This window comes from Stenotrophomonas sp. LST15-1-1.1 (assembly GCF_040815575.1).
In the GTDB taxonomy this organism is placed as follows: domain Bacteria; phylum Pseudomonadota; class Gammaproteobacteria; order Xanthomonadales; family Xanthomonadaceae; genus Stenotrophomonas; species Stenotrophomonas lactitubi_B.
In genome coordinates, this window is record NZ_JBFPNJ010000003.1 from 1 (window position 1) to 50,369 (window position 50,369).

Here is a 50,369-nt window from a genome sequence, read left to right on the forward strand (position 1 = left end):
GGTCCGGTTGCGGGGGCGTGAGCGCCATGGATGGCGCGACCGAGCCTACAGGGACGTATTCACGGCGTCCCCCGCAACCGGACCCACCCCGCCAACCCCCAGGAAACCAGCTCTTGCTTCGGCAGTTGCCGTTGCCTGGGCCTCTGCGGGTGCAGGGCGCAGCCCTGCCGAGAACTCCCAACCCTTACTGGAGCAGGGAGCGCAGCATCCACGCGTACTTCTCGTGGGTCTGCAGGCGCTGGGTCATCAGATCCTCGGTCGGGGCGTCGTCAGCGTCGTCGGCCACATCCAGCACTTCACGTGCCGTACGGCATACCGCTTCGTTGGCGACCACCAACTGGCGTACCATTTCACGCCAGTCCGCACTGTCGGTCAGGCCAGGCTCCTCGACGATCGAGGTCAGCGCAGCAAATTCCCGGTAGGAGCCCGGGGCATTGAAGCCCAGTGCGCGGATGCGCTCGGCCACATCGTCCAGTGCCGCCCACTGCTCGGTGTACTGCGTCTCGAACATGGTGTGCAGCGAGTTGAACATCGACCCGGTGACATTCCAATGGAAGTTGTGGGTCTTCAGATAAAGCGTGAACGCATCGGCCTGGAACCGCGCCAGACCGTCGGCGATCTTCTTGCGGTCGCCCTGGGTGATCCCGATATCGATGTTGGGGGCCGACGGCGCGGAAGCCGCAAGCTTCTGCTTGCCGGTCTTGGGCTTGGTCGTGCTCTTGGTCTTCGCCATGGGGTTCCTCCTTGTGGAATCGTTGGCCTTCACAATAAATCAGTCTTGATGACTGGTCGCATTCAAAGTTTTAAACGAACCGATTGATGAACGCTATCGACAAAATGCCGCAGTCCCGCCAGCGCCAACAGCGTGCCGCCATCGACGGCGCCATGAGCCGCGACCGTGGACGATTGCTGGGAATGCTCTCGCGTTGCCAGGCCAAGCCACAGGATGCGGCGCTGGCCGCCAGCTTCGAGCAGGCCTTGCAGGTATCGGTGCAGCGCCGGCAGGCGCGGGCGCAACAACAGCCGGCCATTACTCTGGACCCTCAGCTGCCGATTGCGCGTGAAGCCGAGACCATCACCCAGTTGATCCGCGACCATCAGGTGGTGGTGATCGCCGGTGAAACCGGCTCGGGCAAGACCACGCAGCTGCCGAAACTGTGCCTGGCCGCCGGCCGTGGCCAGGCGGGCATGATCGGCTGCACGCAGCCGCGCCGGATCGCTGCACGTGCGGTGGCCAGCCGTGTCGCGCAGGAGCTGCACAGCGAACTGGGCCAGCTGGTGGGCTACCAGGTGCGCTTCAATGACAAGGTCGGCGAAGACACCCGCATCAAGTTCATGACCGACGGCATCCTGCTGGCGGAGATCGCCAGCGACCGCTGGCTGTCGAACTACGACACGATCATCGTCGACGAAGCGCACGAACGCAGCCTCAACATCGACTTCCTGCTCGGCTATCTCAAGCAGCTGCTGCGCAAACGCCCGGACCTGAAGCTGATCGTCACGTCGGCGACCATCGACACCGAGCGTTTCGCCCAGCATTTCGACAACGCGCCGGTGATCAGCGTCGAAGGCCGTACCTATCCGGTGGAGGTGCGCTATCGCGCGCTGGAAGGCGAGGGCGAAGAGCAGGGCGAGCGCACCGTCAACGATGCCATTGTCTCGGCCATCGATGAAATCACCCGCTTGGATTCGCGCGGTGATGTGCTGATCTTCCTGCCGGGCGAGCGCGAGATCCGCGATGCGCACCAGTCGCTGGAACGGCGCAAGTACCGCAATACCGAAGTGCTGCCGCTGTACGCGCGGCTGTCCAACCAGGACCAGGACCGCGTGTTCAACCCGGGTCCGAACCGACGCATCGTGCTGGCCACCAACGTGGCCGAGACCTCGCTGACGGTGCCGCGCATCCGCTATGTGGTCGACCCTGGTTTCGCTCGCGTCAAGCGTTACAGCCCACGCAACAAGCTTGACCGCCTCCATATCGAGCCGATCTCGCAGGCCAGCGCCAACCAGCGCAAGGGCCGCTGTGGCCGTGTGGCTGAAGGTATCTGTTACCGCCTGTATGCCGAGGCCGATTTCCAGGCACGACCGGAGTTCACTGATCCGGAAATCCGTCGTTCCAGCCTGGCCGGGGTGATCCTGCGTATGCTGCAGCTCGGCCTGGGCCGCATCGAGGACTTCCCGTTCCTGGAGGCGCCCGACGAGCGCGCCGTGGCCGACGGCTGGCAGCATCTGACCGAGCTGGGGGCGATCGACAGCGAGCGCCATCTGACCGCGATCGGCAAGCAGATGGCACGCCTGCCGGTGGACGTGAAGCTGGCACGCATGCTGGTTGCCGCACAGGCCGCCGGCTGCCTGCGGCCGATGCTGGTGATCGCCTCGTTCCTGGGCATCCAGGATCCGCGCGAACGCCCGCCGGAAGCGCGTGGTGCGGCCGACAGCGCGCATGCGCAGTTTGCTGACGGCCGCTCTGAATTTGTCGGTGTGCTGCGCCTGTGGGATGCCTACCGGCAGGCCCACGAAGACCTGACCCAGTCCAAGCTGCGCGACTGGTGCGGCCGTCATTTCCTCGGCTTCCTGCGCATGCGCGAGTGGCGCGAGCTGCACCGGCAGCTGCGCCTGCTGTGCGAGGAACTGGGCTGGAAGGAAGAGGCCAACGAGGCATCGATGGCGCCGTTGCTGGCCGGCAGCAGCGCACCACCGACGGCCCGCGATGACGCCACCGCAGTGAAGGCGACCCGTGGCCAGCTGCACCGTGCCGCGCGCCTGGCCCGCGAGGGCAAGGCCGAAGCAACGCCGGCACCGGTTGCTGCACGCGCACAGAAAGATCAGGCTCCGGAGGGCGGCGGCTACAGCGAGCGCGCGCGCGCCAATGCCTACCAGACCCTGCATCGGGCGCTGGTGGCGGGCCTGCCCACGCAGATCGGCCATCGCAGCGAAAAAGGCGATTTCCAGGCGCCGCGCCAACGCCGTTTCCTGCCGTTCCCGGGCTCGACGCTGTCCAAGCGGCCGCCACCGTGGCTACTGGCCGCCAACCTGCTGGATACGCAGAAGGTGTGGGGCATGACCCTGGCGGCAATCGAGCCGGACTGGGTGATCGCCGAGCTGCCGCATCTGCTGCTGCGCAAGCACTTCGATCCGCACTGGTCGCGTGCACAGGGCCAGGTGCTGGCCTCCGAGCAGATCAGCCTGTTCGGGCTGGTGCTGGCACCGAAGAAACCGGTGCATTACGGCCGCATCAATGCCGGCGAGGCGCACGACATTTTCGTGCGCCAGGCACTGGTGACCGGTGAAATAAACACCCGTGCCAGCTTCGTGGCCGACAACCAGAAGGTGCTGGAGCAGGCGCGCGAGGAAGAAGCCAAGCTGCGCCGCGCTGGCATCGTCGCAGACGAAGACTGGCAGGCACGCTGGTACCTGGACCGGGTGCCGCCGCAGATCCACTCCGCGTCCGGGCTGGATGCGTGGTGGAAGGCGTTGCCGCCGGAACAGCGCAAGGGCCTGCACTGGTCGCTGGTGGATCTGCTGCCGGGCGAAGGCAGCGAGCAGGAGCGCTACCCGAAGTACCTGGCCCTGGGCCAGGCGCGGCTGCCGCTGCACTACCGTTTCGAGCCGGGCGCCGAGGATGACGGTGTGACCCTGGACGTTCCGCTGCATCTGCTCAATGCACTGGATGCAGTGCAGTTGGGATGGCTCGCGCCCGGTTTCGTTGCCGACAAGGCGGCGGCGCTGATCCGCAGCCTGCCCAAGGCCATGCGGCGCAACTACGTGCCGGCGCCGGATTTCGCGCGTGCGTTCTACGAGGCTTTCCCGCAGCCCAGCGCCGACGCGATCACCGGTGAACTGGCGCGCTTCCTGTCACGGGCAACCGGGGCAAGTGTGGCTGCGATCGATTTCGAGCCCGGTTCAATCGAGCCGCACCTGCACATGAACCTGCGCCTGCGCGACGAGCAGGGCAAGGTGCTGGCGACGTCGCGCGACCTGGATGCGCTGCGTGCGAAGTTCGGCGGCCGTGCCGGCGATGCATTCGCCGCACGTGCGGGGCGCGAGATGGCGGCCGATGGCCTGCGCACCTTCCCGGCCACACCGATTCCGCTGCAGGTACCGGGTGAAGCCGGCGTGCCGGCCTATCCCGCGCTGAAGGATGAAGGGGAGAGCGCCGCACTGCGTATCTACGCCGATCGCCAACAGGCCGAGGAATTGCACCCGCTCGGCGTGCGCCGGCTGCTGGAGATCGGCCTGGGCGAGAAGATCAAGCAGGCACGCAAGCAGTTGCCGGTCGCGCCGAAAACCGGACTGTTGTACGCCTCGATCGAAACCCAGGAACGCCTGCGTGGCGATCTGGTCGATGCGGCGCTGAATGCCGTGCTGGCTGATGGTCTGGGCGATATCCGCGATGTGGCGGCGTTCGAGCAGCGTCGTGAACATGCGGCAAAAATGCTGTTCGGCGAAGCCATGCAGCGGTTGAAGCTGGCCGAGTCGATCCTTGCCCTGGTGGCCGAGTTGAAGCCGATGCTGGAGGCACCGTTGATGGGCTGGGCGCGCGGCAATCTGGATGACATGGAAGCGCAGCTGGTTGGACTGATCCATCCGGGCTTCCTGCGCGACACGCCGGCCGATGCCCTGGCGCAGTACCCGCGCTACCTGAAAGCGATGATCCTGCGCACCGAACGTGCCAAGCGCGATCCGCCGCGTGACCAGGCGCGCATGCTGGAACTGCATCCGTTCCTGGAGGCGTTGCAGGTGGGCGAGCAGCAGGGCCTGCGCGAACGACCGCAATGGCAGGCATTGCGCTGGGACCTGGAAGAACTGAGGGTGTCGTTGTTCGCGCAGGAACTGGGCGCACGCACCGGCGTTTCGGCGAAGAAACTGGCGCAGCGGGTGACCGCACTGCGCCAGGCCTCGTAACCCCTGGCCCTGACCCCGCCGGGTGCTCGCCGGTGGGGTCAAGCGCCATGCCATCCACGCATGGCGTGGATGTACGGTGGGTCTCGGCGGTAGCGGCCGATGGCGCCGTTACTTGGTGCGGCGGACCTTGGGCTGGGTGTTCACGCCTTCAACCTTCAGGTACCACACGCCCATCACCCCGGGGCTGATGCTGACCTTCGGTGATTGCTTGCGCACGCCGGAAACCGAGGTGGTATCGGTCTGTTCCCACTGCTGCCCATTGTCCAGCACATAGATCCGGCCCTTGCCGAAACCGCGGAATTCGCCCTGCAGCACGCCGCTGATCGGCTCGTTGCTGCCGAAGTCGAAGAAGCCGCGGTTCTTCACGATCACTTCCTGACGGCCTTCTTCGCGCGCTTCTTCGCGGACCGCAGCGACCGCCTCGGTGGTGGCGGCTTCAACCTTGCCCTGCAGCCAGCGGTTCAGCGTCGCCAGCTCGGCGGCATTGAGCTTGTCCAGGCCGGCGGCCTTGAATTCGGCTGCTGACATCTGCTGTTGCAGGTCACCCTGCACCACGCGCTGGGCCAGCGCGGGCGTCGACAGGGACAGCAGCACGGCGGCACAGGCCAGCAGGCGAGGGCGGAATGGCAGGGTGATCGAAGGCATGGCGGAACTCTCCAGTGGATGCCGGCGAGTGTAGCGGCATGTCCACATTCCCGGCGATGGCGGCCGCGGCGATTGTTCCTGAACGGCTGCGGCGCTAGTGTAGAGGCCTCTGTCTTGCCTGCTCGATGCTGTGAACCGCGCTTCCGTCCCCGGCCTGGATGCCTTGTTGAACCGTCCCTCGGCAGCCGTGCTGCCTGCTCCGCTGCGCCAGGCCCTGCGCGGGCATTGGGAAGCGCCGGACTGCGACCCGCAGATGCGTGCCAGCTGGTCGGTGCTGGGCGATACCCTGGACGCGCTGGCGATGCTGTCGGCAGACGAGGGCGCCGTGGTGGCGGCCCTGCTGTTCGATCTGCCGGGCCTGCGCGTCCACCTCGACGCGTTGCCGCTGGGCAGCCACAAGGCGGCAGTGATCGGCCTGCTCGACGGCCAGGACGCGGCCGATCCAGTGTGGGCCCTGCACGCCGGTCGCGAGGCGGGCCGCAACAGCGAAGGCCTGCGCCGGTTGCTGCTGGCCATCATCCGCGACCTGCGGGTGGTGCCGATCCTGCTGGCCCGGCAGCTGGCGCGCATGCGCGCGGCCGACAAGCTCGATGAGGAGCAGCGCCGCGCGCTGGCCCAGTTGACCCGCGACATCCATGCGCCGCTGGCCAACCGGCTGGGCATCTGGCAGTTGAAATGGGAACTGGAAGACCTGGCGTTCCGCCACCTGGAACCGGAAACCTACCGCCGTATCGCGCGCGAGGTCGACGAAACGCGCATCGCCCGCGAGCGCTATGTCGAGAACGTGAAGAAGGTGCTGTCGCGCGAACTGGGCGTGCAGGGCATCCACGCCGAGGTCAGTGGCCGGCCCAAGCACATCTACAGCATCTGGCGAAAGATGCAGAAAAAGCGCCTGGCCTTCGACCAGCTGTATGACATCCGTGCGGTACGGGTGATGGTCGACGATGTGGCCGCCTGCTACGCCGCGCTCGGCGTGGTGCATGCGCTGTGGGCGCCGGTGCCGAGCGAGTTCGACGATTACATCGCCCGGCCCAAGGCCAACGATTACCGCTCGCTGCACACGGCGGTGGTCGGCCCGGAAGGGCGCACCATCGAAGTGCAGATCCGCACCCACGACATGCACGCGCAGGCCGAGCTGGGCGTGGCCGCGCACTGGAAGTACAAGGAAGGCGGCAAGGGCGCGGAGAAGTCATTCGATCGCAAGATCACCTGGATGCGCCAGCTGCTGGAGCAGGCACAGGACGGGCAGGGCAATGAACTGGCCGGCGCGCTCGATGCCGAGCTGACCGAGGACCGGGTCTACGCGCTGACCCCGAAGGATGAGGTGCTGGACCTGCCGCAGGGCGCAACGCCGCTGGATTTTGCCTACCAGGTGCACACCATGGTCGGGCACCGCTGCCGCGGGGCCAAGGTCAATGGGCGCATCGTGCCGCTGACCTACCGCCTGCGCAGCGGTGACCGGGTCGAGATCCTGACCGGCAAGGAGGCCGACCCGCGCCGCGACTGGCTGATGCCGGCCAACGGCTTCCTGGCCAGCAACCGCTCGCGCGAGAAGGTGCGCAGCTGGTTCCACAAGCTGGACCGGGCGCGCAACGTGCAGGCAGGGCGCGAGCTGCTGGAGCGCGAACTGAAGCGGCTGGGCCTGCAGCATTCGGACCTGTCCGCGGCGGCGAAGAAGTTCCATGCCGACAGTGTCGACGACCTCTACATCCAGGTCGCCCTCGGCGATACCGGCCCCAACCAGGTCAGCCGTTCGCTGCTGGAAGCCGAGCGTGCGGCCAGCCAGCCGGTCGCATCGCCGTCCCTGCCGCGGCCGACCGCGCGCCGCGAGAACCTGGGCAAGTCCAAGTTCACCGTGCAGGGCGTGGGCAATCTGCTGGTACAGCTGGCGCGTTGCTGCCAGCCGGTGGCGGGCGAACCGATTGTCGGCTACCTGACCCGTAGCCGCGGTGTCACGGTGCATCGTGCAGACTGCGTTGCACTGGCGCGGCTGGCCGCATCGAGCCCGCAGCGGATCCTGCCGGTGGAATGGGGCCAGGCCGGCGGCGGCTACGAAGTGGACGTGGTGGTCGAGGCGGTCGACCGCCGCTGGCTGCTGAAGGACATCACCAACCTGATCGCACAGGAAGACGCCTACGTGCTGGACATCCACAGCGACAACGTCCGCAACAGTGGCCGCGCGCATCTGCGCCTGCGGCTGAAGGTCAGCGACTACGGCCAGTTGTCGAACCTGCTGGGCAAGCTCGATGCGCTGCCCGGCGTCAGCGAGGCGCGTCGTCTGGGCTGAGCTTCACGCTGCCCCGGCTACCCTGCACGCATGGAACGCGAGCCCCCGCATCGCTCACACGGCGCCGCACATCCGGCGCTCGATCGCGTTCGCCGTGAAAGCCGCTGGTGGTGGCTGCAGGCGCGTCATGCGCGACGGGTGTGGCGTTGGGCAGTGCTGGCGGCTGCAGCGGTGTTCGTGCTGCTGGTGCTGGTGCGCAAGCCGCTGGCCGACTGGTTCTGGGATGAGCCACAGATAGAACAACTGCTGGCCGAAGGCGATCGCGCGCTGGCGGAAGGGCGCCTGACTGCGGCCGACGGCAGCGGCGCGCGCGAGCGTTACCAGGCGGTGCTGGCGTTGGACGGCGACCGCCCGCAGGCGCGGCAGGGCCTGGCCCGCACCGGCGCGGCGGCGTTGCAGCAATCGCGTGAGCGGCTGCAGGCGGGCGACCTGGACGGCTGCGCGCAGGCGCTGGCGTTGGCGCGTGAGCTGCAGGTGCCCCGCGCCGAAGCGGATGCGCTGGCCCAGCAGCTGCAGGCGCGTCGTCGTGCCGGCGCTGGCATCGGCGCGCTGCTTGCGCAGGCCCGCAATGCTTTCGCCGCCGGGCGGCTGGACGACGGCGACAGCAGCGCGTTGCCGTTGTTCCAGCGTGTGCTGACACTGCAGCCGGACAACCTGCCTGCACTGGAAGGGCGCGAGGACGCGTTGAGCGATCTGCTGCAGCAGGCGCGAGCACAGGCGGCACGCGGCGAACTGGCCACGGCGGCCGCGATCCTGCAGCGTGCACACCAGTTCGATGCAGGTCATTCCGATCTTCCAGCCAGCCAGGAAGCGCTGGCCCAGGCCATCGACCAGCGGCTGCAGCAGGGTCAGCGTGCGCTCAAACGGCAGCAGCTCGAGACGGCTGGCGACAGTTTCCAGGCCGTGCTCGCGGTCACCGCCGATGATCCCGCTGCATTGCGGGGGCGCGAGCAGACCGTGCAGGCGTTGCTGGCACGCAGCCAGAAGCGGGCCGACGACTTCCAGTTCGAGGCGGCCGACAAGGACGCTGCGCTCGCGGCGGGGCTGGGCGCCTCGCAGGCGGCACAGCAGCAGCTGGCACAGCGCCTGCAGCGTGCGCGGCAGGCGCGCCAGTCATTGCAGCAACCGGGCATCAGCACGGCCCAGCGTGAGCGCCAGCTGCGCGATCGGTTGCGCCAGATCGATCGCGCCGAGCGCGCCGGGCAGTGGATCAGTCCCCCCGGTCACAGCGCCTTCGATGCGCTACGCGAAGCGCAGGCACTGGCGCCGCGCGACAGCCGGGTCAAGGCGGCGGCAGCGCGCCTGCTGCCCGCCAGCAGGTCCTGCTTCGATGACAACCTGCGACAGAACCGGGTGCAGGCCGCAGGTGCGTGCCTGCAGGCCTGGCAGACCCTGGCGCCGACGGCTGCAGGATTGCCCGATGCGCGTGCCCGTCTGGCGCAGCGCTGGCTGGCGATCGGCAGCGAGCGGCTGGGTCGCGGTGATGTGGAATTCGCCGCCTCGGCCGTGGAGCAGGTGCGGCGGCTGCAGCCGGATCTGGCCGAACTTCCCGCGTTCGAGGACCGCCTGCGGCACGCTGGCGGCCACATCGACTAGTCGAAGAACACCCGCTGCACGGTCGCCGACGCGGCATCCAGCGAGAAATGCTCGGCCACGTTGGCCAGGCCAGCGGCGGCCAGTTGCTGCCACAGCACGGGGTCCTGGTACAGGCGGACCACCGCATCGGCAAAGCCGGCTGCATCATCGGCCACCAGCACATCGTGGCCGGCGCGCAGGTGCATGCCTTCGACCGCGCAGGTAGTGCCGACCACGGGCTGGCCATGGGCCATGCTCAGATTGATCTTGCCCTTCACGCCGGCGCCGAAACGCAGCGGCGCGATGGCGATCCGGGCGCCGTCCATGTACGGCACGATGTCTTCGACGAAGCCATGCATCACCACGCCCGGCTGGGTAGCAGCCAGTGCAAGCAGCGTGTCCGGTGCGCCGGCACCGATGCAATGCAGGCGCACCTGCGGCAGCGCATCGCGGATGCGCGGGAACACGTCGCCGATGAACCACTCCATCGCATCCAGGTTCGGCGGGTGGCGGAAGCCGCCGACGAACACCAGGTCGTGGCGCTGCGCGAACGGTGCGCCCGTGCCGGCGACTTCATGCAGGTTGGAGATCAGCTCCACCCGGACTTGGGGGGCATCGGCCTGCAGCTGTTCGCGCTCGGCGGCGCTGACCAGCACGGTGATGTCGCACTGGTCCATCACTGCCAGTTCGCTGGCGCGGGTGCGCTCGGCGTTGCGCAGCAGGCCGGCATCGCCCGCCACTTCCGCGCCACGGCGCTCGCGCAGGTAGTGCAGGTCGACGGTGTCGAACACGGTGCGCGCCTGCGGCGCGTAGCGCTCAAGCAGCGGCAGGCATTCGTTGGCGACGTGGTGGCGCACCATCATCACCACGTTGAAGCGGGTGCCATGGCTGCGCAGCCAGCCTGCAACACCGTCCAGGAAGGGCGTGTACCAGACTTCCACGCCCATCCGCTGCAGGGCTTCGGTCGCCACGCCGCCGTGTTCGCGCCGGGTGGGCACGAACACCACGTGGGCGCCGCCCTGCAGCAGCAGGCGGATCAGGTTGACCTGCCGCAGCGAGCCGGAGTCGCGTTCCGGGCGCGGCACTTCCTCATCCAGGATCAGCACCTGGCGCCGGCCGCGCAGCAGCAGCGCAGGCGAGGGCACTTCACCAACCTTGGGATGAGAGGCCAGTTCAGCGGCCCATGTGGCTGCGAAAACACCTTGGTTGCGTACCTGGTACGCCTTCACGCCGCTGCCGGTATCGGTGCCGTTGCTGGTGCCTTCATCGTGGATCACCCGGCTGGCCGGCTGCACCAGCACCCGCAGCCCCTGCGCACGCACACGGAACGCCAGGTCGGTGTCTTCGTAGTAGGCCGGCTTGTAGCGGGTGTCGAAGCCGCCCAGCTGCTGCCACAGTGCACGGGGCAGCATCAGTGCGGCGCCGGAGCAGTAGTCGACGTCGCGCAGGCTGGCGAAGCGGGGATCATCGGCCGCTTCGAAACGGCCGTAACTCCAGCCACTGCCATCGGCGAAGATCACCCCGCCCGATTCCTGCAGGCGGCCGTCGGGGTACAGCAGCTGGCTGCCGACCAGGCCGGCATCGGTGACGGTCGCAAAGGTGTCCAGCAATGCCTCCAGCCAGCCCGGCTGCGGCACCGTATCGTTGTTGAGCAGCACCACGTAGCGGCCACGCGTGCGCGATACGCCGTCGTTGCAGGCCTCGATGAAGCCACCGTTGCGCTCGCGCACTTCGTAACGCAGGCCGCTGATCTGCGGCATCCACTGCACCGTTGCGTCGCTGCTGCCGTCGTCCACCACGAGGATCTCGCAGGCCACCGACGGCGGGTGCGCGGCCAGGGCGCGCAGGCAGGCCAGGGTATGGTCGACGTGGTTGTAGACCGGAATGACGATGCTTACTTCCGGCGTATCGCTGGTGGGCACCGCGAAGGGAGCGAACGGCTGTGCCGGTGGCAGGTACAACGGTTTGCGCGGTGCTGGAACGGCGCGCTGGGTGTGCACACGGATCCGCTGCCAGGTGGCCCGCCAGCCGCGGGTACGCAGGCTGGCCAGGCTGCGGCGGGCCAGACCGGTCAGGCGATTGATCAGGTAGCGGATTTCGGCCAGGGACATCGCCATCCGGTTGCAACTCCAGCTTAAGCAGGGGGGTCGGGAGAATTCGCCTGCCGCAGTGGCTGGGGTAGACTCGCCAGACCCTACATTGTCGCATTCCCGTGCCCCGACGCTACGATTCAGACGATATCGACGATTTCGACGACGACCAGCAGGACACCGGTCCGCTCTGGCGCCGCCGGCTGATCACCTGGAGCATGGCGGCGGTCGCGTTGGGATTGGGTTTCCTGATCCCCTATACGCTGTACCTGAACCAACAGGTGACACAACGCTTCGGTGAACTGCGCTGGCAGATCCCGACGCGCGTCTATGCACGCCCGCTGGTGCTGTTGCCCGGCAAGGCGATGGATGCGGCAACCCTGAAGACCGAACTGGCCGCCTCGGCCTATCGCGATGATGGCCAGGGCAAGGAACCGGCAACCTATGCGGTGCAGGGTGGGCGTTTCGTCATCTCCAGCCGCGGCTACAACGACGTCGATGGCCAGGTCGCACCGCGTCGGGTCGAGCTGTCGCTGTCCGGCGGCAGCATCGCCTCGCTGCGCGACGCCGACAGCCGCAAGGCGCTGAAGGCGGCCCGCATGGATCCTGCGCGCATCGCCACGCTGTATGGCCAGAAGCAGGAAGAGCGCCGCCTGATCCGCATGAACGAGGCCCCGGACCTGTTGGTCACTGGCCTGCAGGCGGTCGAGGACAAGGACTTCAACCGCCATCACGGCATCGATCTGTCCGGTATCGCGCGCGCGGTCTGGGTGACCGTCCGCTCCGGTGGGCAGAGCCGGCAGGGCGCTTCGACCCTGACCCAGCAGCTGGCCCGCAGTGGCCTGCTGGGCATCGGCAAGGAACAGACGGTCACCCGCAAATTCAACGAAGTGCTGTACGCGTTGATCATGGAAGCGCGCTATGACAAGCGCACCATCTTCGAGGCGTACCTCAACCAGGTGTATCTGGGCCAGCGCGGCAGCCAGGCGATCCACGGCATGTCCTCCGGCGCCGAGTTCTGGTTCGGCCGTGATCTCTCCTCTCTGGAAACCGAGCAGATAGCGCTGTTGATCGGCCTGGTCAAGGGGCCGTCCTACTACGACCCGCGGCGCAATCCGGAGCGCGCGCTGGACCGTCGCAACTTCGTGCTGGGCAAGCTGCACGAGGCGACCCTGATCGACGATGCCGAGTACCAGCGGGCGTTGAAGGCGCCGCTGGGCGTGCCCAAGACCCCGGGCCTGGTGGCAGCCAACCGCTTCCCCGCCTACGTTGACCTGGTGCGTCGCCAGCTTGGCCACGACTATCCGGAATCTGCGTTGCAGGGCGCCGGCCTGAGCGTGATGAGCGGCATGTCGCCGTCCGCGCAGGCGTATGCCGAAGGCGCGGTCACGCGCACCATCAAGTCGCTGGAAAGCAAGCGTCGCCCCGAGCTGCAGGCCGGCCTGGTGATGACCGACGTGCACAACGGTGACGTGGTGGCGGTGATCGGCAGCCGCGAAGTGTCCGAGGTCGGCTTCAACCGCGCCATCGAGGCGCAGCGCCCGGTTGGCTCGCTGCTCAAGCCCTTCGTGTACCTGCTGGCACTCGCGCAGCCGGACCGCTATTCGCTGGCCAGCTGGGTCGACGATTCGCCGGTGACCGTGCAGCTCAGCCGCGGCCGCAACTGGAATCCCGGCAATGCGGACAATCGCAGCCATGGCACCGTGCGCCTGATCGACGCGCTGGCCCATTCCTACAACCAGGCCACGGTCCGCGTGGGCATGCAGGTTGGCCCGGAGCGGGTGACCCAGCTGATCCACGTGCTGGCCGGCATCAAGGCCGAGGCAAACCCGGCGGTGATCCTCGGTTCGACCGACCAGAGCCCGTACGCGATGGCGCAGCTGTACCAGTTCCTGGCATCAGGTGGCGAGATCCAGCCGCTGCACGCGGTGCGTGGTGTCCTTGATCCGCAGGGCAAGCTGCTCAAGCGCTACGACAAGACCCCCGCACCGGCACAGGAAGGCGACTCGATTGCCGCCAACCTGATCAGCATCGGTCTGCAGCAGGTGGTGGCCAGTGGTACCGCGCAGCGCTTGAATGCTGATGGCCTCGGCCGCCTGCAGCCGGCCGGCAAGACCGGCACCACCAACGATGGCCGCGACAGCTGGTATGCCGGTTACACCGGCGACCATCTGGCGGTGATCTGGATGGGCAACGACCAGAATGAACAGGCCGGCCTGTATGGCGCCACTGGGGCGATGCGGGTCTGGTCAGGCATCTTCCAGCGCCTGCCGACGGCGCCGTTGAAGGTCAGCAACAAGGGCCTCGACTGGCAACCGGTTGCAGCGACCGGTACCAACAGTACCGATGAAGGCTGCCCGGGCGCGCGGCGATTCCCGTTCGTGGTGGGCTACGCGCCTGCTTACGAGCCGTGTGCACCGGCCGCCGTGCCGGACGCGCAGGGTGGTGCCGAAGGCGAGGGCGGCGGCTGGCGCAGCTGGTTCGGCCTCGACCGTAAACCGGAACCCGCCGCTGAACCTGCCGCAGCACCCGCTGCAGCGACTCCTCCTCCAAGCCGATGATGCCGATGACTATCCGTTCGCTGTTCCAGCCCCTGGTCCTGAGTGGCCTCAGCCTGGCCTTGGCGGCCTGCGTGAGCAGCGCGCCGCAGGTGGTCAAGCCGGTGGACACCACCACGCCTGCACAGCGACTGGCAGCGGTGGAAGCCGCCGCCGGTCCGGATGACAAGGAACTGTCGGTGCAGCCGCTGCGCGATTCGCAGGTGGAGGATCTGCGGCAGACGGCGCTGACCCAGCGCCAGGCCAATGATCTGGTCGGCGCGGCCGGCAGCCTGGACCAGGCGTTGCAGATCGTGGCCGGCGACCCGTCGGTATTGCAGGAACGCGCGGAACTGGCGCTGCTGCAGGGCCAGTGGGCGGAGGCGGAAACATTCGCACGCAAGGCTGTGGACCTGGGTTCGAAGACGGGGCCGTTGTGCCGCCGGCACTGGGCGACGATCGAGCAGGCGCGCCTGGCGCGGGGCGAGAAGGAGAATGCGGTGTCCGCGCACGCGCAGATCGAAGGTTGCACGGTGCCGGGGATCAAGCGGTACTAGGTTTCCAGCCAACGGCGCAGCCCCTCGTGGCTGGCTGTTTGGCCGCCGAAAGCAAAAGCTGCGCTTGGCCGGGCGGGGTGGGTTCGCGGGGGACGCCGTGAACCCGTCCTTGGGGGCTTGGCCGCGGCATCCATGCCGCGGACACCCCCGCAAACCCACCCCGCCCGACCTCAGACAGTTTCCGTGTGCGGCCAGCCACGGAGAGGAAAATCAAAATCAAACGCGGGTCGCGCGCTGCGCGCGCTCGCTGAGGGGTCGGAACCGTTTTCCAAAGGAAAACGGCTCCGACCCCTTCTACATTTTCCGTCAAACCAACCGCTTCCGCTCTGCCTTTGCATTCCGTCACCGGGAAACTGTCGAGGGTGGGGCGGGCAGGGCAGGCAGGACCGTTGGCGCCATGGATGGCGCCATCGAGCCCCCAGGGATGGGTTCACGGCGTGTCCTGCCTGCCCTGTCCGACCCACCTCGGCACGTAGCAACCCAGAGCCATGAACAAGCGCTGTTGCCGTTGCTTTTGCCTGTGCTCTGGCCTGAAACGGGTGCCGGGCAGCGCCCGGCCGGGTATCCTTTCCACCTGATGTCCGACCTTGTCCATGCCAGCCGCGAAGCCCTCAGCGAAGGCGGCGCGCTCGCCTCCCATCTGGATGCATTCGTCCCGCGTCCCGCGCAGCTGCGCCTGACCGAGGCCATTGCCGCGTCGATGCAGCAGCGCGACCTGCTGCTAGCCGAAGCCGGTACCGGCACCGGCAAGACCTTTGCCTATCTGGTGCCGGTACTGCTGTCCGGAATGCGCACCATCATTTCCACCGGCACCCGCGCGCTGCAGGACCAGCTCTACCACCGTGATCTGCCGCGCGTGCGCCAGGCGCTGGGCGTCGGCCTGCGCAGTGCGTTGCTGAAGGGACGCAGCAACTACCTGTGCCGCTATCGCCTGCAGCAGGCACGCGGTGAACCGCGCTTTTCCAGCCCCGAGCAGGCGGCACAGTTCCAGCGCATCCTGGCCTGGTCCGGGCGCTCGGAATCGGGCGATATCGCCGAGCTCGATGGTCTGGCCGATGACTCTCCGCTGCTGCCGATGGTCACCTCCACCGTCGACAACTGCCTGGGCAATGAGTGTCCCTTCTGGGATGACTGTTTCGTCGTGCGTGCCCGCCAGCGTGCGCAGGCCGCCGATCTGGTCGTGGTCAACCACCATCTGCTGCTGGCCGATCTCGCGCTCAAGCAGGAGGGCTTCGGTGAGCTGCTGCCCGGTGCGCAGGCCTTCGTCATCGACGAGGCCCATCAGTTGCCTGAGCTGGCCGCGCAGTTCTTCGGCGAGGGCTTCGGCATGCGCCCCTGGCAGGAGCTGGGCCGTGACTGTCTGGCTGAAGCGCGCGGCGTGGGTGGCGCGCAGTCGGCATTGCAGGAGCCGGTCGATCATCTGCAGCAGGCCTTGTCTGCGCTGCGTGCTGCAATGGAGGGGCTGCCCGCGCGCGGTACGCAGTGGCGGGCGTTGGCGATGCCGCAGGTGCGCGAAGGCTTCGATGCGGTGATGTCCAGCCTGGTGGTGCTGGAGCAGGCACTGCAGCCCTTGCGCGAAGCCGCTGCTGGCCTGGATGCCTGCCATGCGCGCGCACGTGAGGCGATTTCGCGGCTGGGCCGTTGGCTGGGCGATGAAGAGCCTGCGCTCGACTTCGATGCCGATCCTGCAGAAGCACCCGCCAGCGGCGGTGACGTGCTCTGGTACGAGCTGACCCCGCGCGGTTTCCGTTGCCAGCGCACGCCGATGGATGTGTCCGCGCCGCTGCGCGAACATCGCGAGCGCAGTCATGCCGCCTGGATTTTCACCTCGGCCACGCTGACCGTTGGCGGCGGCTTCGAGCACATCGCTACGCGCCTGGGCCTGGATGATCCGCAGACGCTGGTGCAGCCCAGCCCGTTCAACTGGCCCGAGCAGGCACTGTGCTACCTGCCTGAAGGTCTGCCCGATCCGGCCGCGCGCGGTTTCGGAACCGCACTGATCCAGGTGCTGCGCCCGGTGCTGCAGGCGTCGCAGGGCAGGGCGTTCCTGTTGTTCGCTTCGCATCGTGCGCTGCGCGAGGCGGCCGAGGCGTTGCGTGATGGCCCCTGGCCGCTGTTCGTACAGGGCGAAGCGCCGCGCGCGACCCTGCTGCAGCGTTTCCGTGAATCCGGCAATGGCGTGCTGCTGGGCTCGGCCAGCTTCCGTGAAGGCGTGGATGTGGTTGGCGAGGCCTTGAGCGTGGTGGTGATCGACAAGCTGCCTTTCGCTACGCCCGATGACCCGGTGTATGAAGCGCGGCTGGAAGCAATCCGTACCCAGGGCGGCAATCCGTTCCGCGACGAGCAGTTGCCACAGGCGGTCATTGCCCTGAAGCAGGGAGTAGGCCGACTGATCCGCAGCGAGACCGACCGGGGTGTGCTGGTACTGTGCGACCCGCGCCTGCTCAACCGTGGCTATGGCAAGGTCTTCCTGCAGTCGCTGCCGCCGTTCCGGCGAACCCGGGCACTGGCCGATGTGCAGGCCTTCTTTGCGCCACAATGGGCCCCCGTGGCAGATGCCGCAGCCGCGACCGCCGCCGTGGCGGGCCCGGAGCCGGCCCCCGGTGCCACGTTCCCCCTGTTCTGACCCGATCCGATGAAACTGCTCGCCTTTGAAACCGCCACCGAAGCCTGTTCCGTAGCCCTGCATGTTGATGGGCAGGTACTGGAGCGCTTCGAGATCGCCCCCCGCCGGCACGCCGAACTGAGCCTGCCGTGGGCGGAGGAACTGCTCGCCGAAGCCGGCATCAGCCGCCGCCAGTTGGACGGCATCGCGCTCAGCCGCGGTCCCGGTGCGTTCACCGGTGTGCGCCTGGCGATCGCCTTGGCACAGGGCATCGCGCTGGCGCTGGATCGCCCATTGCTGCCGGTGTCGACGCTGCAGGTGCTGGCATTGCGCGCACCGGTGGAAGAGAAGCAGATCCTGTCGGCGATCGATGCGCGGATGGGCGAGTTGTACGTGGCACGCTTTGAACGCGTGGATGGACTGCCGGTGGCGCGTGATGCCGAGCGCGTGTGCGTGCCAACGGCGGTGTCGTTGCCGGAAGACGCATCCGTCTACGGGGTCGGCACCGGTTTTGCCGCGGCGGAGGGCGCGCTGGTCGCGCAGCTGGGTCCGGGTCTGCGCCGCTTCGATGCGACGGCGCTGCCGCATGCAGCGGATGTGCTGGCACTGGCGGTGCCGGCGTTCGCACGTGGCGAAGGCATTGCGCCGGAGAAGGTCGAGCCGGCGTACCTGCGCGACAACGTGGCGCTGACGCTGGTCGAGCAGCAGGCTGCGCGGGACGCGAAGGCGAAAGCCAACGGCTGAGCCCCTCGTGGCGTGTCGATGAAAGCAGAAGCCGTGGATTGGCCGGGCGGGTGGGCTGCGCAGGGTACGCTGCAAGTACGTCCATGTAAGCTCGGTCGCCGCATCCATGCGGCTCACGCCCCTGCGCAGCCCACCCGCCCGGCCACGGACAGTTTCCGTGCGCGTCCGCCACGGAAATTCAAAAAAATCAAAGTCAAAAGCCGGTCGCTTCGCTCGCATCCACGCATGGCGTGGATCTACTGTGCAGGCATGGCGTGGATGCATCGTGTCGACCAAGGTCGACAGCTACCAACAGCAAAGATGCGCCGCGATCTGTCAGGGGTGGGGCGGTGTGGGGTGGCGGGGTATCCGCGGCATGGATGCCGCGGCTAAGCCTGCAGGGATGTACTTGCGGCGTCCCCGCCGCCCGACACCGCCCCGCCAGACTTCAGTACACCGACCGCCGCTCTTGATCTTGCAGTTGCAGTTGCTTCCAGCGGGTCCCGGGCCGCAGGCCCGGGCAGAAACCCTTACCGGTCGTCGCGCAGTTCGCCACCCGGCAGGAACACCCATGTGCGCGTGACCTGCAGGATGTCGATCTGATCGTCGCTGTCGGGCAACGGTGGGAACGGCTGCGCCAGCTGGATCACCCGCAGCGCCGCCTCATCCAGCAGGGGCGTGCCGCTGGAGCGCAGGATGCGGCTGCTTTCCACGCTGCCATCGCGGCGCACCCCCACGCTGATCACCACCTGCCCACCCAGCCGGCGCTGCCGCGCTTCGTCGGGGTAGTTCAGGTTGCCGACCTGCTCTGCGCGGTCCACCCACGCGCGCAGGTAATTGGCATAGGCGTATTCGCGTGTACTGGCCGAAACGAATTTCCGGTTCGGGCGCTTGGCGTACTGCGCCGAACGCAGGTGTACTTCCGCTGCCAACCGCGCCATCTCGGCATCGCGCTGTTCGCGGGCGGTCAGTGGTGCATCCGGCGTGGGCTGCAACGGGGTAGGGCGCGACTGCGCCAGGGCCACCGTGTCCTCGCCATTGCGGCTGCTGACCACCCGCGCCTGCGGCGGCGGCACCGGTGCTGCCGACTGTTGCTGCTGCGGTACCGGGCTGATGCCGGACTGTGCCTGCGGCACGATGCCGGCCTGGTTGTCGCGTGGGCGCTGCGCACGATCATGCTCGCCACCGCCTTCCTGGCTGGCGGCGGCCAGGAAATCCGCCTGCTTCGGGGTCAGCGCGGTACGGGTCTGGCTGAAGATCACTTCCAGCGTCGGTACCAGCGGCGCATCGCCTTTCACGGCAAAGCCGACCCCGAGGATCAGCAGGGCGTGCACCAGCACCGACAGGGCGATGGTGGCGCCCAGCCGCTGCGCTTCGCGCGGCGGCGGGGCGAGGACGGCAGGTGCGGCGTCCATCAGGGCAGATCGGCCTCGATCGCGTCGAACAGGGTGCCGGCGATGTTCAGGCCGTACTGCGCGTCCAGTTCGCGCACGCAGGTCGGACTGGTCACGTTGACCTCGGTCAGGTAGTCACCGATGACGTCCAGACCGACGAAGCGCATGCCACGGCGCTTCATCTCCGGGCCGACCTGCGCGGCGATCCAGCGGTCGCGTTCGCTCAGCGGACGGCCTTCGCCACGGCCACCGGCGGCCAGGTTGCCGCGGAACTCATCGCCCTGCGGAATGCGCGCCAGGCAGTAGTCGACCGGCTCGCCATCGACCAGCAGGATGCGCTTGTCGCCGGCGGTGATGTCGGGGATGAACTTTTGCGCCAGGGCCAGCTTGCGGCCGCCGTCGGTCAGCGTTTCCAGGATCACGTTCAGGTTGGGGTCGCCCTGGCCGCTGCGGAAGATCGAGCGCCCGCCCATGCCATCCAGCGGCTTCAGCACGGCCTGGCCGTGTTCCAGCGCGAAGGCCTTCAGCGCCTTGGCATCGCGGCTGACCAGGGTGGGCGGGCAGCACTGCGGGAACAGCAGCGCGGCCAGCTTCTCGTTGTAGTCGCGCAGGCCCTGCGGGTTGTTGACCACGCAGGCGCCGGCGGCGGCGGCGACATCCAGCACCTGGGTGTCGTAGACGTACTCGGCGTCGACCGGTGGGTCCTTCCGCATCAGCACGATCTGGCCGGGACCGAATTCAGTCCGGCTGAATGCGCCCAGCTCGTACCAGCCGGCCGGGTCGTCGCGCACCTGCAGGGGGGCGGTCCAGGCCACGGCCACCCCGCCTTCCAGCGCCAACCCGCCCGGGCGCACGTAGTGCAGGGCGTGGCCGCGCCGCTGGGCTTCCAGCAGCATGGCGAACGTGGTGTCCTTGGCGATCTTGATGTGGGCGATGGGATCCATCACCACGATGACGTTCAACGGCATGGGCGCACCTGTCAGGCAAGGCGTTGATGGTAGCGGCAACGCCGGCTGCGCGCCTCCCCGGCAATATGCAACGCAGCGTCCCTTGCCCGGCTGCGCAGTGATTGCCAATCCGGTCACGTTCAGCCCGGCGCCACGCCCCGCGCCACGGACCGCCCTTGAAGCGGGCGCGGGAAGTGCGATATAGATACGCTTTCGCAGCGGCTCCCGCCAAAGATTGGGCCGTGCGCTTGGGGAATGGCAATGACTGAAAACACGACTGCGGGCGGGGAGCTCGCAGGACTCCGGGTGATGGTCATCGATGACTCGAAGACCATCCGCAGGACTGCGGAAACGCTACTGAAGCGCGAAGGCTGCGAAGTAGTGACCGCGACGGACGGTTTCGAGGCCTTGGCCAAGATTGCCGACCAGCAGCCGCAGATCATCTTCGTCGACATCATGATGCCGCGCCTGGATGGCTACCAGACCTGCGCACTGATCAAGGGCAACCAGCTGTTCAAGGCGACCCCGGTGATCATGCTGTCATCCAAGGATGGTCTGTTCGACAAGGCGCGGGGGCGCATCGTCGGCTCGGAGCAGTACCTGACCAAGCCATTCACGCGCGAAGAACTGCTGGGTGCCATCCGCACGTACGTCAACGCCTGACCAGGGGGGAAAGGCACAATGGCTCGTATCGTCCTGATCGAGGATTCACCGACCGACCGCGCGGTGTTCACCCAATGGCTGCGCCGTGCCGGCCATGAGGTGCTGGAAGCGGACAATGCCGAAGATGGCCTGCAGCTGGTCCGTGACCAGGTGCCGCAGCTGGTCCTGATGGACGTGGTGCTGCCGGGCATGAGCGGTTTCCAGGCGACCCGGGCGATGGCCCGCGACGCCGCGATCAAGCACATCCCGGTCATCATCGTCAGCACCAAGGCGATGGAAACCGACAAGGCCTGGGGGCTGCGCCAGGGCGCCGCCGACTACATCGTCAAGCCGCCGCGCGAGGAAGAACTCATCGCGCGGATCAACGAGCTGGTGGCCTGATGCGCTCGCCCTTCGACATTCTTGAAGCCTACGAACGGCGCAGCCTGGCCCACGCGGTGCAGCTGCCCGGGCGGCAGTTCGCCCAGGACCTGTGGCGTGGCGTCGGTTTCCGAGTCGGCCAGCGCCGGCTGGTGTCCGATTTCCGCGAAGTGGTGGAGATCGTGCCGATGCCGCCGGTGACCCCGGTGCCCTGCGCGCAGCCGTGGCTGCTGGGCGTGGGCAACCTGCGCGGCAACCTGTTCCCGGTGGTCGACCTGAAATATTTCCTGGAAGGTGCGCGCACCGTCCAGCAGGAAGGCCAGCGCGTGCTGATCATGCGCCAGGCCGGTGGCGACGTCGCCCTGACCATCGACGAACTGTTCGGCCAGCGCAGTTTCGAGCTGACCCAGCAGATCGAGGCCGGTTCACTGGCCGAAGGACGCTACGGGCACTTCGTCGATCGCGCATTCCATGCCGATGGCAACGACTGGGGCGTGTTCTCGCTCTCGCTGCTGTCGCGCACCCCTGAATTCCGGCAAGCCGCGGCCTGAGGCCGGGCATCGCCCCCTGCATTGAAAATCGAGGTTGAACGATGAGTACTGCTTCGGATGCCACCAAGTCCGGCAAGCTGCGGCTGGGCGGCAGCAACCTCTGGCTGGCGCTGCTGGCCCTGTCGATGATCCTGTTCGGTGTGAACACCGGTGTGTCCACCTGGCAGGGCAGCCGCTTGGCCGATGCCGGTTCCAAGGCAGCGGACCTGCAGGTGCTGTCGCAGCAGCTGGCCAACCAGGGCCGTGACGCGGTCGGCGGCAACGCGCAGGCCTTCACCGCCTTCAAGGCCACCCGCAACGCGATCGAGCAGAACGTATCGACCCTGCAGGGTCGCTACGGCAACGAGCCTGGCGTGTCGCGGGCGATCTCGACGCTGGCCGAGACCTGGACGCCGCTGGGCAAGCAGGCAGGCCAGCTGGTCGCCAGTGAGCCGGCAGTGCTGGCCCTGGCCGGCAACGCCAACAACTTCTCCGGTGCGGTGCCGGGCCTGCAGGCCCAGTTGAACGAACTGGTGCGTGCGATGTCCGCCTCCGGCGCCCCGTCGTCGCAGGTCTACAGTGCCCTGCAGCAGGTGGTGGTGGCCGGTTCAATGGCCCGTCGCGTGACTGAAATCCGTGCCGGCGGCACGGCCGCGGCTGCGGCCGGTGACGCGCTGGCCCGCGACATCACCGTGTTCTCGCAGGTGCTCGATGCGCTGCGCAATGGCAACGAGGATCTGGGCATCACCGCCGTGCGCGGCGCTGCCGCCGTTGCCGCTCTGGAGCAGTCGCAGCAGAAGTGGGAGGCGATGAAGCAGGACGCCGACGCGATCCTGGCCAGCTCGCGCCAGCTGTTCGCCGCGCAGTCCGCTGCCGCCACGCTGGGCCAGGGCTCGGCGAAGATGCTGACCGACAGCCGCAAGCTGTTCGAAGCGTTCTCCTCGTTCGGCTCGGTGTCCGACACCCGCCTGTTCCCCAATTTCTGGATCGGCGTGGTATCTGGCGCACTGTCGCTGATCGCGATCATCGGCTTTGTCTCCACCAACGTGCGCAGCCGCTCGCGCGAGCAGGAACTGCGCTACCAGACCCAGGTGGAGTTCAACAGCCGCAACCAGCAGGCGATCATGCGGCTGCTGGATGAAATCTCCTCGCTCGGTGAGGGCGACCTGACCGTGAAAGCCTCGGTGACCGAGGACATGACCGGCGCGATCGCGGACGCCATCAACTACGCGGTGGATGAACTGCGCCACCTGGTGACCACCATCAACGACACCTCGGCCAAGGTCGCGCTGTCGACCCAGGAAACGCAGGCAACGGCGATGCAGCTGGCCGAAGCGGCCGGCCACCAGGCCAACCAGATCACCTCGGCGTCGGACCGGATCGGCGAAATCGCCGCCAGCATCGAGCAGGTATCGCGCAACTCGGCCGAGTCGGCCGACGTGGCACAGCGTTCGGTGGTGATCGCCGCCGAGGGTGCCGGCGTGGTCCGCGAGACCATCCAGGGCATGGACCAGATCCGCGACCAGATCCAGGAAACCTCCAAGCGCATCAAGCGACTGGGCGAATCCTCGCAGGAGATCGGTTCGATCGTGGAACTGATCAACGACATTTCCGAGCAGACCAACATCCTGGCATTGAACGCGGCCGTGCAGGCGGCTTCGGCCGGTGAAGCCGGTCGTGGTTTTGCGGTCGTGGCCGACGAAGTGCAGCGACTGGCAGAGCGCACCTCCGGTGCGACCCGACGCATCGAGAACCTGGTGCAGGCCATCCAGGCCGATACCAACGAAGCGGTCACCTCGATGGAACAGACCACCGCCGAAGTGGTGTCCGGCGCGCGCCTGGCCGAGGACGCCGGTACCGCACTGACCGAGATCGAGCGCGTGTCCAACGCACTCAACACCCTCATCAAGAACATCTCCATCGCCGCCCAGCAGCAGTCGTCGGCGGCGTCGGACATCACCCGCACGATGGGCGTGATCCGCCAGATCACCGGCCAGACCTCGCAGGGTGCCGGGCAGACCGCCGAGTCGATCGGCCACCTGGCGCAGCTCGCAGCCGACCTGCGTCGTTCGGTCGCCGACTTCAAGCTGCCGGCGTGACACGGGCAGGGCGGCGAGCAAGGAACCAGTCGATGAAGCATTTCCATTCCCCACGCCAGGATCCGCGCGACCGTCGCGCGGCGGCGACCGGAGCGCATCCATGAGCAGCCTGCGCGATGCGATGAGCCACGCGGCCCTGGGCTGGGTCAAGCCCGAGCTGGACGAGACCCTGCGCCTGGTGCGCAACGAGGTCGAGTACTTCGCCGAAGACCCGGGCGACAGCAGCCGCATGCGGATCTGCGCCGGCTACCTACACCAGGTGCAGGGCACGCTGCGCATGGTTGAACTGTACGCACCGGCAATGGTTGCCGAAGAGCTGGAACAGCTCGCCGTTGCCGTCGGCAAGGGCGAGGTGGCCGAGCGCGATGAGGCCTGCGCCACCCTGATGCGCGGCAGCGTGCTGCTGCCTGATTACCTGGAGCGCCTGCAGAACGGGCACCGGGACATTCCGATCGTGCTGCAGCCGCTGCTCAACGAGATCCGCGCCGCTCGTGGCGAAGCGCTGATCAACGACAGCGTGCTGTTCGCGTTCGCGCCCGATTCGGTGACCGCCACCGAAGCGGAACTGGACCACGCACGTGGCAGCCTCAGCGGCCGCAACCGCGAACTGCTGGATACCGTTGGCAATGCGGTCAAGGAAGAACTGCTGCAGGTCAAGGACGCCCTGGACCTGCACCTGCGTACCGACGGTTCGCCGCAACAGCTGCAGGAGCAGGTGACCAAGCTGGGCTCGGTGGCCGATACGCTGGGCATGCTCGGCCTGGGCGCCGCGCGCGGCGTGGTCGTGCAGCAGCGCGACGCGCTGCGCGGGGTTGTCGAAGGCCGCCAGCAGATCGACGAAGACATGCTGTTGGATATCGCCGGTGCGCTGCTTTATGTCGACGCGTCGCTGGACGACCAGGTCGCGCACCTGGGTGCCAGTGGCAGTGGCCAGGATGATCCGAGCGCGGTGGAGAACCGGCGTACGGTGGAGGTGCTGGCACACGAGGCGATCGCCAATTTCGCCGCCGCCCGCGAGCATTTCGTCGCCTTCATTGAAACCAGCTGGAACCACGCCGAACTGCAGGACGTGCCGCGCCTGCTCGGCGATGTCTCCGGCGCATTGCGCATGCTCGACCTGGGCACTGCTGCCGACTACCTGCGCGGCGTGCAGCAGTACATCGAAGCCGAACTGATCGGCCGTCAGCGCGTTCCCAGTGGACGCCAGCTGGACACCCTGGCCGACGCCATGGCCAGCCTGGAGTACTACCTGGAAGCCCTGCGTGACCGCCGCCCGGGTCGCGAGGACATCCTCGACATCACCCGCAGCAGCCTGGAAGCGCTGCGCTACTGGCCGCTGCCCGAGCGTGACGTGGTCGCAGCCGAGCCGGTGCAGCCGGTCGAGCGCGAAGCCGTGGCCGTACCAGACGTGCCGCTGCAGATCGAACCGATGGACATCGCCGTGCAGGCCGCCGCGCCCGCTCCCGGCGACGTGCCTGCCTCGCTGCCCGACTTCACCTTCGATCCGCTGCCGGAGGCCCCGGCCGCCGACAACGGCCTGATGTTTGGATCGCTGGGTACGCCGGCTGCCCCTGCCGAACCGCGCGACACTCCGGCGGCCCTGTTGTTCGCGGCCTCCAGTGCACCCGCGCCGGAAGTGCCGCAGTGGGAGCTGGGTGGATTCGACGCGTCGGCGGATACGGCTGCGGAACGCAGCGACGAGCGTGCGCCGACGTTCGACAGCTTCGATCCGGTCAGCTTCGATCCGGTGTCGGCCGAACAGTCCAACACCGCTGCCTGGACGTTGTCCGGGATTCCGGAGCTGGAAGAAAGCGATACGCGTGTAGCCGCCATGGACGACAACGATGACGCCCTCCTGGCGACGTCGTTGGACGAGTCGTCGTTCGCTGCGCCGCTGGATGCGGTCGTTTCGCAGGCGTTCGATCCGGTTGCCGCCGAGCAGGACGGCCAGCCATCGCTGAATGACGATGTGGTGTTCCGTTTCGACAGCAGCCTGCTGCACAACGCCGATGACGTGCTGTCGCTGGAGGCGATGGAGACGCTGGCGCTGGACGACGATCAGGCGTCGCCGGCGACGCTTGAATTCATCGACGCAGGTGCGGCGCCGCAGGCCGATGATGGCCTGGTCGTCGCCGAGCTGGCCGACGCCACCGCCGGGTCCGAGGCTGACGTCGCGCCGACCGCTGATCTGCCTGCGTCCGACGAGCTGCCGGCATCGGCGGCTGCGCCGACCGTGGCGCTGGTCGATGTGGATACCATCGCGCCGATCGACTTCAGCGAGGCCGATGCGCAGTTCTTCGCAGAGCTGAACGCCGCCGCCGCCGACTTCAATCCCCAGGCCATGCAGGCGGCCGTGGGGCCGACCGAAACCGTACCGCCCGCCGTGGCCGAGGGCGGGTTCGATGCGGGTTTCGACGACGATGCCGAAAACATCGACCAGGACATCCGCGAGGTGTTCCTGGAAGAATTCGACGACGAGCTCGGCAATCTCGGCACGCTGCTGCCGGCCTGGCGCATGCAGCCGGACAACATGGATCGGCTGCGGCCGATCCGGCGCATTTTCCACACACTGAAGGGCAGTGGCCGACTGGTCGGCGCGCGTACTCTGGGTGAGTTCGCGTGGAAGATCGAGGGCATGCTCAATCGCGTGCTCGATGGCACCCGTGCCCCCACGCCGGCGGTGCTGGCGATGGTCGATCACGCATATACGGCACTGCCGCAGTTGAACGCGGCACTGCGCGACGGCCAGCGGGTCAGCGTCGACCTGCAGGCGATGCAGGCCATCGCCGATCGTGTGGCTGCAGGCGAAGAGACGTTCTACGTTGCGCTGCCGGGCGCTGCTGCACCGTCGCTGGTGGCAGCGGCCGATGCTGTCGAGCCCGTTGGCAGCGCCGAGCCGGTTGTCGATGCCCCGGCAGAGAGCGCTGTCGAAGCGGCGGGTACTCCGGCCAACATCGACAGCGTGCTGCGCGAGATCCTGGAAGCCGAGGTGGAACTGCACCAGGCCACGCTGCAGGGCTGGCTGCGTTCTGCGCAGCAGGCGCCGCAGCCGGTCAGCGATGCACTGCTGCGTGCGGTGCACACCATGAACGGCGCCTTCGCGATGACCGAAGTGCCGGAAATAACCGCCGTTACCGGCGGCGCCGAGTCGTACATCAAGCGCGCGCTGGCCGCCGAGGTGGTGCCCGGGGATGACGCCGTGGCGGCCCTGGACGAGACCGCGCAGGCGATCAACGCGACCATGGACGCGCTGCAGGCCGAGCAGCCGCGGATTGCGTCGCAGGCTGAACTGGCGCATCGCCTGCAGGCGCTGGCCGGTGAACTGCCGGAAGCACGCTGGCCGATGACCGGGCTGGATGTCGAGGATGAAGACGAAGACGACCAGCTGCTTTCGTTGGCCACCGATACCGATACCGATACCGATGTCGTCGTGTCGGCGCGTGGGGTCGAGATCGATCCGGAAGCCGGGCGTGATACCGACGATGTCGATGCTGCCGATGCCGACGTGCTGGATGCAGTGCAGGTCAGCCAGGATTCGCTGAGCGATGCGGGCCTGGAGTCCGCTGAATTGACCGGCAGCGATGATCTGTCGCGCTACTTCGACGCAAGGTGGCCTTCGATGCCGGACGCCCCGGCGCCGGAATCGACGTTGGAAGAGGCTGCTTCCACGCTCGTCGGCGCGGAGATCGATGCCGGCCCGGCAGTGCCAGCATCGGAATACACCGCACTGGAAGACACCGCGCTGACGGCGGTGGACGATCTGTCGCCGTATCTGGACGCCAGCGCGCTGCCGGTTGACGACCGCGACGTGGATGTCGCAAACGACCTGACTACGCCGCTGCCGTTCACACCTGAAACAGCGGTGGATGACGACGCTGCTGCAGTGCCACTCGACAGCGAGCTGTCCAGCCTGCAGGATGAAATGGCTGTGCCGGGCTTCGCAGACCCGGTCACGCTGGAAGCCGCGCTAGAGGCCGGCCTGCACGTGATCGACGAGGAGCAGGGCCAGGACGAAGACGGGCAATGGCCCGTGCTCGGCCTGCAGGCCAGCGAACTCGCGCCTGGCGAGGCGGAAGCCTTTGCCGAGGATGCGGACGTCGGCGGGGAGGCGGCGGTCGGTGAAGGAGAGAGCGCCGACCAGCCGTCCCCGGCGACGGTGAAAGACGTTGAGTCCACGGAATCGGCGCAGGGCGCCGTTTCGCCCTCGCGTTTCTTCGAACTGGAAGATGCTCCGGGCCAGGCTGCCGTGGCGGACAGCGGCATGATCGTGGTGCCCATCGCGATGGAGGCTGCGGCGATCGATGCCGAACCTGCTGCCGCCGACAGCGCCGATGCTGTGGTGCCGGCGGATACTGCTCTGCTCGACGCCCAGACCGAATCCGAGACCGAATCCGAAGACAGCGCCGACCTGCTCGACTTCAGCGTCTATGACCGCGAGCTGGTCGACATCTTCGTCGAGGAAGGCAAGGACCTGCTGGATCATTGCGATGGCCTGATCAGCGAGCTGCGCGAAGCGCCGCAGGATCGCGAAGCGCTTGCCGGCCTGCAGCGCGATCTGCATACGCTGAAGGGCGGTGCGCGCATGGCGGGGATCAACGCCATCGGCGATCTCGGCCACAGCATTGAATCTCTGCTGGAGGCGGTCGCTGCTGGACGCACCGAGATCGAACGTCGTGACGTGCAGTTGCTGGAACGCGGCTTCGACCGTCTGCACCAGCTGCTGACCCGCACCGGCGAGCACCGCATTGTCGAGCCGGCACAGGATCTGCTCGATGCCTTTGAAGCACGCACCACGACCGACATCGCCGCCGCCAGCGCAGCTGCAGCCGCTGCTGCCGTCGAGGCGGAGCAGTCCCCGCAGGTCACTTCGGCCTTGGCCGTGGTCGACGCCCCGCTGTCAGCACCGTTGCCGGTGGAGGGTTCCACCGAGGAAGACCCGCTGGCCCGTCCGCAGCAGGAACAGGTGCGTGTGCGCGCCGACCTGCTCGACCGCCTGGTCAACCACGCCGGTGAAGTGGCGATCTACCGTTCGCGCCTGGAACAGCAGCTGGGCGCCTTCCGCGGCGCGATGGGCGAGCTGGAACGCACCAACGCGCGTCTGCGCGACCAGCTGCGCCGCCTGGACCTGGAAACCGAGGCGCAGATCGTTGCCCGCTACCAGCGCGAGCAGGACCAGGCCGACCACAAATTCGATCCGCTGGAACTGGACCGTTTCTCCACCCTGCAGCAGCTCAGCCGTGCGCTGAACGAGTCCGCTGCCGATCTGGGTGGCCTGCAGGGTGTGCTGGACGATCTGTCGCGCCAGTACGATTCGCTCCTGCAGCAGCAGTCACGTGTCAGTTCGGAACTGCAGGATGGCCTGATGCGCGCGCGCATGGTGCCGTTCGACGGACTGGTGCCGCGCCTGCGCCGGGTGGTCCGCCAGGCCGGCATGGACACCGGCAAGCAGGTCCACCTGACCCTGGAAGGCACCCACGGCGAACTCGACCGCAACGTGCTCGATCGCATGGTCGCGCCGCTGGAGCACATGCTGCGCAACTCGGTTGCCCATGGCCTGGAAGCGCCGGAACAACGTCGTGCCGCCGGCAAGCCGGAAGAGGGCGAAATCGCCATCCGGCTGCACCGTGAAGGCTCGGAAATCGTGCTGGACGTGGCCGACGACGGCGCGGGCCTGGATCGTGAGGCAATCCGCCGTCGCGCCATCGAACGCGGCCTGCTGCCTGCCGATGCGCAGCCGAGCGAGCAGGAACTGGACAACCTGATCTTTGCTTCGGGCTTCTCCACTGCCGACCAGGTCAGCCAGCTGGCGGGCCGTGGCGTCGGCATGGACGTGGTCGGCAACGAAGTGCGCCAGCTCGGTGGCTCGGTCGACATCCAGTCGGTGCGTGGCCAGGGCGTGCGTTTCACCCTGCGCCTGCCGCAGACGCTGGCGGTCACCCAGGCGGTGTTCGTGCAGATCGGCGAAACCACCTTCGCGGTGCCGGTGGCGTCGGTCAGTGGCATTGGACGACTGTCGCACGAGCGCTTCGAAGCGGCCGACAGGAGCTACCGTTACGGCGGCGAAGACTATCCGCTGTACGACCTTGGCAGCCTGGTCGGCCAGGCCCCGGCGCGCGCCGACGGCCAGGCCCAGGTGCCCTTGTTGCTGGTCCGCGCGGGCGACCTGCGCGCCGCCGTTGCGATCGATCAGGTGCTGGGCAACCGCGAAGTCGTGGTCAAGCCGGTGGGCCTGCAGATCGCCTCGGTACCGGGCATCTACGGCGCCACCATCACCGGCGATGGCCGCGTGGTGGTGATCCTGGACGTGGCCCCGCTGGTGCGTCGTTTCCTGGCCAACCCGACCGCGCCGGTGCTGGTCAACGCGCCGCGCCAGGAACGGCAGGTGCCGTTGGTGATGGTGGTGGACGATTCGCTGACCATGCGAAAGGTCACCGGCCGCATCCTGGAGCGTCACAACTTCGAGGTGAGCGTCGCCCGCGATGGCGTCGAAGCCCTGGAACAGCTGGAAGAACGCGTGCCGGACCTGATGCTGCTGGACATCGAAATGCCGCGGATGGACGGCTACGAGCTGGCGACCGCGATGCGTGCCGACCCACGCTACAAGGACGTGCCGATCGTGATGATCACCTCGCGCAGCGGCGACAAGCACCGCCAGCGCGCCTTCGAAATCGGTGTGCAGCGCTACCTGGGCAAGCCTTACCAGGAGCTGGACCTGATGCGTAACGTGTACGACTTGCTGGGGATTGCCCGTGTCCGTGAGTGACCTCGATCCGGTTCCGGCCGTAGCCCTGCTGGCCCGTCCAGGCGCGGCGCGTGAGCGCCTGCGCGAGGCGTTGGCCCATGCCGATGTGCAGATCGTGCTGGAAGACGATCCCATCACGCTGGAGCCGCAGGCGCTGCAGGATGCACGCCCGCAGTTCGTGGTGATCGCGCTGGAAGCGGCCATTGAGGATGCACTGGAGCGCCTGGAACCGGCGCTGTCGGCACCCGGGTTGACCCTGGTGTTCGACGAGGCTGAACTGGCCGCGCGTCGCGATGGGTGGGAAGCGCAGCGCTGGGGCCGTCACCTGGCCGCCAAGCTGCACGGCCACCAGCAGGTGCTGCCGCCGGGCGCCGAGGACGAACCGGCAGTGCAGCTGGAGCCGGGCCGGCCGTCGACGCCGCCGGTGCCGAAGGAAGCCGCGCTGCAGCCGCACCTGGAGCAGGCCCGTTCGTGGGCCGACGACGTGCCGGCGGATGGCCTCTATTCGCCGCCAGCACATCTGCATGAGCCGATCGCGCTGGAGCAGGCACTCGCGGCGCTGCAGCCGGTGCTGGCGGAGACGGCGACGCCCGCTGACGCGGCGGCTGCACCGCCGCCGGTGCCGGCAGCTCCACCGACGGTGTTCACCGATCACACGGCCTGGTCGCTGGTCGACGAGGCCAGTGACGCGCCGGCAGAGCCGCGCGCTGCTGCTCCGGTCGCCGCGCCGGAACCTGCATTCGACACCGAGCATCTTTCACTGGTCGATCTGGACGCCGCCGCACCCGCAGGCAGTCGCGCCGGTGCACTGCTGGTACTGGCCGGTATCGGCGGTCCCGATGCGTTGCGCCGCCTGCTCGCGGCACTGCCCAGCGGGCTGGCCGTGCCGGTGCTGGTGCACATGCGCCTGGACGGCGGACGCTACGGCAACCTGGTCAAGCAGATGGCGCGCGTATCGCCGCTGCCGGTGCAGCTGGCCGAAGCCGGCCAGCGCGCTACCGCGGGCGAAGTGCATGTGCTGGCCGATGACATCGGCGTGCATGCCGCCGCCGATGGCCTGTATTTCCAGAGCGAAGCGCAGGGCATCTCGATTGCCGCGCTGTCGGCCGAGCAAAGTGCGCTGGTGCTGCTCAGTGGTGCCGATCTGGCCCATGTCGGCCCGGCGTTGGACCTCGCCGCCGCCGGCGCCTGGGTAGCCGGGCAGGTGGGCGAAGGCTGCTACGACCCGGCTGCGGCAACGGCCGTGGTCGCTGCCGGCATGGTGGCCGGTGAACCGCAGGAACTGGCGCAGGTGATCGCCGCGCGCTGGGGCCTGGATGACGACGGAGATGCCGCATGAGCTACGCCAGCAATGATGAGATCCGTGGCGTCCTGATCTCGGCCGGTGCCGAACGGGTCCTGCTGCCCAATGCCACCGTGGCCGAGATGATGTCGCGGGTGCCGGTGCAGGCAGTCGCCGATGCTCCGCGCTGGCTGGTGGGTGAGATCGGCTGGCACGGTTGGCAGGTGCCCCTGGTGTCGTTCGCGCGACTCTCCGGGTTGGGCGAAGAGACGGTGGCCGGCCACAACAAGGTGGTGGTGCTCAAGACCCTCAGCGGCAATCCGGAACGCCCGTATTACGCGCTGCTGACGCAGAGCTTCCCGCAGCTGATCTCGGTACCGCGCGATGGCCTGCTGGCCGACGCATCCGAGGAAACCCTGCCCGACATCGTGCACATGCGCGTGCTGCTGGGCGAACAGAGCGCCCTGTTGCCGAACCTCGACGCACTGGAAGCCGCGCTGGATTCGCTGACGGCGTGACCGGAATCCGCCGGGCATGGCCCGGCACTACCGCAGGCGTTCCGGATATCGGGTAGCGCCGGGCCATGCCCGGCGAGCGCAGCGGCCACCGGACCGGAGCCTTACCCCAGATCACCCAACCGTGCCTGCAATGCCGCGATCGCGGCCAGGCCCGCGGTTTCCGTGCGCAGGATGCGTGGGCCCAACTGCAGACCCTGGAAGCCTGCGGCCGCCAGCTGCTCACGGTCACGCGGCGACCAGCCACCTTCCGGGCCGATGGCGATCACCACGCCGCCGGCGGGCGCCGCCTGCAGTGTCGACAGCCGGTGCGCTCCCAACGGGTCCAAAGTCAACCGCAACGTGTCGGCGGGCAGCGCCGCGCTGGCCTGGGCCAGCAACTGCGGCGGCCCTACCTGCGGAATGCGCGCACGGCCGGACTGCCCGCAGGCCGACTGCACCACGTTGTTCCAGTGCGCCACGCGCTTTTCCGCGCGCGCTGCATCCAGCTTCACCTCGGTACGCTCGGCATTCACCGGCACGATGGCGCTTACCCCCAGTTCGGTGGCCTTCTGCAGGATCAGGTCCATCTTCTCGCCGCGTGCGATGCCCTGCAGCAGGGTGATGGTCAGCGGCGATTCGTTGGTGATCAGCTGCACCTCGTCGATGCGTACCTGCACTTCGCGCTTGCCGGCCAGCGTCAGCGTCGCGGTGTAGTCGTGGCCATCGCCGTTGAACAGCACGCAGGTGTCACCTTCGCGCAGGCGCATCACCCGCACCAGGTGGTTGGCCGTCTCTTCCGGCAGGGTCACGGTCTGGCCGCTGTGCAGCGCCAGGTCGATGGGGCAGCGGGTCACGCGCATGCAATCGCCTCGTCGATGGCGGCCAGCGTCGTATGCGCCAGCAGCTCCAGTTGTTCGTCGTCCACGCAGTACGGTGGCATCCAGTACAGCACGTTGCCCAGCGGGCGCAGCACCACGCCGCGCTTCAACGCCGCCCTGTAGGCATGAAGCCCCAGCTTCAGCCCCGGATCGAAGGGCGTGCGCTTGTCGCCGTTGCGGGTCAGTTCGAAGGCCACCACCATCCCGGCCTGGCGCACATCGGCCACGTGTGGATGGTCGGCGAATGGTGCGGCCAGGGTGCCCATCACCGAGGCGATGCCGCGGTTGCGCGCGATCACATCGTCGTCGCCGAAGATGTCCAGCGTGGCCAGCGCCGCCGCACAGGCCAGCGGGTTGCCGGTATAGCTGTGCGAATGCAGGAAGGCGCGTTCACGCGAATCATCAAGGAACGCGTCGTACAGCGCCTGCGTGGCCAGCACCGCAGCCAAGGGCAGGAAACCGCCGGTCAGGCCCTTGGACAGGCACAGCAGATCAGGCATCACCCCGGCCTGCTCGCAGGCGAACATCGTGCCGGTGCGGCCGAAGCCGGTGGCGATCTCGTCGGCGATCAGGAAGGCACCATGGGCATCGCACAGTTCACGCGCACGCTGCAGATAGGCCGGATCGTGCATGCGCATGCCACCGGCGCACTGCAGCCGTGGTTCCAGGATCACCGCGCAGATCTCGCCCGGATGCTGGTCGAACAGCGTGGCCAGTCCGTCGGCGGCCTGGCGTGCGCGGTCGGCCGCACTCTGCCCGGGCTCGGCCAGGTAGGCGTCGGGCGAGGGCGCGAACAGGCCCTCGGCCAGCAATGGCGCATAGACGCGGCGATACAGCGGGATGTCGGCCAGTGCGAGGGCGCCCAGCGTCTCGCCGTGGTAGCCGTTCTCCAGCGAGACGAAGCGCGTGCGTCGGGTCTCACCACGGTTCTGGAAGTACTGGAAGGCCATCTTCAGTGCTACTTCGACACCGGCCGAGCCGTTGTCGGCGTAGAACACCTTCGCCAGCGGCGCGCGGCCGGGCTGGCGCGGCGCGAGGGCCAACAGGCGTTCAGCCAGGGTGATCGCCGGTTCATGGCCGAAGCCGGCCAGCATCACCTGCTCCAGCTGTCCGGCCTGGGCGGCGATGGCACCACCAATGCGCGGCTCGGCGTGGCCGAACAGGTTGGTCCACCAGCTGCTGACGGCGTCCAGGTAGCGGTTGCCGTCGTGATCGATCAGCCAGGCGCCCTCGCCGCGGGCGATCGGCACCAGCGGCAGCGTGTGCGGATGCTCGCGCATCTGTGTGCACGGGTGCCATAGGACCTGGAGGTCGCGTTGCCGCCAGTGCTGGACCAGCGGAGAGGGGGTTGGGTCTGCTAGCATTTCGGGCTCATGAACATGTTGCTGCCTGTACATTCTATCGGCCTCGGCGCACGCGCCGGCTGCCACGGAGATTCCGCGTGAACGATGACCGCGCAAGGCGTCCTCTGCCGATCATCCATCGGATCACCGACGAGGAGAACGGGCCCTTCCAGCGCCAGCACCTGGACCTGGAGTTCTCCAATGGCGAACGCCGCCGCTTCGAACGCCTGGTCAGCCGTGGCCATGGCGCGGTGGTGGTGGTGCCGATGCTCGATGATGAAACCGTGCTGCTGGTGCGTGAATACGCGGCCGGCATGCACCGTTACGAGCTGGGCCTGGTCAAGGGCCGGATCGATGCCGGCGAAACGCCGGAGCAGGCCGCCGACCGTGAGCTGAAGGAAGAGGCCGGTTATGGCGCACAGCGGGTCGACGTGCTGCGCGCGATGACCCTGGCGCCGACCTACATGAGCCATCAATCCTGGCTGGTGGTCGCACGCGACCTGTACCCGGAGAAGCTGGCCGGAGACGAGCCGGAGGAGCTGGAAGTGGTGCCGTGGAAGCTGGCCGATCTGGACCAGCTGATGCTGCGCGAGGACTTTTCCGAAGGGCGTTCGCTGGCGGCGCTGTTCATCGCCCGCCAGTGGCTGCAGGGAGCACGATGATCAAGCTGACCACGGAACTACGCGAGACCGCGATCGCCATCGCCCAGGAAGCCGGGCAGGCCATCATGCAGGTCTACAGCAACGGTTTCGATGTGACACTCAAGGACGACGACAGCCCGGTCACCGCTGCCGACCTCGCTGCCGACCGGGTGATCCAGCAGGGGCTGCGCCAGCTGACCCCGGACCTGCCGATCCTGTCGGAAGAGTCGCCGCTGGTGCCGTGGGAGCAGCGTCAGCACTGGGGCGCGTACTGGCTGGTCGATCCGCTTGATGGCACCCGAGATTTCGTCAAGCGCAATGGCGAGTTCAGCGTCAATATCGCGCTGATCTACCAGGGCGCCCCGGCCTTCGGCGTGGTCCAGTCGCCGGTCACCGGCATTGTCTGGCACGCGATGCGGGGCGAGCTGGCCTATCGCAGGCAGGGTGTGCATGACACCGTACTGCGTACCCGTACGCCCGCGACTGCGCCGCTGCGCGTCGCCGCCAGCCGCTCGCATCGTTCAGCCGAGACGAATGCGTTGCTGGCCCGGATGGGCGACATCGAGACCGTGGTGCAGGGCTCTTCGCTGAAATTCTGCCGGATCGCCGAAGGTGGCCTGGATGTCTATCCACGGCTGGGTCCGACCTCCGAATGGGATACCGCTGCCGGGCAGTGCGTGCTGCACGCGGCCGGTGGTGCGGTGCTCTCGGTCGGCACCGGCAAGCCGTTCCGCTACAACCGCCGACCGACGCTGTTGAACGGTGAGTTCATGGCGCTGGGCGATACCAGCCTGCCGTGGCGGGACTGGTTGTCCGATTGATCCTGGAGAAACGCATGAGCACGCACGACACTCCTGCCACCGGCGACGCCAGCGCGGAGCTGCAGCGCCTGCTGGCCATCATGGCGCGCCTGCGCGACCCACAGGGTGGCTGTCCGTGGGACCTGGAACAGAACTTCGCGACCATCGCCCCTTATACGATCGAAGAAGCCTATGAAGTGGCCGATGCGATCGATCGGGGCGACCTCGACGACCTCTGCGATGAACTGGGTGACCTGCTGCTGCAGGTCGTGTTCCATGCGCGCATGGCCGAAGAGCAGGGCGCGTTTGCCTTCGCCGAGGTCGCGCGCGCGATCAGCGACAAGATGCAGCGGCGCCATCCGCATGTCTTCGCCGACGTCAGCGTTGACGATGCCGATGGTGTGATGCGCAACTGGGACGCGATCAAGCGTGCCGAGCGTGCTGCCAAGGGCGAGCAGGACACCTCGGCGCTGGCCGGGATCTCCCGCGGTCTGCCGGAATGGCAGCGGGCGGTGAAGCTGCAGTCGCGCGCGGCCAAGGTCGGTTTCGACTGGCCCGGTCCGCTGCCGGTGCTGGACAAGGCGGCCGAAGAACTGCAGGAACTGCGCGAGGAGTTCGAGCGCGGCGACGTCGCCGGCAACAAGGCGCGGCTGCAGGAAGAACTGGGGGACCTGCTGTTCGTCTGCGCCAACCTGGCGCGGCATGCGGACATCGACCTGGGCGCTGCGCTGCGCGGGGCCAACCACAAGTTCGAACGTCGCTTCCGTTCGATGGAGGCACAGGCCGAGGCACAAGGCGATTCGCTGGCTGCACTCGATCTGGAAGCGCAGGAAGCGCTCTGGCAGCACGCCAAGGCCGCGGAAAAAGCGTGAAAACGCTGGGTCTGTTCCTGCTGACCGCGCTGGCCGAGATTGTTGGCTGTTACCTGCCCTGGCTGTGGCTGCGCAAGGGCGGCAGCATCTGGCTGCTGCTGCCGGCGGCGGCCAGCCTGGCGTTGTTCGCTTGGCTGCTGACCCTGCACCCGACTGCCAGCGGCCGCGTCTACGCCGCGTATGGTGGCGTGTACATCGGCACGGCGCTGTTCTGGCTGTGGCTGGTCGACGGCATCCGTCCCAGCCGCTGGGACCTGCTGGGTGCTGCGCTCTGCCTGGCCGGCATGGCGGTGATCATGTTCGGGCCGCGGCAGCCGGGGTAAGGCCGGGAGGTGTAGAGTCGAGCCGTGATCGACCGCCGTTGGCAAGGGCAGCCGGGCATGGCCCGGCACTACACGCAACGAACGGAGCATGCGCATGTCCCGCTTCGCCAGCTTCCGAGAGTTCTACCCGTTCTATCTCAGCGAGCACCGCAATACGGTGTCGCGACGCCTGCATTTCATCGGCAGCTGCGGTGTGCTGCTGCTGGTCGCCTCCGCCGTACTGCGCAGGCAGCCGTTGCTGCTGTTGGCTGCGCTGGCCTGCGGCTACGGTTTTGCCTGGGTTGGCCATTTCTTCTTCGAGAAGAACCGCCCTGCAACCTTCCGTCATCCGCTGTATTCCTTCATCGGAGACTGGGTGATGTTCGCCGACATCCTGCGGGGCAGGGTGAAATGGTGATGTCGTTCGGGCAGCCAGCCTGCGCTATGTGACTCAACGCGCCGTGCAGCCCAGCATCGCCAGGTCGATCGAGTCGGCCATGCGCTGGTATCCCTCGTCGTTCGGGTGCAGGTGATCGCGGGTGATGCCCGCTGGCAATGATTCCGGCTGCTTCGGATCACGCAGCGCCGCATCGAAATCCACCACACCATCGAAGCCGGTGTCCTTGCCACGCGCCCACTGGTTGATCGCGGTGCGGGTGGCCGCCGATACCGGTTCGTAGCGCTCCGAATCACCGAAGGGCGTCAGCGTGCCGAGATGAGCGCGGATGCCATGCGCGTGCAGCCGTGCGGCTACCTGGCGGTAGCCCAGCAGCATGTCTGCCGCGCTGCGTCCCGGCAGCGGCTGTGCGCCGCCACCGTGGCGGATGTCATTGATGCCTTCGAACAGGATCACCTGGTCGGCGTCGGCCACTGCGATCACATCGCGATCCAGCCGTGACAGCGCGCTGTGGCTGCGGCCATGGTCCAGCAGCTTGTTGCCGCTGATGCCTTGGTTGAGTACCACGAAGCGGTCCGGGCACGCCTGCTGCAGGCGCTGGCCCAAGCGCTCGGGCCATTGGTTGAACGAGCCACGCGAGGCCGTCGCGCCCTCGGTGATGGAATCACCCAGGGCCACGATTACCTGCGGACGATCCGCGCGCTGCACCAGCACGGCCGAGAACACATTCTGCTGGTAAGCCACGCGCACGCTGTCGGCCACCGCATCCTGCTTCCCGTCGGCTACACGCACCACGGTGCGGCGCACCGCAGGGCGGGTGGGCTGCGGGAAGTACGCGGTCACGCTGATCTCCTGCAGGGCGGCGACCTGCAATGGCAGCGCATCACTCAGCAGCGCCGCACCTACTGGTACGTCGATGGACACGCGTCCATCGACGGTGACCGGCAGCGCTGCCGCCTTGCCATCCTTCAGGCGCACCCGTACCTCTTCCACATGCAGCGGCGTGGTGCCCAGCTCGTTGCTGATGCGCAGACGCAGCGCATCACCCTTGCTGCCCAGGCGCATGTCCTGGCGCACGGTCTGCGCGGCGAACTGTACTGGCGCGTCGGCGCTGCCATCCTTGCGGTCAGGCGCGGGCGAGGCGGTCCAGGCGGTGACCCAGACCGGTGCGGCCAGCGCCGCGGGGGCGGCCACGGCGCTGCCGATGGCCAGGGAAAGCAGGGTGATCCAGCGCTGCATGGGCTTCGGTCCGGTCAGGAGAAGTAGGTGCCGCCGTTGACGTCCAGATTGGCGCCGGTGACGAACGCTGCTGCGTCCGACGCCAGGTACACCGCTGCATCGGCGGCTTCGTCCGGCAGCCCCTGGCGACGCAGCGGCGTCGCGCCGGCCACCGCCGTGCGCACTTCGGGCTTGGTGAATTCATCATGGAAGCGGGTGGCGATCATGCCGCAGCACAGCGCATTCACGCGGATGCCCTTCGGCCCCAGCTCCTTGGCCATGGCCCGGGTGAAGGTCATCACGCCCGCCTTGGCGGTGGCATAGATCGCCGCGCCAGGGCCGCCGCCATCGCGACCTGCCTGCGAGGCGAAGTTCACGATCGCCGCGCCATCGCCCATGTGCGGTACCACGGCGTGGGTGGTCAGGTAGGTGGAGGTCAGGTTGAGGTCGATGACCTTGTGGAAGAACGCCGGATCGATGTCGGCCAGCGGGCGACGCTCGACCATGCCGCCGGCCACGTTCACCAGTACGTCGATGCGCTGGCCGAATGCCGCCTGGGTTGCTGCGACCAGACCGGCCACCGCAGCCGGATCGGTGACGTCGGCGCGGTGGGCGATGGCCTGGCCGCCAGCCGCCGTGATCAGCGCCAGCGTTTCCTGCGCGCTGGCTTCGTCGTTGGCGTAGTTGAGGCAGACGCGTGCGCCGGCCGCAGCCAGCTTGATCGAGACGGCACGGCCGATATCACGGCCACCACCGGTGACGATGGCCACCTTGTCCTGGAACGACATGCGGGAAACTCCTTGGTTTGCGGGGGAATGCGAGGGAAAGGGGGGCTCAACCGTCGTTGCCGTCGAGCTTGTGGATCGGTCCGGTCCACCACCACAGCGCCACCAGCGACAGCGGCACCAGTGCGGCAACGAGGATGAAGATCGGTGCGTAGGAATGGCGGGTCAGCACCGGCACCAGCCAGGTGGTGATCAGCGTGCCTGCGACGGCGGCCAGGCCGCCGAGGCCGGCCAGTGTTCCCACCGAGCGGCCGTCGAACAGATCGCCGGGCAGGGTCTGGATGTTGCCGATGGCGATCTGGAAACCGAACAGCACCGCAGCGATTGCCAGCACCGCAAACAGCGGCTGGTTTGCCAGTACCGCACCGAGCAGGGCCGGTGCCATGATCACGCAGCCCAGCGAAATCGAAAGCTTGCGTGCGCGGTCCACGCTATGACCGGCATGGATCAGCCGCCCCGACAGCCAGCCGCCGCTGAGGCTGCCCAGCATGGCGCCGACGAACGGCACCCAGGCGAACAGGCCGATCTGCTTGATGTCGAAGCCGAAGGTCTCGGCCAGATAGATCGGCAGCCACGATACGAACAGCCACCAGATCGGGTCCAGCAGGAAACGGCAGGCGAGCATGCCCCAGCTCTGCCGGTGCGCCAGCAGCGAGCGCACGCTGACCTTGGGCGCATCCGCGCGCTGCTGGCCGGTCTGGTCTTCCATGATCAGGCGTCGCTCGGCGTCACTCACCCACGGGTGCTTGTCCGGGCCGGCGCGATAGACGAACAGCCACGGCAGCAGCCACAGGAAGCCAAGCGCACCAACCAGCACAAAGGTACCGCGCCAGCCCAGCCACAGGTACAGGCCAGCGATGGCCGGTGCGGAAACGATGGCGCCGATGGACGCACCTGCGTTGAAGATGCCCTGTGCGAGGGCGCGCTCACGCGCGGGGAACCATTCGGCGTTGGCTTTCACCGCACCGGGCCAGGCGCCGGCTTCGCTGACGCCCAGCATCGCCCGCACTACGCTGAAGGACAGCATGGAGTGGGTGACCGAATGCAGCGCGATCGAGATCGACCACACACTGATCGACAAGGCGAACCCCAGCCGCGTCCCGATCATGTCGAACAGGCGCCCGAACAGGAACTGGCCAGCGGCGTAGAACAGCATGAACACCGTCACCAGCAGCGCGTAGTCGTCCTTGGTCGCGCCGACCTCCTTGGCGATCTCCGGCCACATCACCGCCAGCGCATTGCGGTCGATGTAGTTGATCACCGTGGCCACTGCGATCAGGCCGACGATCAGCCAACGCACGGCCGAACGCACCGGCACCTTGCGCAGTGTGGCCACGGCCGAGGGGCCGTTCATCGTGCGTCACCCTTGCTGCGGTCCATGCGCGCATGGCTGCCGCTCCAGCGGTAGGCGTGGCCATCCACGATCACGCTGTGTTCGCCTGTTGCGTTGCTGTCGTCGGCCACGCCGAGTGCGATGCGTGCGCCGCTGGCCAGGCGCAGTTCGAGCACCTCGGCATCATTGCTGCGCGTGCGGGTGATCTCCCTGATGCGGCTGTCGGCGCCGTGCACGTACTCGGCGGTGCCGTTGTATTCGCCGTGCGGCTCCAGCACGCTGAAGAAGGTCACATCCTTCTGTCCTTCCACGCGCTGCAGCAGCGCCGGTTCGCGGCGCAGGTTGAACTCGGGATCGTTGGCGCCGCTTTCCACCAGCAACGCCTGCGATGGCGCGCTGCTGCCGAAGCGGTAGGTGTAGAAGCGTCCGTCGAGCAGCCAGGCCAGCGTGCGCGGTTCACTGCCGGCCTTGCTGCGTGCGTCCAGCCACAGGTGCTGATAGCCGTTGTCGCCGCCGAGCACCGGGCGCTGGGTGGGGAAATGCTCGGCCTCGAATCCGGTGGTGACGATATGGCCGTTGAAGTGCAGCGGCAGGTCGTAACGCGCGGCCTTGTCGCCGTGCACCTGCAGCAGGTCCAGTACCACCGGCAGGCCCAGTTCGGGGTGGCGCAGCAATGCCTGGGTGCGGGTGAATACCACGCCCGGGTAAGCATCGCGCATCGTCGCCGAAGCGATCTGGGTATCGGCGTCGGCCTGGAAGAAACGCACCGTGGGTGCATGTTCCTCACCGCGCTTCCAGTCGCCCTTGAAGTGGCTCTGCTCGTTCACCACCAGGGTGTTGTGGGCCACGGTCTGCTTGGCCCAGCTGCGGTTCTCGGCCAGGTAGATGCCACCTCGCTTGGCTTCCACGTTGAGGAAGCGTGCTGCGCCGTAGTCGGTCACCACGGCATTGCCGTTGTCGTAGAACAACCAGTTGAGCTTGTCGAAGTGGCCGTGGCCCATGCCCTGCATGGTGTCCTTCTGCACCAGCGCCTGGCCGCGTTCGCCGCCCATGCGCAGGATCGCCAGACCACCGCGCTCTCCATCCGGGCCATCGCGCAGCAGCATCGGTCGGTAATCGAACGGTTTGGCCTTGTTGGCGGCCAACGCCTGCGCCACCTGCAGCCCTTCCGGCGACAGCAGCAGGCGTTTCTGCTGCTGCGCGACCGACAGCAGGCGATCATCGCCGGCCTGCGCATAGGCGATGCCGATGCCCGCCACCAGCTCTTCGGTGTCGATGCCCTTGTCCAGGATCGCATCGTTGATCGGGAAGAACAGGCCGTCGTAGCTGGTCTGCACCAGCACGTCCACCGCCTTCAGCAGCACGCCGTCGCGGCGCGCGAAGATCTTCCGCTGCGGCTCGTTGCGCTCGATCGCGTTGGCGAACAGCAGGAACGGCGCCAGCGCATAGCGCTGGTAGTAGGGGCCTTCCTCGTAATAGCCATCGGGCGAGAACAGCAGGTCGATCTGCCGCAGGAAACCGAACTGGTCATCCTTGCGGCTGCCGCGCAGCGATTTCTCCACCAGTTCCGGATCGCGCAGCACGTAGCCGGTCATGCCGGTGGCGGCCACCGCCCAGGTTGCGTGGTTGTGGATCTGGTCGTAGTTCTTCGGCTCGCTGGCCAGGAACTCGGCCATCGGCCGGAACACCTGCGATTCGATGGTCTGCCGATCCTGCGGCGACAGCGCATCGCGGATCGCGTCGTAGCCCTGGATGGCATTGACCAGCCAGACCGAATCGTTGAGCACCTGCCAGAACACCCGGCCGGGAATCTGCCCGCGTCCTTCCGGGTGCGGGCCGAGGGTCGGGTAGAGCTTGGCGTACTGCAGCAGCATGTCGCGCGAATAGGTGACATAAGCCTTGTCGCCGGTCAGCCGGTACAGGGTGCCGGCGGCCAGCAGTGCCTGGTAGTTGCGCTTGTGCTGCTCATGGGTGCGACCGCCGCCCTTGTCCTTCGGCACCGGCACGTCGATGCCGGCCTTCATCATCTTCTGCAGCGATTTCTGCGTACGCGCCTGCTCCTTGGCGAACCACGGGTAGCGGCTGCCCTCGCTGGTCATCTGCTGCCACTGTGCAGCGGTCACCAGTACCGGCGCGGTATCGCCTTGTCGCGCGGCTGCGGCAGGTGCCGCGTGCAGCGGCGCCGTCGGCATCAGGGCGAAGGGAGCGGCCAGGGCCAGGGCGAGCGCCAGGCGGTGGGAACACAGGGACAGCGGCTGCAACCTCATCGATCAACTCCGGTGCTGGTGCGTGACAGGGCAACCTCGCCCACCTTGGGATACCAGTCCACCCCGGTCTGTTCGCGCGGGGTCATCGCCAGCGCCGGATCGGCGCCGATGGCGGGCAGGGGCGTTGCCGGCACCCACAGGCCGCTGGCCGCCTGCTGCAGGGCGATGCTGGCGCTGCTCACCCCGCCAGGGAATACGCTGCTGGCCTGCGGTGACTGCACGTTGTTGCTGAAGGCGATGCCCGCCAGCGAGCTGGCTGCATTCGGCGGATTCTTGCTGGTGCGGTTGACGATCAGGTTGTCGTTGAAACGACTGTTGCTGGCGGCAACCACGATCCCCTTTGCTTCGTCATGGCCCACGCCGAAGCTGATCTTCGCCACATCGACAAAGGTGTTGCGGCTGATGGCTGCATTGACCACCGGCGCATAGCCGGACAACGGCGGATTGGCCTGTGCATCCATCACCGCCAGCGCCGAACGGTTGCTGGAGCCGGCCAGCCGTTCGAAGTAGTTGTTGCTGACGGTCTGGTCGGCATTGATGATGCGCACGCCGCCGGTGCCGGCCTTGTCGTCGCCGAGGAAGAGGTTGTCGATCACCCGGTTGCCGTTGCCATGGCGCAGGGTCAGCGCGCCTGCCGAACGATAGAACACGTTGCCGCGGAAGGTATTGCCGCCGGACTTGTTGGAGACGATCTCGGTCTCGCCATCGCAGCCCTCGAACCAGTTGTTCTCCACCGTGCTGTTGGAAGCGCTCAGCGAGGTGTCGCTGGTGCCGACGCGGATCGTTTCGCCGCCATTGACGCCCAGTGCAGGGCGCGGGCCGAACCAGTTGTGGTCGATGCGGTGCTGGTTGTCCAGGCCCTGGGTGGCATCGCGCACCACCACCACCGTCGGGCCAGCGTTGGTCTTGCCACGCAGCTGGCTGTGGTCGAGGCGGTTGTTGCTGCCGTACAGCGACACCCAGTAGTCCTGGTCGCTGCCATCGGGGTTGCTGTAGTCATCGATGACCAGGCCGGTGACGCGGCTGTGGCTGGCTACCGCCTTGCTCGACTCGCGGAAGGCCACCACCGCGTCACCCGGGGTGTAGCCGTTGCGGAACACCAGGTTGGAGACCTGCAGGTAGCTGCCGGCCAGGCGCAGGTCCGACGCCCCGCTGAGGATTACCTTGCCCGGCGTCTGCGCGCGCAGCACGATCGGTGCGGCGGCGGTGCCCTGGCCCTTCAGCAGCAGGCGCGCGTCGGTCCAGGTGCCATCGGCCAGCACGATCTCATCGCCAGGCTGCAGGGCGGCAGCGGCGGTGGCGAAGGCGCTGGCGTCGTGGACGAGCCAGCTGGCAGCCGTTGCCGGTGAACTGGTCAGGCATGTTGCCAGTCCAATTGCCAGGCAATGCCCAAAGGCAGCTTTCGAAGGTCGGTGCGAAGTCGATTGAGTGCGCATGAAGTCCTTCCAGAGACGGCAGGGCCGCGGTGTCAGAGTGGGTGTGCATACCACTTGTTGGGTGTGTTGTAAGCCACGTTGCGCGCAAAGTCATGCTGCATCAGCACATGAAATGCTGTGCAACCGGTCTGAATCAAAGGTATTACGAAAAATCCAGTCCAGTTGGTTGACATTTCTGTGTCGGCGTGTCGAAGCTGCGTCCCACGCCTACCGTCCGGGCGATCCTTTGGGAGGAGGAAAACCATGCGGCAACCTGCCGGAGTTGTACGTCGTACACCGTTGTCACCCACACCACTGATCGTGGCACTGCTCGCTGCGCTGGCGGCTTCGCCGGCCGTACAGGCGCAGTCTGCCGCTACCGGTTCCGGGCAGGACGCCACCACCCTGGACCAGGTCCAGGTCACCGGCATCCGCGAGTCGATGCAGAGTTCGATCAACAAGAAACGCGACGACACGGTGATCGCCGATGTGTTGTCGGCCGATGACATTGGCGACCTGCCCGCGCCGTCGCTGGCCGATGCGATCGAAACGCTGACCGGTGCCGCCTCGACCCGCGACAAGACCGGCGCGTCGGAAATCTCGATCCGCGGTCTCGGCGCCTTCCTCAGCAGCACCAACTTCAACGGCCGCGAGATCACCAACGGCAGCGGCGACCGCTCGGTGAACTTCAACATGTTCCCGGCCGAGCTGATCAACACGGTGGCGATCTACAAGACCCAACGTGCCGACATCATCGAAGGTGGCGTTGCCGGCACCATCGGCCTGGAGACGGTCAAGCCGCTGGAGTACGGCAAGCGCTCGGCGCAGATCGATCTGCGTGGCAGCTGGGCCGAGTATGACAAGAAGTACCGCGACGACGATGGCATCGGCTATCGCGGTACCGCCAGCTACATCGACCAGTTCGAATTCGGCAACGGCCAGAAGCTCGGCATCTCGCTGGGCATCCAGCGGCTGGAGGGCACCGATCCGGAGGAGAGCATCACCAGCGGCTCCACCTGGTATGCCTGCGATGGCAGGCAGAACGTGGCCAATGCCAACTGCAATGAGGTCAGCGCCCAGGCCATCGCCAATGGCGCCCCGTATTACCTGGTGCCGAGCAGCCGCATCTATCGGCTGAAGCAGGAGCGCAATGATCGCCAGAGCGAGTTCGCGGCGATCCAATGGCGGCCCAACGACGTGGTCGAGGTCAACCTCGATTTCGAACATACCGAGCGCAACTGGGACGAGAACCGCAGCGACCTGAGCCTGTCCAATGCACGTCGCGGCATCACCCAGCGCGACGTGGACGAGGACGGCATCGTCCGCCACCTGCATGGCAGCACCTCCATCGATTCGACCTCCAACCGCTATTGGCGCGGCGAGGAGTACACCGGTGGCGGCCTGAATCTGATCCTGCGCCCGAGCCCCGCCTGGGAGCTGTCCACCGATCTTTCCTATTCGCATACCAACCGCCTGGACAGCGAGCGCATGACCCGGCTGCGCGCCAACCAGCGCGACGTCAACAACGCCATCGTGCCGGGCATCAGCAGCGGCGCCACCGGCTATGTCGACTACGACTGGGACTGGCATGGCGAGGTGCCGAGCGTGGCGCTGGCGCCAAACTTCGATCCGAACAACTGGGATGCCTACACCGGTGCAGCGCGGGTGACCTCCAGCGCGACCGAGAACGATCACAAGATCAAGGCTGGCCGCTTCGATGCCAGCTTCATGCCCGAGTCCGGTTTCTTCACCCGCATCAAGGGCGGCGTGCGCGCCAGCCAGGCCGACTACCGCCTGCGCGACAACACCCTGGTGACCGACTACGACCAGCGCGTTGCGGCAGACAAGGCGAAGATCATTGCCGCCAACCGTGCCTGCCGTGCACCGTTCCCGCAGGATGACTTCATGGATGCGGCCAGCGGCAACACGATCTCCTCGTGGGCATACTTCGATCCGAGCTGCCTCTACGAGTCCTTCCGCGGCACCAGTGACAGCGGCCTGGACCCGGATTTCCAGGATCCGAACAACGTCGATGTGACCGAGAAAAACCGCGCGCTGTACCTGATGGGTGAGTTCAGCAGCACGCTGTTCGGGCTGCCGGTCACCGGCAATGTCGGCCTGCGCTGGGTCAAGACCGACGTGCGCTCGGAAGGTGTGCGCACCGACCTGGCGATCATCAACAACGGCGACGGCACGATCCGCCTGCAGCCCACGGGTGATTTCACCACCCAGGTGTTCAAAGCGGGCAACGACAAACTGCTGCCGAGCCTGAATGCCGCCTTCGAGCTGAAGCCGGACCTGTTGCTGCGGGTGGGTGCGTACCGTGCGATGTCACGCCCGGATATCGCCGCACTCGGTGCGGGTCGAACCATCAATGTCAGCAGCGATGCCACCTATACCGGCCTGGCCGACGCGCTGGACGACATCAGTGCCAGCGGCAATCCGGCCGCGCAGCCGCTGATGTCCTGGAACGGTGATGTCTCGCTGGAGTGGTATGCCAACCCGGACACGCTGCTGGCCGGTGCGGTGTACTGGAAGCAGTTCAACGGCGGCACCGCCACCGCGCTGGTGCCGGAAACCTACACCATCAACGGACAGACGGTGACCGTGCCGGTGCGCCAGCAGGTGACCACCGACGAGGACAGCACCCTGACCGGTATCGAGCTCAGTGCCACCCACCGGTTCTCGTACCTGCCCAAGCCGTTCGACGGCCTCGGCTTCAAGGTCAGCTACAACTATGCCGACGCCGACTACCAGACCCAGGATTCACGCTTGGGCGAGCAGGTGGCCGCCGATGGATCGATCATTCCGGCCATCGTGCCGCCGGCCGGCCTGAGCGGCTTCTCGCGGCATGTGCTGTCCGGTTCCCTCTACTGGGACGTGGGCCGCTTCAACATCCAGGCCATCGGCAAGTTCCGTTCGCATTATTACCAGGACTTCACCGGCAACACGGCGCAGCAGAACCGTTACTACGATGACAACACCAGCGTCGACCTGCGCCTGCGCTACCGGGTGAACAAGCAGCTGTCGCTGTCGCTGGAACTGATGAACCTGACCAACGAGCCACGCGTGGCGTACCAGCCGCTTTACGGGAATTTCCGCGAGGTGGTGAGCTACGGGCGGCGCGCGTATTTCGGTGTACGATACAAGTTCTGAACAGGGCGGCGCGGCCAATGGTCGCGCCGTCGCTCCAACCGGACCCGCACCGTGCCCGGTGGCCGGGGACGGGCCCGGAGGGAACCGCCAAGGGTCAGCCGCATGTCCGCCAACCGTCTCTACCAGACCATCGCCGCCAAGCTCCGCAAGCTGATCGAAGATGGCGAATATCCGTCGGGTTCGCGCCTGCCGGGCGAACGTGAACTTGCCGAGCGCTTCGGCGTCAGCCGGGTCACCATCCGCGAGGCGGAGATCGCGCTGGAAGCGCAGGGCTGGATCGCGATCCGTATCGGCTCGGGCGTCTATGTGAAGCCGCGCCCGGCACAGGCTGCCGGCGGGCTGCCCGATATCAGCGCCTTCGACCTGACCGCTGCGCGTGCCGTGTTCGAGGCGGAAGCCGCAGCGCTGGCGGCAAGCAACATCGATGAGGCCGGCATCGCCGAACTGCAGGTGCTGGCCGAAGCACTGTGCCGGCGTGACCTCACCGATGAAGAGGCCGGCGACTACGACCGCCGCTTCCATCTGACCATCGCCCGCCTGTCGGGCAATCCGGTGGTCGAGTATTTCGTGCAGCAGATCTGGCGCATGCGCAGCGAGCTGCCGCGGGTGACCGAGGTCTATGCCCGGGTGTGCCATGACGATGGCGCCAGCCGCGCCGACGAGCACATGGCGATCTTCGAGGGCCTGCGTGCGCGCGATCCGGTCGCGGCACGCAATGCGATGCGGCATCACTTCCAGCGCCTGTTCGAGGCGATGCTGGAGGCGACCGAAAGCCAAGCGCTGGCCGAGATCCGCCGGCAGACCCAGCAGGACCGCGAGCGCTTCCTGGCCACGACCCGGATCTGACCGGGTTCATCCTGTAGAGCCGGGCCACGCTCGGCTGCTTTCCCCTGGAACGTGCGGTGCCCGCACCGCCTGCATCCGCGCGCTATGCTGGGCTCCGGACGTCTCCCATCAGGAAAGCGCGATGTTCCCGACCATGTTCTTCAGCGCGGTACTGGCCTTCGTGGCCGTGGTCATCCTGTTCAAGGCGGTACGGATGGTGCCGCAGGGGTATGAATGGACCGTCGAACGGTTCGGCCGTTACACCCACACGATGTCGCCCGGCCTGCATTTCCTGATCCCGATCGTCTACGGGGTGGGTCGCAAGGTGAACATGATGGAACAGGTGCTGGACGTGCCCGGCCAGGAAGTGATCACCAAGGACAACGCTGCGGTGCGCGTCGACGGCGTGGTGTTCTTCCAGGTACTGGACGCGGCCAAGGCGGCCTACGAGGTGTCCGTGCTGGAAGTGGCGATGATCGCCCTGGTGCAGACCAACATCCGTACCGTGATCGGCTCGATGGACCTGGATGAATCACTCAGCCAGCGCGAGGTGATCAACGCCAAGCTGCTCAGCGTGGTCGACCATGCAACCAATCCGTGGGGCGTGAAGGTCAACCGCATCGAAATCCGCGACATCCAGCCGCCGCGCGACCTGCTCGATGCGATGGCACGGCAGATGAAGGCCGAGCGCGAGAAGCGCGCGCAGATCCTAGAGGCGGAAGGTTCGCGGCAGTCCGAGATCCTGCGTGCCGAAGGCGAGAAGCAGGCCACGGTACTGGAAGCGGAGGGGCGGCGCGAGGCCGCGTTCCGCGATGCCGAAGCCCGCGAGCGCCTGGCCGAAGCCGAAGCCAAGGCGACCCAGGTGGTGTCGGCGGCGATCGCCGACGGTGACGTCCAGGCCATCAACTACTTCATCGCACAGAAGTATGTGGAAGCGTTCAAGGAATTGGCGACCTCGCCGAACCAGAAGCTGGTGTTGATGCCGATGGAGGCCAGCGGCGTGATTGGTTCGATTGCCGGCGTGGCCGAGCTCGCCAAGCAGGCCCTGTCCAACCAGGAAACCCGGCCGCCGGCGAAGCGCCCGCCGCCGATTGGAGGCTGACATGCGCTGGGAAGTCGTTGCCTGGGGTGCGCTGGCATTGTTGTTGTTCGCCGCCGAAGCGCTGGCGCCCGGCGCGTTCATGCTGTGGATCGGCATCGGTGCGGCGGCGGTGTTCGCGCTGGTAGCGGTGTTCGCCGATGTTCCGGTGCTGTGGCAGGTGGTCGCCTTCGTGGTGCTGAGCGTGCTGTCGATCCAGTGCTACCGGCATTGGGGCAAGCCGCGTGCGCGGCAGAGCGACGCGCCGCTGCTCAACCGCCGCGCAGAACAACTGGTCGGGCGGGTGGTGCCATTGCAGCAGGCCATCGTCGGCGGGCAGGGCAGGGTCAGCATCGACGATGCGTCGTGGCAGGTGAGTGGGCCGGAGCTGCCGGCCGGCACGCTGGTGCGGGTGGTGGCGGTGCAGGGCAGTGCGCTGGTGGTCGAGGCGGCCGGCTGAGTTTTCCAGCGAACGGCGCAGCCCCTCGTAGGTGGTCGGTCGTTCAGAGCAAAAGCCGTGGGTGGGCCGGGCGGGTTGGGTTCGCGGGGGACGCCGTGAACCCATCCCTGGGGGCTTGGCCGCGGCATCCATGCCGCGGACACCCCCGCGAACCCAACCCG

The 50,369-nt window shown here is 67.3% G+C and carries 35 protein-coding genes; 23 read left to right on the plus strand and 12 right to left on the minus strand.

Annotated elements, in window-relative coordinates:
* Positions 1–184: 184 nt before the first annotated feature.
* On the minus strand, positions 185–733 hold the full coding sequence (locus MRBLST15_RS07085) for a Dps family protein (RefSeq protein WP_025879374.1): 549 nt from the start codon (positions 731–733) through the stop codon (positions 185–187).
* Between the two features lie 86 nt (positions 734–819).
* On the opposite strand from MRBLST15_RS07085, the gene hrpA reads away from it, so the two are divergent.
* On the plus strand, positions 820–4,905 hold the full coding sequence (gene hrpA / locus MRBLST15_RS07090) for an ATP-dependent RNA helicase HrpA (protein ID WP_367785567.1): 4,086 nt from the start codon (positions 820–822) through the stop codon (positions 4,903–4,905).
* Between the two features lie 108 nt (positions 4,906–5,013).
* Here hrpA and MRBLST15_RS07095 read toward each other — a convergent pair whose 3' ends face one another.
* Complete coding sequence (locus MRBLST15_RS07095; RefSeq protein ID WP_265954485.1) at positions 5,014–5,550, minus strand: hypothetical protein; 537 nt, start codon at positions 5,548–5,550, stop codon at positions 5,014–5,016.
* A gap of 130 nt (positions 5,551–5,680) precedes the next feature.
* Here MRBLST15_RS07095 and MRBLST15_RS07100 point away from each other — a divergent pair, with 130 nt between their 5' ends.
* Positions 5,681–7,837: a bifunctional (p)ppGpp synthetase/guanosine-3',5'-bis(diphosphate) 3'-pyrophosphohydrolase gene (locus tag MRBLST15_RS07100; protein WP_265954483.1), complete on the plus strand. Its 2,157-nt coding sequence runs from the start codon at positions 5,681–5,683 to the stop codon at positions 7,835–7,837.
* Positions 7,838–7,867: 30 nt separating this feature from the next.
* A complete protein-coding gene (locus tag MRBLST15_RS07105; protein ID WP_367785568.1) occupies positions 7,868–9,433 on the plus strand; it encodes a hypothetical protein in 1,566 nt (521 codons plus the stop codon).
* Here the strand turns inward: MRBLST15_RS07105 and MRBLST15_RS07110 are convergent.
* On the minus strand, positions 9,430–11,529 hold the full coding sequence (locus MRBLST15_RS07110; protein WP_367785569.1) for a glycosyltransferase: 2,100 nt from the start codon (positions 11,527–11,529) through the stop codon (positions 9,430–9,432). The genes MRBLST15_RS07105 and MRBLST15_RS07110 overlap by 4 nt on opposite strands.
* Before the next feature lie 95 nt (positions 11,530–11,624).
* Here MRBLST15_RS07110 and mrcB point away from each other — a divergent pair, with 95 nt between their 5' ends.
* The 4 genes from mrcB to tsaB all read left to right on the plus strand — a co-directional run bounded on the left by mrcB (position 11,625) and on the right by tsaB (position 17,945).
* Positions 11,625–14,063: a penicillin-binding protein 1B gene (mrcB, locus tag MRBLST15_RS07115; RefSeq protein ID WP_265954477.1), complete on the plus strand. Its 2,439-nt coding sequence runs from the start codon at positions 11,625–11,627 to the stop codon at positions 14,061–14,063.
* Positions 14,060–14,596, plus strand: a complete 537-nt coding sequence (locus MRBLST15_RS07120; protein ID WP_265954475.1) for a hypothetical protein — start codon at positions 14,060–14,062, stop codon at positions 14,594–14,596. Before mrcB ends, MRBLST15_RS07120 begins: the two co-directional genes overlap by 4 nt.
* A gap of 577 nt (positions 14,597–15,173) precedes the next feature.
* Entirely contained in the window at positions 15,174–17,222 is a 2,049-nt protein-coding gene (locus tag MRBLST15_RS07125; RefSeq protein WP_367785570.1) for an ATP-dependent DNA helicase, read from the plus strand.
* 9 nt (positions 17,223–17,231) lie between these two features.
* Complete coding sequence (gene tsaB / locus MRBLST15_RS07130; RefSeq protein WP_367785571.1) at positions 17,232–17,945, plus strand: tRNA (adenosine(37)-N6)-threonylcarbamoyltransferase complex dimerization subunit type 1 TsaB; 714 nt, start codon at positions 17,232–17,234, stop codon at positions 17,943–17,945.
* Between the two features lie 509 nt (positions 17,946–18,454).
* Here the strand turns inward: tsaB and MRBLST15_RS07135 are convergent.
* Together MRBLST15_RS07135 and gshB are read right to left on the minus strand one after the other, a co-directional pair.
* Complete coding sequence (locus MRBLST15_RS07135; protein ID WP_205406159.1) at positions 18,455–19,339, minus strand: energy transducer TonB family protein; 885 nt, start codon at positions 19,337–19,339, stop codon at positions 18,455–18,457.
* Positions 19,339–20,286 carry a glutathione synthase gene (gene gshB, locus MRBLST15_RS07140; protein WP_265953444.1) on the minus strand — a complete coding sequence of 316 codons (948 nt, stop codon included), beginning with the start codon at positions 20,284–20,286 and terminating at the stop codon, positions 19,339–19,341. The genes MRBLST15_RS07135 and gshB overlap by 1 nt, the downstream gene beginning before the upstream one ends.
* A 240-nt stretch (positions 20,287–20,526) precedes the next feature.
* Between gshB and pilG the strand changes: the two genes are divergently transcribed.
* From pilG to MRBLST15_RS07175, 7 genes are all read left to right on the plus strand, one after another.
* Positions 20,527–20,928 carry a twitching motility response regulator PilG gene (gene pilG, locus MRBLST15_RS07145; protein WP_005418455.1) on the plus strand — a complete coding sequence of 134 codons (402 nt, stop codon included), beginning with the start codon at positions 20,527–20,529 and terminating at the stop codon, positions 20,926–20,928.
* 18 nt (positions 20,929–20,946) lie between these two features.
* Positions 20,947–21,309 (plus strand): response regulator, encoded by a 363-nt coding sequence (locus MRBLST15_RS07150; RefSeq protein ID WP_025877749.1) that lies wholly within the window; start codon positions 20,947–20,949, stop codon positions 21,307–21,309.
* Positions 21,309–21,839, plus strand: a complete 531-nt coding sequence (locus MRBLST15_RS07155) for a chemotaxis protein CheW (protein ID WP_025877750.1) — start codon at positions 21,309–21,311, stop codon at positions 21,837–21,839. The genes MRBLST15_RS07150 and MRBLST15_RS07155 overlap by 1 nt, the downstream gene beginning before the upstream one ends.
* A gap of 41 nt (positions 21,840–21,880) precedes the next feature.
* Positions 21,881–23,917, plus strand: coding sequence for a methyl-accepting chemotaxis protein (locus tag MRBLST15_RS07160; RefSeq protein WP_367785572.1), 2,037 nt, complete (start codon positions 21,881–21,883; stop codon positions 23,915–23,917).
* A gap of 100 nt (positions 23,918–24,017) precedes the next feature.
* Positions 24,018–30,680: an Hpt domain-containing protein gene (locus MRBLST15_RS07165; protein ID WP_367785573.1), complete on the plus strand. Its 6,663-nt coding sequence runs from the start codon at positions 24,018–24,020 to the stop codon at positions 30,678–30,680.
* Positions 30,667–31,998 carry a chemotaxis protein CheB gene (locus MRBLST15_RS07170; protein WP_367785574.1) on the plus strand — a complete coding sequence of 444 codons (1,332 nt, stop codon included), beginning with the start codon at positions 30,667–30,669 and terminating at the stop codon, positions 31,996–31,998. Before MRBLST15_RS07165 ends, MRBLST15_RS07170 begins: the two co-directional genes overlap by 14 nt.
* Positions 31,995–32,459: a chemotaxis protein CheW gene (locus MRBLST15_RS07175; RefSeq protein ID WP_089236526.1), complete on the plus strand. Its 465-nt coding sequence runs from the start codon at positions 31,995–31,997 to the stop codon at positions 32,457–32,459. The genes MRBLST15_RS07170 and MRBLST15_RS07175 overlap by 4 nt, the downstream gene beginning before the upstream one ends.
* Positions 32,460–32,560: 101 nt before the next feature.
* Here MRBLST15_RS07175 and MRBLST15_RS07180 read toward each other — a convergent pair whose 3' ends face one another.
* Complete coding sequence (locus MRBLST15_RS07180) at positions 32,561–33,298, minus strand: 16S rRNA (uracil(1498)-N(3))-methyltransferase (RefSeq protein WP_367785575.1); 738 nt, start codon at positions 33,296–33,298, stop codon at positions 32,561–32,563.
* Positions 33,289–34,680, minus strand: a complete 1,392-nt coding sequence (bioA, locus tag MRBLST15_RS07185) for an adenosylmethionine--8-amino-7-oxononanoate transaminase (RefSeq protein ID WP_265953448.1) — start codon at positions 34,678–34,680, stop codon at positions 33,289–33,291. The genes MRBLST15_RS07180 and bioA overlap by 10 nt, the downstream gene beginning before the upstream one ends.
* Before the next feature lie 77 nt (positions 34,681–34,757).
* On the opposite strand from bioA, the gene nudE reads away from it, so the two are divergent.
* From nudE to MRBLST15_RS07210, 5 genes are all read left to right on the plus strand, one after another.
* Entirely contained in the window at positions 34,758–35,321 is a 564-nt protein-coding gene (nudE, locus tag MRBLST15_RS07190; protein ID WP_367785576.1) for an ADP compounds hydrolase NudE, read from the plus strand.
* On the plus strand, positions 35,318–36,121 hold the full coding sequence (gene cysQ, locus MRBLST15_RS07195) for a 3'(2'),5'-bisphosphate nucleotidase CysQ (RefSeq protein ID WP_099818846.1): 804 nt from the start codon (positions 35,318–35,320) through the stop codon (positions 36,119–36,121). Before nudE ends, cysQ begins: the two co-directional genes overlap by 4 nt.
* A gap of 14 nt (positions 36,122–36,135) precedes the next feature.
* Positions 36,136–36,972 carry a nucleoside triphosphate pyrophosphohydrolase gene (mazG, locus tag MRBLST15_RS07200; protein WP_367785577.1) on the plus strand — a complete coding sequence of 279 codons (837 nt, stop codon included), beginning with the start codon at positions 36,136–36,138 and terminating at the stop codon, positions 36,970–36,972.
* Positions 36,969–37,295, plus strand: coding sequence for a YnfA family protein (locus MRBLST15_RS07205; RefSeq protein ID WP_251476619.1), 327 nt, complete (start codon positions 36,969–36,971; stop codon positions 37,293–37,295). Before mazG ends, MRBLST15_RS07205 begins: the two co-directional genes overlap by 4 nt.
* A 94-nt stretch (positions 37,296–37,389) precedes the next feature.
* A complete protein-coding gene (locus tag MRBLST15_RS07210; protein ID WP_265953451.1) occupies positions 37,390–37,692 on the plus strand; it encodes a DUF962 domain-containing protein in 303 nt (100 codons plus the stop codon).
* A gap of 33 nt (positions 37,693–37,725) precedes the next feature.
* On the opposite strand, the gene MRBLST15_RS07215 is transcribed toward MRBLST15_RS07210, so the two are convergent.
* From MRBLST15_RS07215 to MRBLST15_RS07235, 5 genes are read right to left on the minus strand one after another with little or no spacing between them, the layout of a single operon-like run.
* Positions 37,726–38,910, minus strand: a complete 1,185-nt coding sequence (locus MRBLST15_RS07215; RefSeq protein ID WP_367785578.1) for a GDSL-type esterase/lipase family protein — start codon at positions 38,908–38,910, stop codon at positions 37,726–37,728.
* 14 nt (positions 38,911–38,924) lie between these two features.
* A complete protein-coding gene (locus MRBLST15_RS07220; protein WP_265955176.1) occupies positions 38,925–39,677 on the minus strand; it encodes an SDR family NAD(P)-dependent oxidoreductase in 753 nt (250 codons plus the stop codon).
* 46 nt (positions 39,678–39,723) lie between these two features.
* Complete coding sequence (locus MRBLST15_RS07225) at positions 39,724–41,028, minus strand: MFS transporter (RefSeq protein ID WP_367785579.1); 1,305 nt, start codon at positions 41,026–41,028, stop codon at positions 39,724–39,726.
* Complete coding sequence (locus MRBLST15_RS07230; protein ID WP_367785580.1) at positions 41,025–43,274, minus strand: oligoalginate lyase; 2,250 nt, start codon at positions 43,272–43,274, stop codon at positions 41,025–41,027. The genes MRBLST15_RS07225 and MRBLST15_RS07230 overlap by 4 nt, the downstream gene beginning before the upstream one ends.
* A complete protein-coding gene (locus tag MRBLST15_RS07235; protein ID WP_367785581.1) occupies positions 43,271–44,710 on the minus strand; it encodes a polysaccharide lyase 6 family protein in 1,440 nt (479 codons plus the stop codon). The genes MRBLST15_RS07230 and MRBLST15_RS07235 overlap by 4 nt, the downstream gene beginning before the upstream one ends.
* A 243-nt stretch (positions 44,711–44,953) precedes the next feature.
* Between MRBLST15_RS07235 and MRBLST15_RS07240 the strand changes: the two genes are divergently transcribed.
* From MRBLST15_RS07240 to MRBLST15_RS07255, 4 genes are all read left to right on the plus strand, one after another.
* Positions 44,954–47,845 (plus strand): TonB-dependent receptor, encoded by a 2,892-nt coding sequence (locus tag MRBLST15_RS07240; protein WP_367785582.1) that lies wholly within the window; start codon positions 44,954–44,956, stop codon positions 47,843–47,845.
* A 102-nt stretch (positions 47,846–47,947) separates the two neighbouring features.
* Positions 47,948–48,691, plus strand: coding sequence for a FadR/GntR family transcriptional regulator (locus MRBLST15_RS07245; RefSeq protein WP_251476607.1), 744 nt, complete (start codon positions 47,948–47,950; stop codon positions 48,689–48,691).
* A gap of 121 nt (positions 48,692–48,812) precedes the next feature.
* Positions 48,813–49,772, plus strand: a complete 960-nt coding sequence (locus tag MRBLST15_RS07250; protein WP_025877782.1) for an SPFH domain-containing protein — start codon at positions 48,813–48,815, stop codon at positions 49,770–49,772.
* A 1-nt stretch (position 49,773) separates the two neighbouring features.
* Positions 49,774–50,208: an NfeD family protein gene (locus MRBLST15_RS07255; RefSeq protein WP_100553270.1), complete on the plus strand. Its 435-nt coding sequence runs from the start codon at positions 49,774–49,776 to the stop codon at positions 50,206–50,208.
* The last annotated feature ends 161 nt before the right edge of the window (positions 50,209–50,369 follow it).

What these genes read in the sequence shown, in the direction of transcription:
- MRBLST15_RS07245 (WP_251476607.1), top strand. Translation starts at nt 47,948, where the DNA reads ATGTCCGCCAACCGTCTCTACCAGACCATCGCCGCCAAGCTCCGCAAG.
- MRBLST15_RS07235 (WP_367785581.1), bottom strand. Translation starts at nt 44,710, where the DNA reads ATGCGCACTCAATCGACTTCGCACCGACCTTCGAAAGCTGCCTTTGGG.
- MRBLST15_RS07110 (WP_367785569.1), bottom strand. Translation starts at nt 11,529, where the DNA reads ATGGCGATGTCCCTGGCCGAAATCCGCTACCTGATCAATCGCCTGACC.
- MRBLST15_RS07255 (WP_100553270.1), top strand. Translation starts at nt 49,774, where the DNA reads ATGCGCTGGGAAGTCGTTGCCTGGGGTGCGCTGGCATTGTTGTTGTTC.
- MRBLST15_RS07155 (WP_025877750.1), top strand. Translation starts at nt 21,309, where the DNA reads ATGCGCTCGCCCTTCGACATTCTTGAAGCCTACGAACGGCGCAGCCTG.
- MRBLST15_RS07225 (WP_367785579.1), bottom strand. Translation starts at nt 41,028, where the DNA reads ATGAACGGCCCCTCGGCCGTGGCCACACTGCGCAAGGTGCCGGTGCGT.
- gshB (WP_265953444.1), bottom strand. Translation starts at nt 20,286, where the DNA reads ATGCCGTTGAACGTCATCGTGGTGATGGATCCCATCGCCCACATCAAG.
- MRBLST15_RS07150 (WP_025877749.1), top strand. Translation starts at nt 20,947, where the DNA reads ATGGCTCGTATCGTCCTGATCGAGGATTCACCGACCGACCGCGCGGTG.
- MRBLST15_RS07105 (WP_367785568.1), top strand. Translation starts at nt 7,868, where the DNA reads ATGGAACGCGAGCCCCCGCATCGCTCACACGGCGCCGCACATCCGGCG.
- MRBLST15_RS07230 (WP_367785580.1), bottom strand. Translation starts at nt 43,274, where the DNA reads ATGAGGTTGCAGCCGCTGTCCCTGTGTTCCCACCGCCTGGCGCTCGCC.
- bioA (WP_265953448.1), bottom strand. Translation starts at nt 34,680, where the DNA reads ATGCTAGCAGACCCAACCCCCTCTCCGCTGGTCCAGCACTGGCGGCAA.
- MRBLST15_RS07175 (WP_089236526.1), top strand. Translation starts at nt 31,995, where the DNA reads ATGAGCTACGCCAGCAATGATGAGATCCGTGGCGTCCTGATCTCGGCC.
- pilG (WP_005418455.1), top strand. Translation starts at nt 20,527, where the DNA reads ATGACTGAAAACACGACTGCGGGCGGGGAGCTCGCAGGACTCCGGGTG.
- MRBLST15_RS07215 (WP_367785578.1), bottom strand. Translation starts at nt 38,910, where the DNA reads ATGCAGCGCTGGATCACCCTGCTTTCCCTGGCCATCGGCAGCGCCGTG.
- tsaB (WP_367785571.1), top strand. Translation starts at nt 17,232, where the DNA reads ATGAAACTGCTCGCCTTTGAAACCGCCACCGAAGCCTGTTCCGTAGCC.
- MRBLST15_RS07095 (WP_265954485.1), bottom strand. Translation starts at nt 5,550, where the DNA reads ATGCCTTCGATCACCCTGCCATTCCGCCCTCGCCTGCTGGCCTGTGCC.
- hrpA (WP_367785567.1), top strand. Translation starts at nt 820, where the DNA reads ATGAACGCTATCGACAAAATGCCGCAGTCCCGCCAGCGCCAACAGCGT.
- MRBLST15_RS07250 (WP_025877782.1), top strand. Translation starts at nt 48,813, where the DNA reads ATGTTCCCGACCATGTTCTTCAGCGCGGTACTGGCCTTCGTGGCCGTG.
- MRBLST15_RS07120 (WP_265954475.1), top strand. Translation starts at nt 14,060, where the DNA reads ATGATGCCGATGACTATCCGTTCGCTGTTCCAGCCCCTGGTCCTGAGT.
- MRBLST15_RS07165 (WP_367785573.1), top strand. Translation starts at nt 24,018, where the DNA reads ATGAGCAGCCTGCGCGATGCGATGAGCCACGCGGCCCTGGGCTGGGTC.
- MRBLST15_RS07125 (WP_367785570.1), top strand. Translation starts at nt 15,174, where the DNA reads ATGTCCGACCTTGTCCATGCCAGCCGCGAAGCCCTCAGCGAAGGCGGC.
- mazG (WP_367785577.1), top strand. Translation starts at nt 36,136, where the DNA reads ATGAGCACGCACGACACTCCTGCCACCGGCGACGCCAGCGCGGAGCTG.
- MRBLST15_RS07210 (WP_265953451.1), top strand. Translation starts at nt 37,390, where the DNA reads ATGTCCCGCTTCGCCAGCTTCCGAGAGTTCTACCCGTTCTATCTCAGC.
- MRBLST15_RS07160 (WP_367785572.1), top strand. Translation starts at nt 21,881, where the DNA reads ATGAGTACTGCTTCGGATGCCACCAAGTCCGGCAAGCTGCGGCTGGGC.
- MRBLST15_RS07085 (WP_025879374.1), bottom strand. Translation starts at nt 733, where the DNA reads ATGGCGAAGACCAAGAGCACGACCAAGCCCAAGACCGGCAAGCAGAAG.
- MRBLST15_RS07240 (WP_367785582.1), top strand. Translation starts at nt 44,954, where the DNA reads ATGCGGCAACCTGCCGGAGTTGTACGTCGTACACCGTTGTCACCCACA.
- MRBLST15_RS07135 (WP_205406159.1), bottom strand. Translation starts at nt 19,339, where the DNA reads ATGGACGCCGCACCTGCCGTCCTCGCCCCGCCGCCGCGCGAAGCGCAG.
- MRBLST15_RS07180 (WP_367785575.1), bottom strand. Translation starts at nt 33,298, where the DNA reads ATGCGCGTGACCCGCTGCCCCATCGACCTGGCGCTGCACAGCGGCCAG.
- MRBLST15_RS07220 (WP_265955176.1), bottom strand. Translation starts at nt 39,677, where the DNA reads ATGTCGTTCCAGGACAAGGTGGCCATCGTCACCGGTGGTGGCCGTGAT.
- cysQ (WP_099818846.1), top strand. Translation starts at nt 35,318, where the DNA reads ATGATCAAGCTGACCACGGAACTACGCGAGACCGCGATCGCCATCGCC.